Here is a 55,140-nt window from a genome sequence, read left to right on the forward strand (position 1 = left end):
AGCTCGGGGACCCAGTGCGGGTTGGGCAGGAAGCGGCAGTCGACGACCAGGTCGGCGTCGACCGGCAGGCCGTACTTGAAGCCGAACGACATCACCGTGGCGCGCAGCTCCGGCTCCTCGTCGCCGGCGAACTGGGCGTCCATCTTGGCGCGCAGTTCGTGGACATTGAGGCTGGAGGTGTCGATCACCAGGTCGGCGTCGCCGCGCAGCTCGCGCAGCAGGTCGCGCTCGGCGGCGATGCCGTCGACGATCCGGCCGTCGCCCTGGAGGGGGTGCGGGCGGCGGACCGACTCGAAGCGCCGGACCAGCGCGTCGTCGGAGGACTCCAGGAAGACGATGCGCCGGGTGACGTGCTTTGCCTCCAGGTCCGCGAGGGACTCGCGAAGGTTGTCGAAGAAGCGGCGGCCCCGCACGTCGACGACGACGGCGATCCGGGCCACGTTGCCCTGCGAGCGGGCGCCGAGCTCGACCATGGTGGGGATCAGGGCGGGCGGCAGGTTGTCGACGACGAACCAGCCGAGGTCCTCCAGACACTTGGCCGCGGTGCTGCGCCCGGCGCCCGACATCCCCGAGATGATCACCAGCTCAGGGATGGCCGCATTCCCGTCACCCGTCTCGATCGTGGTGCCCGTACTCACGTGTCCTGCTCCGTCTGCTCGGTCGGTGCTGTTGTGCTCGACTTCGTGTTCGTGCTCGGTCATGTCGTGCTGCCCCCGTCGTCATCTTCAATGATCTCTCCTGTCGCCGTGTTCACGGCGGGCGCGGCCGGGGCAGCCGAGGCCAGGGCGACGGCCACCGATTCCGCAGTCCTGCGGCCTATCCCCGGAACCTCGCAGATCTCGTCGATTGTCGCCTGCTTCAGCTTCTTCACGGAGCCGAAATGCTTGATCAGCGCCTGTTTCCGGGTCTCGCCGAGGCCGGCGACGGCATCCAGGGGGCTGGAACGGATGCGCTTGGCCCGCTTGGCTCGCTGATACGTGATCGCGAAGCGGTGGGCCTCGTCACGGACACGCTGGAGGAGATAGAGGCCCTCGCTGGAGCGGGGCAGGACGACGGGGTCGTCGTCCTCGGGCAGCCAGACCTCTTCGAGGCGCTTGGCGAGGCCGCAGACGGCGATGTCGTCGATCCCGAGCTCGTCGAGGGCGCGCTTGGCGGCGGCGACCTGCGGCTGGCCGCCGTCGACCACGACGAGCTGCGGCGGATAGGCGAACCGCTTGGGACGGCCGTCGTCCTCACGGGGCTCGGCGTCCGGATCGGGGGTGGTGTCCCGGGCGGGGGTGGTGCCTGCGCCGGGAATGGTGTCCACGCCGACGGCCGGCGCGGCCGGGCCGGTCAGGACTGCCAGAGCGGTCTGCGGGGCCGGGGCGGGGCCGGTCGGCGCGGGGGTCTCCTCCCACTCCCCCGTCCGCTCCTTCTCCTGGAGATACCGCTTGAAGCGGCGGCCGATCACCTCGTGCATCGACCGGACGTCGTCCTGGCCCTCGAAGCCCTTGATCTGGAAGCGGCGGTACTCGCTCTTTCGGGCAAGACCGTCCTCGAAGACGACCATGGAGGCGACCACGTCGTCGCCCTGAAGATGCGAGATGTCGAAGCACTCGATGCGCAGCGGAGCCGTGTCGAGGCCGAGCGCCTCGGCGATCTCCTCCAGGGCGCGGGAGCGGGTCGTCAGGTCGGAGGCGCGCTTGGTCTTGTGCAGCCCCAGTGCCTGCTGGGCGTTGCGCTGAACCGTCGCCATCAGGTCCTTCTTGTCGCCGCGCTGCGGGATCCGCAGGCTGACGTGGGAGCCCCTGCGGTCGGCGAGCCACTGGGAGACCGCGTCGGGGTCCTCGGGGAGGGCCGGAACGAGGACCTCCTTGGGGACGGAGTCGCCCGTCTCCTCGCCGTACAGCTGCTGCAGGGCGTGCTCGACCAGGCCCGAGGTGTCTACGTTCTCGACCTTGTCGGTGACCCAGCCGCGCTGGCCACGCACCCGGCCGCCGCGCACATGGAAGATCTGGACGGCGGCTTCGAGCTCGTCCTCGGCGACCGCTATCAGGTCGGCGTCGGTGGCGTCGGCGAGGACGACGGCGCTCTTCTCCATGGCCCGTTTGAGGGCCTCCACATCGTCGCGGAGCCGGGCCGCCCGCTCGTACTCCATCTCTTCGGCCGCCGCCATCATGTCCTTCTCCAGGCGGCGGATGTACGTGCCCGTGCGGCCGGCCATGAAGTCGCAGAAGTCGCCCGCCAGTTCGCGGTGTTCCTCGGGGGTGACCCGGCCGACGCAGGGGGCCGAGCACTTGCCGATGTAGCCGAGGAGGCACGGGCGGCCGGTCCTGGCGGCGTTCTTGAAGACTCCGGCGGAACACGTACGCACCGGAAAGACCCGGAGCATCAGGTCGACCGTCTCGCGGATCGCCCAGGCGTGCCCGTACGGACCGAAGTAGCGCACGCCCTTCTTCTTGGCTCCGCGCATGACCTGGACGCGCGGGAATTCCTCGTTGAGCGTGACCGCGAGATACGGATAGCTCTTGTCGTCGCGGTACTTGACGTTGAACCGGGGGTCGAACTCCTTGATCCAGGAGTACTCCAGCTGGAGCGCCTCGACCTCCGTGGAGACGACGGTCCACTCCACCGAGGCGGCCGTAGTGACCATCGTGCGCGTACGCGGGTGGAGCGCGGCCAGGTCCTGGAAGTAATTGGCCAGGCGCTGGCGCAGGTTCTTGGCCTTTCCGACGTAGATCACCCGGCGGTGTTCGTCGCGGAATTTGTAGACCCCCGGAGAGTCGGGGATCTGTCCCGGCTTGGGGCGGTAGCTGGAGGGGTCTGCCATGTGTCCCACCCTACTTGCGGGCAGTGACAGTGCGGCCTGATCGGCAGTGGTGCCGTGCTCCGGGGCGCGGGTTGAGGGAGCGCGCCCCGGAGCACGGGGTCAGCGGGTGCCGTTGCCGGTCACGGGGTTTCCCGGTGGCGGCGGTTGCGCAGTGCCGTGATGCCGCCGAGGGCGAGCACGGCGAGGGCACCCGCTCCGGCGGCGGCCGACGTGGCGGTCAAGGCCGTGTCGGAAGCCGTGCTCGCGGCAGCCACCCGGTGGGTTCCGCCGACGCCTTCCCGGGGGCCGGAAGCAGTGGCGGACGGTGCGTAGCCCCCCGCCTTGCCGGAGCGGTCGTAACCGGAGCCGGGGAGTTTGTCGCCGTAGGCCTCCCGTACCCGGGCGCGGTAGGCGGCGAGTGTGGTGCCGCGGGCGCCGACCGCACGCACCGCGTCCTGGTCCAGCGGGAGCACCTCGGCCCCCTTCTGGACGTACCAGGCGTCGATCTGCGGCTCGCGGAAGACCGTCCCGCCGGGGAGCTTGTGGGCGCCCGCGGCGGCGTACCGTCTCTCGTCGTCGCCGGTGGCGATGTTCACCACCTGCCAGCCGCCGTCCTTCCCTTCCTTCCCTCCCTTCGGAAGGGTCCACAGGGACGCCTTCCGGCCGTCCGAGGAGACGGCCGTGGTGGCGAGGTAGTCCAGCCTGGCGACGGGCGCTCCCGGTTTCCCCGCGACGAAGTCCGGATCGAGGGTGCGTACGGGGACGGCGGTGCCCTCGATGCGCGGCGCGGCCGCCGACCTTGTGATCTTGCCTTCGCGGGCGAAGAACCGGGACAGGGTGTCCAGGGTCGCGGGATCGGTGGCCGCTCGACGGGCGGCGGCCAGGGCGGCCGGATCGGCTGCGGGGCCGGTGGCGGCGGCCGCCTGCGGGGCCGTGACAGTGAGCAGGGCGGCGCCTGCCAGAACGCCCGTGGCCGCCAGGGCGGCAGCTGCGGACCGTGCGGTGCGTGCGGTGCGTGCGGTGCGTGCGGTCTTGGAGATCATTCCGTCACGCTCCGATCCGGTACAGCGAGTGGGTCCAGGAGAACTCGTTGTTGCTCACGTACCAGGCATGCGAGGCCCAGTTGTAACGGTTGCTGGAGGGCCATGGATCGCCCCAGTAGACCCAGCTGTTCGCGTCGTCGTACCCGTACAGGACATGCATGTGGCCACCGCCGGCCGACCACTGGATGCGGGTCTCGACGGGGCGTCCTGCGACGATCTCGGCCTGGACAGTGGGGTAGCGGAGCCAGCCGGTGACGTACGAACCGGGGTTGATGCCGGCCCAGTCGAGACCGTCCTGGACGTTGCCGAGCGAGGCCTGCGAGTTGGGGCACTCGTAGCCCTGGGAGCGGCCGAAGGCGGCGTTGCAGAACTGGTTCTGCGAGTAGTTGCGGCCGAACCAGGTGGCGATGGTGTTGCCGGCTGCCGCCCAGCACCAGTTGGTCTTCTGCTGGGTCTGCATGGTGATGTTCAGGCGCTGGGTGGCGGCGATGCCGCTGTCGGCGGCAGCGGTGCCTTGTACCGCCGAGGCAGTCGTGGTGGGGGTCTGCGCTGCTGAGGCGGTCGCCGTCGGCAGGGCGAGCAGTACGGCGGCGAGGACGGCCGTGATCGGGAGTCGTCCCGGTCGGACACTTCGGTTGCGCATTGCGTTCCTCCCAATGCAGGGGGTGTGTGATCGCAGGAGCGCGTCCGGACGCTGTCCGAGGAGCATCAACCGTTGCCGGGGACGGGTCAACACGCTTCAATGCGGGGGAACATCGCGGTGTGAACGGCGTGGCGAATACGTGAACGGATCTCCCCCGGCCACCTGCGGCACCGCCCCCGCCGATGCGGTCTCCCCACCCCGCGTCGTGAATGTTCACCTGGAGGACCTCATGCAGCACACCGAGGCCGAGCTGGCGCAGGTGCTGCACACCGGCCCGTTCCATCTGGCGCTGCGCACCGCACTCGCGGTGCGCGGGCTGCCGCTCCAGCGGGTGCAGCACCATCTCGCACACCGCGGAGTCAAGGTCGGTGTGACCAGCCTGAGTTACTGGCAGCAGGGGGCCAGGCGCCCGCAGCGCGCCGAGTCCCTGCGGGCGGTGAAGGCGCTGGAGGAAGTGCTGGAACTGCCGGGGAACTCGCTGCTCCGCCTGCTGGAGACCGGGAACGGCCGCGTGGACGCCGACCGTCCGGCCGCACGCTCGTACCGTTCCCTGATGGAGGCGTCCGGCGCGGTGGAGCGGTTGCTCGCCACGATGGGGTCACCGATGGACGGCGGGCTGCACACCGTGGGGCATCACGAACGGATACGGATCGGGCCCGGCCGGGAACTGCGGCAACGGGAGTCGCAGCATGTGGTGCGCGCGCACCGGGACGACATCGACCGCTATCTCGCCGTCTACCGGGGCGATCCGGGCTGCGATCCGGCGCGGGTGGAGGTGGCGGCCCGGGAGAACTGCCGGACGGGGCGGGTCCGCTGGGACCGGGAGACGGGAGTGCTCGTCGCGGAGCTGCTCTTCGACACCCGGCTGAGGGCGGGTGACACATATCTCTTCGGCTACGGCTTCGACGACGCCACGGGAGGGCCGTGCGGCGAGTACGTGCGCGGCTTCAGCTTCGGCGGCGGACAGTACGTGCTGCAGGTGGGCTTCGACGAGGCCGCGCTGCCGGTCCGGTGCCGGAGCTTCGCTCAGGTCTCGGCGGGGGCGCCGCGCGGCGCCCGTGCGGATCTCACGCTCACCGGCCGGCACCGGACCGTTCACCTGGTGGAGCAGGGGGTACGGCCCGGCCTGGTCGGCATCGACTGGGACTGGGAGTGAGTCCGTCCCCGGCAGGGCGTCAGGCCTCGGGGCCCGCGACGAGCTTTCCGCCCTCGATCCTGACCGGGACCGAGGGCAGCGGCGCGGTCGCCGGGCCACGCATGGCCTTGCCGGTCGTCGTATCGAAGCGGCTGCCGTGGCAGGGGCAGTTCCCCACGTTGTCCTCGACCTTGTCCAGCAGGCAGCCCGCGTGGGTGCACTGGGCGCTGAATGCCTTGTACTGGCCCTTGGCCGGACACGTGACGATGACCCGCTGGTCGCGGTAGAGCTTGGATCCGCCGACCGGAATCTCTTCCGCCGCGCCGAGCTGGACGGGGGCGGTCGGCGTCGGCGTCTCGGCATGACCGAGCTTCGATTCGGTCGAGCAGGCGGCCACTCCCAGCCCGGCAGCGCCGGCGAGAGCGGCACCCTTCAGCACGGTACGGCGGGCGGCGGGCTGGCCGGGCATGCGGTCTCCACTGGTCAGGGGTCGGGGTGCAGAGGGGTTACCGGGGGCGGCTGAGGCCCCGGAAGCACCAGGGGTAGCCGGGGCATCAGAGCCGTCGGTGACAGAACCGACGATACCGGCGGAGATCGGGGGGTCGGTGGCCGGGCCACCCAAGTCCGGTTGTCCCTGGTCAGGGGGCCAGTGCCGGATGGACAGGAGGCACGTGGGCGTAGGGGCAGGGGCGCGCGGGCCGACCGGGCAGCTCGTCGGACGAGCGGGCGGACCGGGGTACCTGGGGACGTGCGGGCGCGGGGGCGGGGCGGCGTAGGCCTCACCGAGTTCCGGTGGGCGTGCAGTCGTACCGGGGCCTGCGGCGAGGGCGCGCCGTACCCGCAGAAGCGGCGGCCTCCGTTTTCCGGGGGCCGCCGCTTCGGCGCTCAGGCCTTGCGCGCGCGGGTCGTCTTCTTCGCCGCGGGCTTCTTCGCCTCAGCCGTCTTGGCGGTCTTGGCCGTAGCGGACTTGGCGGCCTGGCCCGCGCTCGTCCTGGCCGTGGCCGTCTTCCTGACCGGGGCCGACTTCGCAGCGACCGCCTTCTTCGTGGTCACCTTCCGCACGGGCTTACGTGCCGCGGGCACCGAGGCTTCGCTCACCCGGTCCGGGTCCAGGATGCCCTGGAGGAACTTGCCGGTGTGGCTGGCCGGAACTCCGGCGACCTGCTCCGGGGTTCCCTCGGCGACGACCAGACCGCCCCCGTTGCCGCCTTCGGGGCCCATGTCGATGACCCAGTCCGCGGTCTTGACCACATCGAGGTTGTGCTCGATGACGATCACCGAGTTGCCCTTGTCGACCAGCCCGGAGAGCACCTTGATGAGCTTGCTGATGTCCTCGAAGTGCAGACCCGTGGTCGGCTCGTCCAGGACGTAGACCGTGCGGCCGGTGGAGCGCTTCTGCAGCTCGCTCGCGAGCTTCACACGCTGCGCCTCGCCGCCGGAGAGCGTCGGCGCGGACTGGCCGAGCCTCACGTATCCGAGGCCTACCTCGTGGAGCGTGCGGAGGTGACGGGCGATCGTCGGGACGGCCTCGAAGAACTCCAGGCCCTCCTCGATCGGCATGTCCAGCACCTCGGCGATGGACTTGCCCTTGTAGTGGACCTCCAGGGTCTCCCGGTTGTAGCGCGCTCCGTGGCAGACCTCGCACGGGACGTACACATCCGGCAGGAAGTTCATCTCGATCTTGATCGTGCCGTCGCCGGAGCAGTTCTCACAGCGGCCGCCCTTGACGTTGAAGGAGAAGCGGCCCGGCAGATAGCCGCGCACCTTCGCCTCCATCGTCTCCGCGAACAGCTTGCGGACATGATCGAAGACGCCGGTGTACGTGGCCGGGTTGGACCGGGGCGTACGGCCGATGGGTGACTGGTCGACGTGTACCACCTTGTCGACCTGGTCGTCCCCGTCGACCCGGGTGTGACGGCCGGGCACCGACTTGGCGCCGTTCAGCTCGCGTGCCAGGTGGGTGTAGAGGATGTCGTTGACCAGTGTCGACTTTCCGGAGCCCGAGACACCCGTGACGGCCGTGAGCACGCCGAGCGGGAAGGAGACGTCGATGTCCTGGAGGTTGTTCTCCCTGGCACCGTGCACCGTGAGCCTGCGTGACGGGTCGACGGGGCGCCGGATGTCGGGCATCGTGATCGACTTCTTGCCGGTCAGATACTGGCCGGTGATCGACTCACCGTTGCCCAGCAGCTCCTTGAGCGATCCGGAGTGGACCACCTTGCCGCCGTGCTCACCGGCACCGGGGCCGATGTCGACGACCCAGTCGGCGACCTTGATGGTGTCCTCGTCGTGCTCGACGACGATGAGCGTGTTGCCCATGTCGCGGAGCCGGACCAGGGTCTCGATCAGCCGGTGGTTGTCCCGCTGGTGCAGACCGATGGACGGCTCGTCCAGCACGTACAGCACGCCGACCAGGCCGGAGCCGATCTGTGTGGCGAGCCGGATGCGCTGGGCCTCGCCGCCGGACAGAGTGCCTGCCGCGCGGTTCAGCGAGAGGTAGTCGAGGCCGACGTCGACCAGGAACCTCAGCCGCTCGTTGACCTCCTTCAGCACCCGTTCGGCGATCTTCTTGTCGCGGGCATTCAGCTTCATCCGGCCGAGGAATTCGGCGCACTCGCTGATCGACATCGCGGAGACCTCCGCAATGGACTTCTCCATCACCGTGACCGCGAGGACGATCGGCTTGAGCCTGGTGCCCTCACAGGTCGGGCAGGGCACCTCTCGCATATAGCCCTCGAAGCGCTCCCGGCTGGAGTCGCTCTCGGCCTCGGAGTGCCGCCGCTTGACGAACTGCACCGCGCCCTCGAACGCGGGGGTGGTGTAGGCGCGCTCGCGGCCGTAGCGGTTGCGGTAGCGGACCTCGGTCTGGATCTTGTGGCCGTGGAGCAGGGCCTTCTTGGCGCGCTGCGGCAGCCCGGCCCACGGGATGTCCGTACGGAACCCGAGGGCTGCGGCGAGCGCGCCGATCAGCCGCCCGAAGTACTCCTTGGTGTGGCCGTGCGACCAGGGGTGGATCGCGCCCTCGTCGAGCGACTTCTCCTCGTCGGGGACGATCAGCTCGGGGTCGACCTCCATCCGCGTACCGATACCCGTGCAGTCGGGGCAGGCGCCGAAGGGCGAGTTGAAGGAGAAGGAGCGCGGCTCCAGCTCCTCGAAAGAGAGGTCGTCGTACGGGCAGTAGAGGTGCTCGGAGTACATCCGCTCACGCTCGGGGTCGCCCTCGGGGAGGTCGACGAAGTCGAGCACCACCATGCCGCCGGAGAGCCCGAGCGCGGTCTCGACCGAGTCGGTCAGCCGGCGCTTGGCGCTGTCCTTCACCGTGAGACGGTCGATGACCACCTCGATGGTGTGCTTCTCCTGCTTCTTCAGCTTGGGCGGCTCGGAGAGCTGGATGGTCTCGCCGTCGACCCGGGCCCTGCTGTAGCCCTTGGTCTGCAGATCGGCGAAGAGGTCGACGAACTCGCCCTTGCGCTCACGCACCAGCGGCGAGAGCACCTGGAAACGGCTGCCCTCAGGAAGACCGAGCACCTTGTCGACGATGGCCTGCGGCGACTGGCGCGAGATGGGACGGCCGCACTCGGGGCAGTGCGGCTTGCCGATCCGGGCGAAGAGCAGCCGGAGGTAGTCGTAGACCTCCGTGATGGTGCCGACCGTCGAGCGCGGGTTGCGCGAGGTCGACTTCTGGTCGATGGAGACGGCAGGTGAGAGGCCCTCGATGAAGTCGACGTCCGGCTTGTCCATCTGGCCGAGGAACTGGCGGGCGTACGAGGAGAGGGACTCCACGTAGCGTCGCTGCCCCTCGGCGAAAATCGTATCGAACGCGAGAGACGACTTGCCCGACCCGGAAAGCCCGGTGAAGACGATGAGGGAGTCGCGGGGGAGGTCGAGCGAGACGTTCTTGAGGTTGTGCTCGCGAGCGCCACGAACGATGAGACGGTCGGCCACGCCGGTCCGCACCTTTCTGGAGAGAAGTGGGGGAACTGAGCCCCTGTCCCAGGGTATGGGGGGCGCCACAGCGATGTACGAAGCTTTCGACTCCGAGCGTATAGCACGCGCATTCGATTTACGGACGGCCGCAGACTCCTTCACCCGAATGAGTGGCGGGGCTAGGCTCAGCCTCATGATTGATCATGCGCACGACCTGGACGCCGTACGTGAAGCGACCGACCGGCTGCTCAGCGCCACCAGGAAATTGGACGACTCCGCACTCGCCGAGCCGTCGCGATTGCCGGGCTGGAGCCGCGGCCATGTCGTTGCGCACCTCTCTCGTAACGCCGACGCGCTCGTAAATGTTCTCCAGGGCCGGCCGATGTACGCAGACAGCGAAACCCGCGACCGCGACATCGAGCGCGACGCAACCCGGCCGAAGGCCGAGCAGCTGGCCGACCTGGCCGAGAGCGCGGCCCGTTTCGTGGCCGCCGCCTCGGCCCCGGCCGACTGGTCCCGCACGGTCACGATGCGCAACGGCGTGACCGACTCGGCCTCCCGGATCCCCTTCCGCCGCCGCATCGAGGTCGAGCTGCACCATGTCGACCTGGGCATCGGCTACGAGCTGGAGGATCTCCCGGACGAGTTCGTCACACGGGAGATCGACTTCCTCGCCGAGCGGTTCGGCGGGCACCCCGATGTCGTGTCCACGGGTGCGGCCGACGACAAGGGCCGGACCTGGACGACGGGCGGCGGCGCGGAAGGCGGTCCTGTCAGGGTCCGCGGTACGGCCCCCGAGCTGCTCGGCTGGCTCTGCGGACGCCGTGACGGCTCGGCGCTGACCGTCGAAGGCGGCCCCCTTCCCGCGCTGCCCCCGCTATAGGCTGAGACGTATGACGTACAGCGGAACGGTCAAGGTCGGCGGGCGTGCGGATGTACACGAGTTGACGGATCTGATGATCTCCAAGGTCGCCGTCGGCCCGATGAACAACAACGCTTATCTGCTGCGCTGCCGGGCCACCGGCGAGCAGCTCCTGATCGACGCGGCCAACGAGGCCGGGACTCTGCTGCAGCTGATCGGTGACGACGGCATCACCTCCGTCGTCACCACCCATCGGCACGGCGACCACTGGCAGGCGCTCGGCGAGGTGGTGGCGGCCACCGGCGCGCGTACGTACGCCGGGCGGTACGACGCCGAGGGCATCCCGGTCCCGACCGACGTCCTGGTCGACGACAACGGCACGATCCGGGTGGGCCGGGTCGCCCTGACCGCCCGTCACCTCGTCGGTCACACCCCGGGCTCCATCGCGCTGATCTACGACGACCCGCACGGAGCCCCGCATCTGTTCACCGGGGACTGCCTCTTCCCCGGCGGTCCTGGGCGGACAACAAGCCCGGAAGACTTCACGAGCTTGATGGACGATGTCGAGGCCAAGATCTTCGGCCCGCTGCCGGACGAAACGTGGGTCTACCCCGGCCACGGGCACGACACAACCCTAGGGGCGGAACGACCGCACATCGCCGACTGGCGGTCGCGCGGCTGGTAACCGGCATACCGAAGCGGGGCCGACCTGAAAGAGGCCGGCCCCGCCCGGCGTTGCACGGCGCAGCGAAGGGCCCGTGCGACCTGGTGGTGAACTGACCTTCTCCCGGCCGTCGGGGCGGGCCGTGTTGCACGGCTGCGTTGTCGTACACGCCGGGATTTCCGCGTACGGGACCGTCATGGCCATCGGCACGACGGAGGACCCGTAGCCGGTAGCGGCTGGGCGACGAACACGATCAGGTGAGGCCGGCCGCCGCATTGTCGTCCCAGCCATCGTCGCGCTGCATGTAGCCGAGCATCGAGCGGGAGTGGCGGGCCCAGCCGCCCTGGTCGGCGATGGCGATGCGCCCGACGGAGGCGAGCCCGATGCGCAGGGAATGCCCGGTCCAGGCGATCGGCACCCCGGCCCGGTCGGAGATCCGCTTAATGGCGCGGGTGACGGAGTCGGGCCCCATGCCGCCGGTGATATGGCCCCACCGGTCGATGCCGACGAACGCCGGCGTCGATGGGTCGGCCCACTGCTCGCCGCGCTCGTCGACCAGGCGCGCGCGGTAGGCGGCGTACGCGCGGACCGGGCAAATCTCGGGATCGTCGGCGTAGCGGATCTTGGCGTTGCGCACCGAGTGCTTGGTCTTGCCGGTGAGCACCGCGACCACCAGTCCCTGCGGGTGCAGGGTGACGTCGCCGGTCCGCAGCCCGGCCGGGTCCTGGGAGCGCGAGGCGTAGTTGAAGCCGGTGAGCACCAGCGCCTTGTCACGGTCCCCGGCGAGTGTGTCGGGGCAGGCCCGGGCGATGGTGCGCAGCCCCTCGACGTCCCCGCCGACCGCCTGCCCGCGGCCGCGCCGTTCCCCGGCCTGCAGGAGCTTGACCGCCAGGCCCTCCAGAGCGGCGCAGGCCTCGGCCTGGTCGTCACCGGAGACCTTCACACCGCGCTCGCGCAGTCCGACGACGGCGGCCGCAAGGTGGGTGGAGGCCGAGCTGGGGGCGTAGCCCTTGCCGCTCTGCTGGCCCTCGCGCAGCAACCACGTCACGAACGCCACCAGGGCGCCGCGGGAGCCCTCCAGCTCCGGCAGCTCGGTGACGGCGCAGAAGCGCGTCCACACCCACCAGCTCTTCTTGTAGGTGTCGACGGTGCTCTCCGGGGTGATCTCCTTCGCGACGGCGTCGGCCAGGTCCTCGGCCTCGGCGAGCCGAAGGGCGGCCTCGACGCCGTGCCGCTCGGCCCACCGCTCGACGAGTGCCAGCCGATCGGCCAGGACGGGGACCGGGAGCTCGATCTCGGTGGTCATCCCCGCTCCTCGGTGAACCCGTAGTCCTCCGGACCCTCGTAAGGCAGTTCGTACTCGGGCTCGGTCTCCATCGCCTCCTCGCACTCGTGACACAGAGGCGGGGAGCCTGCGGCCGAAGTGTCGACTTGCTGGCCGCAGCCGTCGCACGGCACGAGGGTCGCGAAGGCCGTCGTGCAGCAGAAGCAGAAGTAGCGGGAGTTGGTCGCTTCGCTGCGCACGCGGACGTCGGCGCCGAGAGCCGCCTCACCGCACATCGGGCAGATGTCTGCCTGCTCCCACGGCGGTCTCTGCCCCCGGAAGTGCCTGTGGAGCCCCTCCGGGGCCAGGACGTCGAGCAGAAGCGGCACGTCGCGCGGTCGCCCCAGTCGTCCGGAAGCCCTGAGGCGGTGCTGGCCCGGACCAGCTTCGCGCCCTGCTAAGAGATCCGATACCAAATCACAATCACCGCCTCGGCCAAGGTAGTTGCCGCATCGGAGAAGACGTTCCGGCGCCCTCGAGACGTGCGCGACCTAGCAGGGGCGGGCACTCTCGCAGGAGACGAGAGGTACTCCGGCGGGCGTCGCGAGTACGAAGACGCTCTCGCCGAATTGCGTACGGCGATGCGGCAGGAACTCGGGGCGAACGAGCCCGACTGATCAATGCGGAGGCGCCTCCGACACCCCTTCAGAACGATCGACCCGTTTCGCGACCGGACGCCAAACACACGTTATGCGCTTCCCAGGGAACGATCCTGCGAGCGAGACGCTTCACGGCGCCAAGCCCGCTTTCCGGTGTCCCCGGCTTGTCCAGTCCGACTCTGTCGGCTGGCTACCCTCCTTGCCTATGACTGCCAACCCGTGGGATGAGCTGGCTGACCTCGACAGCCGAAGCAAGGAGCAGATCCTCGACTTATTGCGGCGCCTCGACGATGTGCCGCGGCCAGCGCGGCGCCACATGCGGGTGTACGCCGACGAGTACGCCGGGCACCTCTACAAGCGGATTCCTGCTCACACGTTCCAGTGCTGTCTGTGCGAATCGACGGCCCAGAACTGGGACCACTGCCACGTCCACAATTATGTGCGGGGTCCGTTGTGCGACCCGTGCAACGTCATGGAGCCGCGGTGGCATAGAGATGGAAGATTCCCCTGGTACTTCGCCAAGTGCCCGGGGTGCGCTCCGTGAGCGCGAACTCGGCGCTCGGTGGTGCACAGTACCTCGCCGCGTATGGCCGTCGGGGTCGTCCAGCGCCCGGCAGACCGCCTGCCTTCCCCAGGTGCGCGAAGTGGCGGCAGCGGGCACCGGCGGCCCAGTAGCATCCAGTCGACGGCGGGCGCCGCAGCATCAACAGGAGCGGCGCGGAGCCGAAGGCTATCGCGGAGATGGCAATGGACGCATGGGCAACGCCTGGACGAGGCTTACTCAGGAAGCAGGGGAACGCGGCGGCCCTGATGCTCTGAGGGCGTTCTACCGGGCGCAGGGGCAGAAGTCGGCGGTCACGTACATGGCCTGCTTCGCTGCGGCCTCGGGGGTGGCGTACGGGGTGAACAAGTACCGCAAGTACGCCGAGGACAAGAAGATGGATCGCAGGATCTCCGAGTTGGAGACCGAGGGAACTCTGGCCGAGATCGAGCAGGGGCGGGACGACAATCCGACCGTGTAGGCGGAGTTCCTGAACCCCGCACAGAAGCCAAGGCCCTAACCGCACGCTGAGTTACTTGTCACTTGGTGGCAGCTTCGGCCTTGGGGAACAGCGGGGCAGCCGATATCGGCTGCCCCGCTGTTCCCCAAGGCCGGTGTTGAGGCGCGTGATGCTTCCGCTCAGCGCCGGTCGGCGCCGCGGAAGATGTCGATGAGGTCGTGATAGCTCGGGATGCGCCCGCGATAGACCCCCGCGAACACGGCCGTGATGATCAGCGCGGCAACCGGGCCGGTCGCCATCTCGGGCAGGTCGGCCCAGGAGAGCGCCGTCAGCACGCCGACGATCAACAGACCTGACACCGCCAAGTGCAGCCAGGAGCGATCCGCGACGGGCTCGGCCCCCGTCATCTGACGTTCGTCCAGGAGCTGAAGCATGTTCCCCTCCGCGTACCGGTGAGCGATCGTGGTCAACAGGGTTGCCATGGTCCGCAATGCCTCTTCGGGATCCTCGTACTGCCGGGCCTCCGCCATACGCAGCGCGCTGACGACTCGCGCGGCATGAGCCTTCAGCTCCAGCCGCTGATGCCGACGCACCTTCGCGTGCCGCGTCTTCCAGGCCCGGCGGATCGCCCGCTCCGCCCTGCGTACCGACACGGGCGGGAGGTCGAGCGGTCCCTGCGCTCGAAGTCGTGCGACAGCGCGCCCGCACTGAACCGCGGACAGCATCAGCAGCACTACCGGCCAGTTTCGCGCCTCGGAATCGGCGTCGATGCGGCGCTGGTTCATCCGAGGCAGAAGGGGGCGGAGCCCCACGAGCGCAAGGAAGCCGGGGAGCAGCATGAGCAATGCCCAGCACAGCAGCGCTGCGACGATAGGGGTTCGCAACAACCCAACCGTCTCTGTCGGGTGCTCCCAGATCCGGGCCACTGTCCCAGGGAGTTCCGAGGGGAGCACGAAAATGGCCCACTTCGCTGCATCCACACATCCGTCGATCAAAGAGTCGAGGGGGTTGGCGGCCTGTGGCGCAGGGCCCTTCCTGGTCCACGCCCTGCGGATAGTGGCCTCGTTCCACACCGCCACCACCGAAACAGTCACCAAGAACACCCGCATCGGCAGATCTGCCAGGAAGGCGCGGGCCCACCGCGAGACACAGAGGTCGGCAAGGCGCCTGTTCGGTGGAAGGCCGGTTACGACGCCAGGTAAGACGGAGTGTGTGGGGACCACGACACGAGCGGTGAGATGGCTCGTCAGCCGCCGGAACTCGTGACGCGCCCGCAGGACTACATGTATCCGAATGGGCGGCCAGGCGTACCGGAGCCACGCAAAGTACACAGCGACACCCAGGGTGCAGAGAGCAGCCAGTACCGCGCCCGCGTTCAGTTTTTCTTTCCAGTCAGGTACCACCCGCGAAGTCTCCCCTCATCTAGGGGAGTTGGGATTGATACGAGACAAGAAGGGCGAGTATCGCGCCAGAGCCGTTCCGACGCCGACGTGTCGTCGCAGGTCGCGCGTCGCAGAAGTCCTTTCAGAACCTGCAGGTTCTGCGACGGGGTTCTGAGAGGCGGCTGACTGACCTGTGACAGCGATGGTTGATCCATTGCCACCGAAGTTTGACTGATGGGGCCGCCGTCGGTCAGATGACCTCTTGCTGCCCCTGGTTGGGCTGCTCTAGCTGCTGCTGGCGCTTGCGCTGCTCCACCCGCAGCGTCTCGACGTTTTCGGCTAGCTTCTCCAGGTTGGCCGCCTCGTCCTGCTGGTTGTACGGAGGGATCGCTAGGTCATAGGCGGTGACGTGCTGTTCGATGGCGTCGGAAGTCTGCTGGAGGTTGAAAGCGCGTTCTCGGTACTTGAAGTAGCCGGTCACCGCAGTGGTCAGCGACACGAACGCCCCGAGGCCGATCAGTATCGTCTTACCGGGCTGCGGCTGCTCGTAGACAGCCGAGGTCACCATCATGGCCACCGACGCAACGAACAGACCCCACTGAAAGAAGTTGTGCACCCGCCGGTACCGCCGCGTCTCGCGTCGCAGCCGGTCGATCTCCTGCGGGATCGACTCCCGGTAGGAGTGCTGACGGTCCTTCGAGGACCGAGCCCCGGTGGACGCTTCGAGTATGCGCCGCTCCTCCAACAGGTCGACTTCCAGTTTCAACGCCGCAACCGACTTTGGCTCCTTCCCCTTCGGCTGGCCGGTGTCCATACGCCGGCCGAAGACGAACACGACTAGGAGCAGCACAAGGAGCACGCCACCTGCCGCGTTGTACGGCCGCATGTCCACCTGCCGCCAGGTGGCCGCGTTGACCACCGCCGCGGCGGAGAGCAGAAGAAACCCGGTCAGGGCCGACCAGACGGCCAGGAAGCGCGATATCCGCGACAGCCGTATCTGACTGCTTAGCGCCGCATGCGTGCGCCGGTAGGCCAGGGCCCGTTCCACATGGGCGGCGTCGACATGACCGCCCTCGGTGATCACTTCGCCTGTGTCGATTGTCTTCCTCTCGTAGCCCCTATCGAAAGCCTCTTCGAGTGCTCGGTCCACGAGGGTCCGAATGGTCTCTTCGGGGAGAATCTCTTGCTTTCCCCTCGAAGGAGCCTCGGGCGCCTCCGAATATTTCACCTCGGGAGTATTCGGAATATGATTAAGGTTACGAAAGGTTTCTTCTAGCACATCACCCCAGGTGTAAGAATCCTCCTGGATGCTGTCATTCGATATTAGATTCCCAATAGGGACACCCACCCAGAGAGTTCCCGACCCATCATCACGGCTGTGCCATACCGTAGCCTTGGACAGATTGTCGTGATCGGGGAATACGAACCACTCGATGAACTCCTGAACATCCGCGTTAAGAGCAGCGTCGATGAACAGGTGAACGTGCGACCAGTCGAAGTACCCGGGGAAGGACTCCGAAGCGTCTTCGGCGCTCAGCGTACGGCCGTCATGAGCCAGATGTGGAAGGACCTTATACACCCATGGCTCGTAACGAAGGTCCGAGCCTTCCCCGGCTTCTGACTCGGGGCCCGCATGGCTCCCCGTAGACGAGCCATGCTGTGTTCCGTCAGATTCGGGTTCGTGCTCCTCCGGCTCCCCTCCCGCCTCGGGTTGGTACTCCTCCGGGCCCATCTCGGTGTTCTCCTCGGTGTCCGGCTGCGGGTAATGGTCGGGGGCGGAGACTTTCACGGTCCCCCGGGGGGATCTCCGGATGTCGGGAACTGTCCGGTACAGGCGCCTCATGCTCGTGAGCGTCTGAGAGACGGCGTCCCCCCATGTCGGGTCGGGGGCCGTCGGGCGATGCGCCTGAATGCGAACGCTTTTCCATACGCTCTCGCCGCCGTCGTTGTGCTCGAATCGCACAAGGGCCCTGCTCTGGTCGTTGTCGTGCGGAGATACGAACCAGGGATCTAGCCACTCCACGCCAGCAGCGGAAGCGGCGTTGATGAATATTTCGATGTTCGTCCAGTTGACTGACGGGAGGGGGCAGGGCTTGAACGCGTCCTCGCGTGTGAGCTTCCGCCCCTTGTATTCGATGCGTTCCACGAGGGCGAGCACCCATGGGGGATAGGGCTCGGTCCCGTCCGCCGGCGGGGCGGGCGGGGCGTCGTCAGGCATGGCGTGGTCCCCCTTTTCGTGGTGGTGGTCTGGGCGTCCGACTGATGACGCGGGGTCTCTGGAAGGTTACCTGTGGTACAGGAAGATTCCGTGGTCAAACCATCGCCGCAGGGCGGGAGTTGACCGGAGGCGGCCGACGAGGCACCACGCCTTTGCAGTCGCCGCCGCAGGCGTCCTCTTTGATCACCAGCCCCGAACGGCCTATGTCCGCCTGACGGCCTCGCAGGCATGGGTGGTGCGGGGCCGGAAGGAACGCGTACGGGCCGTGTACGGGGCCCCGTCGGCCCACGGAGCCCTCGCCCAGGTTCAACCTCGTCATGCTCCTGCTCGACGCCTACCAGGACGGCACCCGCCGGCCTCAGCTCAGCGCCCGCTACGGACTCGACCGCCGCATCGTCCGCATCGCGCTCCAGCACCAGCAACCACGCGAGCTCAAGCGTCGCACGCCCGACCCCATCGTGCTTCTGGCAGCAATCGACCCCGTCGACTCAACAAGCTGCACAACATGCTCACCGGGTGGCGTCAGCACCGTCCCCGTGATCACGGTCAAATTTCGGTGGCAAACCGTCAAACTTCCCTACGTTGCCTGCGGGACCTGGCGAGCCCTTCGTATGGTTGGCCCACCCAGAGGTCGTCGTCGGCATCGGCCTGTGCGACCAGCGCGGTGAACACCCGCTCCCAGGTGCCGTCGATGGCCCACATCCGCAGCCGGTTGTAGACGCCTCGCCAGTTCCCGGGCGGGGTCGGCAATACGCACAAGGATCCCAAGGCCTTCGCGAGCCTGCTCCACGATGTGGAGACCAAGCTCTTCGACCAGTTGCCCGACGAAACCTGGGTCTATCCGGGCCACGGTCACGACACCACCCTCGGCGACGAACGTCCGCAGCTGCCGCAATGGCGCGCCCGGGGCTGGTGACGGCAGCCGCAGGGGCACTCTCCACCCGTACAAACACCGGCCGGGGCGGGCAACGGACAGTTGCTCGCCCCGGCCGGTACCGGTTCCTGCCCGGCCGGACGGCCGCCGGGCCGTCCGCCGCGGTCAGGCGTCGATGCTGGACCCCTTGTCCGCGGCCTTGTCCGCTTCCGCGGCCGCCTCGGCCTGCTCCTGCTTCTTGTTGGCGATGAGACTGGTGATCGTGGTGATCACCAGCACGCCGCAGATGACACCGAGCGAGACCGGGATGGAGATCTCCGGGACGTGCACTCCGGACTCGTGCAGTGCGTGCAGCACCAGCTTCACGCCGATGAAGCCGAGGATGACCGAGAGCCCGTAGCTGAGGTGGACCAGCTTCTTCAGCAGCCCGCCGATCAGGAAGTACAACTGCCGCAGCCCCATCAGGGCGAAGGCGTTGGCGGTGAAGACGATGTACGGGTCCTGGGTCAGGCCGAAGATCGCGGGGATGGAGTCCAGGGCGAACAGCACATCGGTGGTGCCGATGGCGAGCATGACGACCATCAGCGGCGTCAGGACGCGCTTGCCGTTGTTACGGATGAAGAGCTTGGTGCCGTGGTACCGGTCGGCGACCCCGAAGCGGCGCTCGATCGTCTTGAGGAGTCGGTTCTCCTCGAACTCCTCCTCTTCCTCGTCGGCCCGCGCCTCCTGGATGAGCTTCCAGGCGGTGTAGATCAGGAACGCGCCGAAGATGTAGAAGACCCACGAGAAGTTGGCGATGACGGCGGCACCGGCAGCGATGAAGATGGCTCGCAGCACCAGCGCGATCAGCACACCGACGAGCAGCACCCTTTGCTGGAGGTGGGAGGGGACCGAGAACTTCGCCATGATCAGGACGAAGACGAAGAGGTTGTCGACACTGAGCGACTTCTCGGTGATGAAGCCGGCGAAGAACTCGCCCGACGCCTGGCTCTCACCGAAGACCAGCAGGCCGAGTCCGAAGAGCGCGGCCAGCGCGATCCAGATGATCGTCCAGATTCCGGCTTCCTTGGTCGTCACGTCATGGGGTTTGCGCCCGATGAAGAAGTCGACGGCAATAAGGGCTGACAGACCAAGAATGGTCAGCACCCAGAGGGTCCATGAAACGTCCACTGCGCCTCCGGCAGTTCGCTACGGCTACTGATCAGCGTCGTCGCTGCCGGAGGTCTCTTCCACCCGGGCGCACGGGCTGCGCACCACGGGCCGGCGCCCCGGGACCGGTCACAGTCCGTACTGACGGGCACGCCGCGTATGGGAGTACTCCCCTCCGCCCAAAGAACAGTACAGGGAACACCAAGGAAAGGTAAAGAGGAGGGTAAAGATCTTCCAAAAGAGCAGGTCAGGGGCGTTGATACGTAGTCGCTTCCGCTCCAGGACTCAGGGGCGCCGGGGGCGGCGGGCCGCGGCCACCCTGGCGAGCACCTGCTCAAGGACCCGACTGCCCGGCGGCGTCCTCAGCGGCTCGTACGTCCAGGCGTGCCCCACCCAGGGATCGGCCAGGTGGTCGTCGGCGACCGGGGTGATCCGGAGCAGCGAGCGCCACAGCGGGTCGAGCACCGGCCCGTACGCGCCGGCGTCCTCGCGGTCCGCGACCATCAGCAGATGGACGCCGACCGAGGGCCCCTCGTCTGCGAGGTAGCGCAGCTGGGTGACGGCCCGGTCGTCGAAGCCGTGCGGGAAGTCGTTGACGATCAGCAGCTGTTCGCCTGTGTCGAGGTCCGGCGGAAGCGAATCGGCGGCGCCGGCCCGGATCGCCATCTGCACCAGGTCGACGCGCCGGGTGAGCTGCGCGAGGACCGAGGCCACTCCCCCGGCTCCGGCGGCGGGCGGCCCGGCGAGGGCCCCGGAATCGACCAGCGGGGCGAGCGCTCCGGCCGCCGAGCCCGCGGGGTCGATGACATGGACGGAGAACTCGTCGGCCGGATAGACGGCCAGCAGCCGGGCCGCGTGCGCGACCGCGTTCTCCATGGCCAGGCGGCGCAGTTGGGCGGTGTCCATCAGGGCTGCGGCCTCGGAGGCCGTACGGCCGCTGTCGACCCAGATCCCGCGCTCCAGAGGGAGCCGGACCAGTAGCGGGATGCGCAGGTCGGGGCTCTCGGGCAGATGGAGGTCGCCGATGCGCAGCGCCATCGGGATCTCCATCGGGACGCGGTAGGCGTGCCAGACGGGGTTGTCCCATCCCGCGTACGCGGCGGGGAGCGCGGGTTCCACGACGGCGGACTCGGCGGCGAGCTGGGCGAGGTCGCGATCGAGGACCTCGCGGGCCCGGGCGGTCAGCTCGTCGCGCTTGGTACGGGCCTGTTCGCGGGCCCGGTCGCCGGCGCCGCCGAGCCGGTTGCGCGGGTCGGACAGGGTCCGGTCGAGCTCCTGGTCCATGCGGGACTCCGCGAAGTCGACGGCGCTGCGGTACGCGGCGGTGGTGCGGGCCAGGTCCTCGAACATGCCCCATATCTGGTTGTAGAGGCGCTCCTCCATGGACCAGCCGGTCGCGTCCCCGGCAACGGGCCGGGCGGCGTGGCCCGGTTCGGCGGGCGGGGCGGTGGGAGGGGGTGGCGGGGGTGCGGATGTCTGGCGGCGCGGGTGCGCGTAGTTGATGGGGCCGCCCGTCGTGGCCGCGGACGGCGGGTTGGTGGGCTCGGCGAGCGGCTCGGGGGGCTGGGTGGCCGTCGGCGGTGCGACGGGGGGTCGGCGGCCGTCCGAGGGCGGTACGGGGCCCGTGCCGTGACCGACCCGGTCACCGTCCGGGGTGCGCGGCGGGGGCGGTGCGACCGAGCGGGCCATCGCGCGGGCGACGGCGTCCTGGATCGAGTGGGCCAGCTCGGCCGCCTGCGTCAGGCCCTGGTCGGCGAGCATGGCGGCGAGGCCGCCCGCGTAACCCTGACCGACGGCGCGGACCTTCCACGCACCCTGGCGGCGGTAGAGCTCCAGGGCTGTGACGGCGGACTCGCTGTCCAGGCCGGTGAGGGTGAAGGTGGCGATCTCGCTGCCTTCGAGCCCGGTGACAGCGACGAACGGTGAGGCGACCGCGCCGAACCGGACCGGTCCGCCGACGCCCGCGGGCAGGGCCAGCAGCACGGTGACCCGGTGCACCGAAGCCGGCAGGGCGTCGAGGTCCACGGCGAGCCGGTGTTCGGCGGCGGCCTGTCCGGACACCTCGAGCCCGGGCAGCTGTGGCGATCCCGGGTGGGCGACCCACTCGGTGCCGTGCACGGTGCCGCCCTCGTCGCCGAGCGTGGCACCGGCCACGACGGGCGTGCCGGCCGATACCCGGATCTCCAGACGGGTCTGGGGCAAGGTGTGATTCTGCCCCCGGACCAGCTCGGCCGTCATTGCCCTGTCCCCTCGATGAGTTGCCGCTGAGTGGTGCGGTGTCGTGCGGAGCGGCGCGATGTGGTGCAGCTCCCGGCGGCCGATGCCTCCGGGAGCTGCGCGTACCGATGTCGACCGGCTGGTCCGGCCGTGCCTACAGGTGCGGCAGGATCGCCGGCATCAGGTCCTGGAAGGTGCGGCCGTTGGCCGGGTTGCCGAGGGCGGTCATCTGCCACCCGTTCCCCGAACGGTGCACCTTCGCCATGATCTGGGCCGTGTACTGCCCGCCGCCGTCCAGCGTGTAGCGGGCGAGCTCCTGGCCGTTGGTCTCGTCGACGATGCGGCAGAAGGCGTTCTGCACCTCCTGGAACGTCTGGCCGGTGAAGGAGTTCACCGTGAAGACGATCTGGTCGATGTGGACCGGCACCCGCTGCAGATCGACGAGGATCGCCTCGTCGTCGCCGCCCGAACCGGCGCCGCCGACCAGGTTGTCCCCGGTGTGCTTGACCGAGCCGTCGTCACTGACGAGGTGACGGAAGAAGACCACGTCGACCGGCTGCTTGTCGGCGAACAGCACCGCCGAAGCGTCGAGGTCGATCTCCCTCGTACGTGAACCGAACAGACCGCGGCGCGGCGCCGCCTGCCAGCCGAGCCCCATCCGTACCGCGGTCAGGGTCCCCCCGTCGCTCTTCTGCAGGCTGATGGCCTGACCCTTGGTCATATTGACCGTCACGCGCTGTCCCCTCTCCGCTTGCCCCGCCACCGTCCGTGCGCGGTTTTCCAGCACCCTACGCAGTCACACCGAACGCGTGGCCGCTTGGGGCGTTTTTGTGTCGGTCCTGCAACACACCGGGTGCGACGGGGTCAGGCGAGGCCCGCCTCGCGCATCTGACGCAACTCCTTCTTCAACTCACCGACTTCGTCGCGCAGTCGGGCCGCCACCTCGAACTGCAGGTCAGCGGCGGCTGCCCGCATCCGGTCGGTCATCTCCTCGATGATTCCGGCCAGTTCGGTGGCGGGCCGGTCGGTGACCACCGCGCCGTTGCCCCCGGCCTTCTTGGAGCCTGCCGCCTTCACGCCCAGCGTGGGAACGGGAGCCTTGGCACCCTTCGTCTGGCGGTAGCCGGTGCCGAGCAGCTGCTCGGTGTCGACCTCCTCGCGGGCGATCGTCGCCACGATGTCGTTGATCTTCTTGCGCAGCGGCTGCGGGTCGAGGCCGCGCTCGGTGTTGTAGGCGACCTGCTTCTCACGACGGCGATTGGTCTCGTCGATCGCCTGCGCCATCGCCGGGGTGATCTTGTCCGCGTACATATGGACCTGCCCCGACACGTTGCGGGCGGCGCGCCCGATGGTCTGGATCAGGGATGTCCCCGAGCGCAGAAAGCCCTGCTTGTCCGCGTCGAGGATGGCGACCAGCGACACCTCGGGCAGGTCGAGGCCCTCGCGCAGGAGGTTGATGCCGACCAGTACGTCGTACTCACCGGAGCGCAGCTCACGCAGCAGCTCGATGCGGCGCAGGGTGTCGACGTCGCTGTGCAGATAGCGGACCTGGATGCCGAGCTCCAGGAAGTAGTCGGTGAGGTCCTCGGCCATCTTCTTGGTGAGGGTGGTGACCAGGACCCGCTCGTCCTTCTCGGCGCGCGTGCGGATCTCGTGCACCAGGTCGTCGATCTGGCCCTCGGTGGGCTTGACGACGACCTCCGGGTCGACGAGGCCGGTGGGGCGGATGATCTGCTCCACGAAGCCGTCGCCCCTGGAGAGCTCGTACTTCCCGGGTGTGGCGGAGAGATAGACGGTCTGGTTGATCCGGCCCAGGAACTCCTCCCACTTCAGCGGGCGGTTGTCGAGCGCGGAGGGGAGCCGGAAGCCGTGGTCGACGAGGGTCCGCTTGCGGGAGGCGTCGCCCTCGTACATGGCGCCGATCTGCGGGACGGTGACATGCGACTCGTCGAGGACGAGGAGGAAGTCCTCGGGGAAGTAGTCGAGGAGGGTGTTGGGGGCGGTGCCGGGTGAGCGGCCGTCGAAGTGCATCGAGTAGTTCTCCACGCCGGAGCAGGTACCGATCTGCCGGAGCATCTCGATGTCGTACGTGGTACGCATCCGCAGCCGCTGGGCCTCCAGCATCTTGCCCTGCTTCTCCAGCTCGGCGAGGCGCTGTTCCAGCTCCTGCTCGATGCCGTTGACCGCCTTCTCCATGCGCTCGGGGCCTGCGACGTAGTGGCTGGCCGGGAAGACGTGGAGGGACTGGTCCTCGCTGATGACCTCGCCGGTGAGCGGGTGGAGGGTGGAGAGCGCCTCGATCTCGTCGCCGAACATCTCGATTCGGACGGCGAGCTCCTCGTAGACCGGGAAGATCTCGATGGTGTCGCCGCGGACGCGGAAGGTGCCGCGGGTGAACGCCAGGTCGTTGCGGCTGTACTGGATCTCGACGAAGCGGCGCAGCAGCTGGTCGCGGTCGATCTCGTCGCCGACCTTGAGCTGGACCATCCGGTCCACGTACTCCTGGGGCGTACCGAGGCCGTAGATGCAGGAGACGGAGGCGACCACGACGACATCGCGCCGGGTGAGCAGCGAATTCGTCGCGGAGTGGCGCAGCCGCTCGACCTCCTCGTTGATCGAGGAGTCCTTCTCGATGTAGGTGTCCGACTGCGGGACGTACGCCTCGGGCTGGTAGTAGTCGTAGTACGAGACGAAGTACTCGACGGCGTTGTTGGGCAGCAGCTCGCGGAACTCGTTCGCCAGCTGGGCCGCGAGCGTTTTGTTCGGCGCCATCACGAGGGTGGGGCGCTGTAGTTTCTCGATCATCCAGGCGGTGGTCGCCGACTTGCCGGTACCGGTCGCGCCGAGCAGGACGACATCCTTCTCCTCCGCACGGATGCGCCGCTCCAGCTCGGCGATGGCCGCGGGCTGGTCGCCGCTGGGCTGGAAGGGACTGACGACCTCGAAAGGCGCCACCGAACGTTCGATCTTCGAAACGGGCCGCATGCAACCACCGTACGACCCACCGCTGACAACCGGGCCGGGTCAGCCGCAGTGCCGGGCCGAGGTCACCATTCTCCCGGCGGCGCGGGATCGCGCGGACGCGAGTGGGACGACGCCGGATCGGCATGTGTTCCGAACCGCGGAACCTGCCGCTGGGCCGGGATTCCGGGGGGCCGTCCGGCCCCGTTCATGGCCTCGGGGTCGTCCCAGTCCGGCGTGCCCATCACCATCAGGGGATCGAACATCACAACCACCGCGGCAAGGAGCAGGAAGCAGCCGGGGCCGATCAGCAGTGGCAGGAGGGGGGCGGTCCGCCCGTCGGCCGAAGCCGGGTCGGCGAGGGCGCCGGGGTGCAGGTGGACGTTCAGCGCGGCCATGCCCGTGTAGTGCATGCCGCTCACCGCGACGCCCATCACGACGCTGGCGCCGAGGCTGGGCAGGAAACCATGGATGGAGACGGCTGCCCAGAGTGCGGTCGTGGCGGCCACCACGGCTATGACGACGGAGAGGGCCACGGTGAACGTTTCGTACTCGAACTGTCCCTCAAGACGCATTCCGGCCATGCCCAAGTAGTGCATGGTGGCCACACCCAGCCCGGTGATGGTGCCGCCCGTCACCATTGCCATACGGGTGGCGCCCCGGTACCCGACGATGAAGATGCCGATGGCGACCATGCCGATCGCGACGGCGAGGCTGGCGAAGGTGATCGGCTTGTCGTAGCTGATGGTCACCCCTTCGACGGAGAAGCCGATCATCGCGATGAAGTGCATCGTCCAGATGCCGGAGCCTATGGAGGTCGCACCGAGGGCCAGCCAGCCGGCTTTGAAGGAACGCTCGGTGCGCAGCGAACGGGTCGTACAGCGCAGCCCGAGGGCCGCACCGAGGCAGGCCATGAGGAAGGCCGCGACTGGTGTCACCGCTCCGTAGCTGAAACCGTCGATCGTGCCGTGCATGCTCGTACGCCCTTCGCGGAAGCCCGGGTTCGGGGGTGACCCTAAGACGCGAGGCCCGGCAGACAAACAGAAGAGCCGCATTTTATCGATATGGAAATCGGCCCGTGACCCGGTCTCAAGGGCGGCGTTCACGTTGTGGCCATCCTTCGCCTGTCCCTCGTTGGCGGGCGGCTGCCACTCTCGGCCCGTCCGTAACTCTGACGCAAGGAGTACACGTGTACGCACGCACCGCAACCGCCGCCGTCGCTGCCGCCGCCCTCGTGGGTGCCGGCGCGTTGCTGATGTCGACCGCCGATACGCAGACCACGGGCAGGGGCACGGCCACGGCCGGGCACACGAGCACAAGCACGAGCATCCGGACCGTGAGCGCCCGGACCGCGGACGCGAAGCCGGGCGCCCCGGTCGTCTTCGCCCACCGGGGCGCTTCGGCCTATGCGCCGGAGAACACCCTGGCCGCCGTCGACAAGGCCGACGCACTCGGCTTCGACTGGGTGGAGAACGACGTCCAGTTCACCAAGGACGGTGTGCTGGTGGTCGTGCACGACACCGACCTGAAGCGGACCACCGACGTCGAGGAGGTCTTCCCGGACCGTGCCCCGTGGGCGGTCAAGGACTTCACGGCCGCCGAGATCGCCCGGCTGGACGCGGGCAGCTGGTTCGGTCCGCAGTTCGCCGGAACCCGGGTGCCCACTCTCAAGCAGTACCTGGACCGGATCGAGCGGAACCACCAGAAGCTGCTGCTGGAGATCAAGAGCCCGGAGATCTACCCGGGCATCGAGAAGGAGACCCTGCGGGTGCTGGGCCGGAAGGGGTGGCTCGACCGCAACCACGTCAGGAACAGGCTCGTCATCCAGAGCTTCGGTGCGGACAGTGTGAAGAAGGTGCACCAGCAGCGTCCGGACGTCACGACCGGCTTCCTCGGCACCCCCGCAGTGGCCGATCTGCCCTCGTACGCAGCGTTCACCGACCAGATCAACCCCTCGTACACGTCGATCTCCGCCGACTACGTGACGGCGGTGCATGCGCTGAAGGGCGCACACGGCAAGAAGCTCCGGGTCAACACCTGGACGGTCAACGACGCGGCGACCGCGGCGAGGACGGCGGGCTTCGGCGTCGACGGGATCATCACCAACACCCCCGATGTGGTGCGCGAGGCCACGGGCTGACAGCTCCGCCGCCCCGTCTCCGCGGCCCGTTGTCAGTGGCCGGTCGTACGGTGGTTCCCATGAACAGCAACGGCGTTGTCGAGTGGGCCGTCGTCGAGAGCGACATCGGCCCGCTGCTGCTTGCCGCGACCGACGCGGGACTGGTGAGCGTGGTCTTCCACGCCCGTCCCGAGCTGCGGGAGAAGGCGGTCGGGCAGTTGCGGTCGCGACTCAGTGCGGAGCCGGTGGAGAGTCACGGCTCCGCACGGCTCGCCGAGCCGATACGTCAGCTCGCGGCGTATTTCTCGGGCTCGTTGCGGGAGTTCTCGCTCGGCCTGGACTGGTCGCTGACCTCCGGCTTCAACCGCCAGGTGCTCCGCGAGCTGGCGGCCGGGGTGCCGTACGGGGCGGTCGTCGGATACGGGGACCTCGCCGAGCACGTGGGGCAGCCGGGGGCGGCTCAGGCGGTCGGGGCTGCCATGGGGTCCAATCCGCTGCCGGTGGTGGTGCCGTGCCATCGGGTGGTGGAGAGCGACGGCGGACTCGGCGGGTTCGGCGGTGGCCTCGAAACCAAGCGGAAGCTGCTGGCTCTGGAGGGTGTGCTGCCCCAGCCGCTGTTCTGAGTCGGTCGCAAAGACCCGACTCCCCGCGCCGGGCCGCCGGGTCCGTGCGCGGTCCGTGCCCGGACGGACCCGGTTTCGTACCTGTGTACGGGCTGGCACACTGCGCCAGTGACCAACACCCTCGATGCACCTGACACCCCCACCGGGCCCGGCCACCCCGCCGGCCGGGTGACCGCGGCCGAGCTGCCCGGATTGCGGCGCAGAACGTCCGCAGTACTCATAGCCAGCCAGATACTCGGCGGCCTCGGCGTCCCCATCGGTATCGCCCTGGCCCCAGTCCTGGCCACGGAGGTGAGCGGCTCCGAGGCGCTGTCCGGTCTGGCCCCGACCGCGTCGGTGACGGGTACCGCGCTGCTCTCGCTGCCGCTGGCCGCGCTGATGACCTCGCGCGGCCGGCGCCCCGGTCTCGTCCTGGCGTATCTGATCGGCGCGCTCGGCGCGGGGCTCGTGGTGCTGGCCACCGTCGTGGAGAGCTTCCCGCTGCTGCTGCTCGGCATGGCCGGGTTCGGTGCCGGTTCCTCGGCCAATCTGCAGGCCCGGTTCGCCGCCGCGGATCTGGTCGAGCCCGACCGGCGCGGCCGGGCGATCTCCACTGTCATCTGGGCCACGACGATCGGTTCGGTTCTGGGGCCGAACATCGCGGCCCCGGTGGGGCAGGTCTTCCGCGGCACCGCGATATCGGAGAAGGCGGGCCCGTTCTTCTTCGCGGCCGGGATCTTCCTGCTGGCCGCCTTGGTGGTCGGGGTGCTGCTGCGGCCGGACCCGCTGCTCACCGCGCGGGCGCTGGCGCCACAGGACAACGAGTCCCCCGCAGGCCGTTCGCTGCGTGCCGGTGTCGCGGCGGTCCGGGCGTCCCCGATGGCCCGACTGGCGTTGGTGACGGTGGCCGTCTCGCACACCGCGATGGTCTCGATCATGGTGATGACCCCGGTCGATCTGGGCCATCACGGCGCCGGACTCCGGCTGATCGGCCTGGTCATCAGCGGCCACATCGCGGGTATGTACGCGTTCTCCCCGGTGATGGGCTGGCTGTCGGACCGGTTCGGCCGGCTCGCCGTGATCGGTCTGGCGGTCGGGCTGCTCTCCTGTGCCGCACTACTGGCCGGCACCGCGGGCGCCAGCCACGGTCAGACGGCGGCAGGCCTGTTCTTGCTCGGGCTCGGCTGGTCGGCCGGGCTGGTCGCCGGTTCGGCGCTGCTCACCGACTCCGTACCGCAGCCCGCCCGCGCCGCCGTGCAGGGCCTGTCGGACCTGACCATGAACACGGCGGCGGGCATCGGCGGTGCGATCGCCGGAGTGATCGTCGCCCGGGCCGGCTACGGCTGGCTGAACGCGGTCGGAGCATGTCTGCTGCTGCCGATGGCGGCACTGGCACTGCGCCGGGCGCTCGCCCGGCCGGCCGCGCCCGATGCGCCCGCCTCACCCGACGCAGCCGGCACACCTGCCCCCACGGCGCCCACGTCCGACCTCTGAGGTTTCAGAGGCTGATGTGGTAGGCCTTGCGCAACGTCTCGTGCACGGTCCACGTCGTTCGGTCGCCCTCGCGCAGCACGCAGGCGTCACCCGGCCCGACCTCCAGCGTCGCCCCGCCCTCGACCACCACGGTCGCGCGCCCGCTGACGACCACGAACAGCTCGTTGGCCTCCGTGTCGGTGACCACGCCCGGCGTGATCTGCCAGATCCCGCGCAGCTGCTTGCCGTCGGGCGACTCCCAGAGCACCTTGCCGGTCACCGCGGGCTCGCCCGAGACGATCTGTGCGGGGTCGAGCGGTTCCGGTTCGAGCTCGGCGTCCGGAATGTGTACGGCGAACGAGGCGGGAGTTTGATCAAGTGTGGTCATGGCCGGTCACCCTAGCGACCGCTTCGGGGCGACTCGACACCAGGACCGGGAGAACATGCGGAGGGGACGGGTGATTCGGCCGGTGTCCCGGCCGCACGTTTGAGGTCGATGCGCCCGCGACAGGGATGTGGACATGTCACTGAATACGTCGCACAGCGCACACTCCTACACCCCCGCCTTCTCCACCGAGGTACAGGCGGCCCTCGCCACGCACCACCCCGTCGTGGCTCTGGAGTCGACGATCATCGCCCACGGTCTGCCACGCCCCCGCAATCTGCAGGTCGCCGGGGAACTCGAAGGGCTCGTACGTTCCGCGGGCGCCGTGCCCGCCACGATCGCCGTACTGGACGGACGGGCCCACATCGGCCTGGACAAAGCCCAGTTGGAGCGGGTCGCCGCGGACCCGGCGATGCGGAAGCTGGGACACCGGGACCTCGCACCGGCGCTGGCGGCGGGCGCGAGCGGGGCGACGACCGTGTCCGCGACGGCGTTCCTGGCCGCACACGCGGGCCTGCGCGTCTTCGCGACCGGCGGCCTCGGCGGCGTACACCGGGAGTGGACCCGGACCCAGGACGAGTCCGCGGACCTCCGGCTCCTCGCGCGGACCGGCATCACCGTGGTGTGCGCGGGGGTGAAGTCGATCCTGGACGTCCCCGCCACGCTGCAGCGCCTGGAGACGCTCGGCGTCGGAGTGCTCGGTTACGGCACCGACCGCTTCCCCGGCTTCTACCTGAACAGCTCGGGCGAACCGGTCGACTGGACGGTGCGGACGCCCGAGGAGGTCGCGGAGGTGATGCGGGCCCAGGACGCGCTCGGCGGCCCCGGTTCCGCGCTGATCGTCGCCAACCCCGTATCCGTGGAGGACCAGTTGGATCCCGCACTCCACGACCGCGTGCTGGCCGAGGCCCTTTCCGCGTGCCAGGAGCACGGCATCGTGGGCCAGGCCGTCACTCCGTTCCTGCTGGACCGGCTGATGCGGGGAACCGGGGGCGCTTCGCTGGAGGCCAATCTGGCGGCCGTACGCGGAAACGTATCGCTTGCCGCGCGGATCTCCGGCGCATGGGCCGCCGCACAGGACACAGCAGCGCACCGGAGCGCACCGGCCACAGCAGCGCAGCCGAATGCGCAGGACACGACATCGCACCGGAACCCGGCGGCCGGCCGATGACCGACGGCGGCCTTCTCGTCGTCGGTGACGTGGTCACGGATGTCGTGGCCCGGCATGCAACGGCGCTGATCCACGGCACGGACACCTCGGCCCGGATCCGTACCGTCCCCGGCGGTGCGGGCGCCAACGTCGCCTGCTGGGCGGCGCGTTCGGGCTGTCGCGACGTACGGCTGCTGGCCCGGGTCGGCGCCGACAGTGCGGCCTGGCACCGGGACGCGCTGCAGCGGGCAGGGGTACGTTGCCTGCTGGCCGTGGACGACGACGTACCGACCGCCACCGTCGTCGCCCTCGTCGATTCCGCCGCCGAGCGCACCTTCCTCACCGACAGCGGTGCCGTGCTCCGCCTCTCCCGCGACGACTGGTCACCGTCGATGCTCGACGGCATCGCCCATCTCCATCTCTCCGGGTACCTTCTCTTCGCCGCGACGAGCCGGGCAACGGCCCTGCTCGCTCTGCGGGAGGCCCGGCGACGGCAGATCCCGGTGAGCGTCGACCCTGCTTCGGCCGGCTTTCTCGTCGAGCTGGGCGTCGACCGGTTCCTGACAGCCGTGGAGGGCACGGATCTGCTGCTGCCCAATGCGGACGAGGCCCGGCTGCTCACCGGACTCCCCGAACCGGCGGACGCCGCAGCCAAGTTGAGCCTTCAGGTGCCCCGGGTGGTCGTCACGCTCGCCGAGGGCGGAGCTCTGCTGGCCGTCGCGGGCGCGGTGACCCGGCACGTCCTGGCGGTCCAGGTACGGGGCGCCGTGGACTCGACCGGCGCAGGCGATGCGTTCACCGGCGGCTTTCTCGCGGCGCTCCTGTCGGGAGCGGACGACGCCTCGGCCGTGGAAGCCGGCTGCCGGTCGGCGGCGGAAGCGGTCACCACCGTGGGGGGCCGCCCCGGTCCATGACACACCCGGCTCGGTGAATCAGCCCGGCCTGCTACCCGCCCTGCCCCCACCCGGTCCAGGCGGGGTGCAGCGGATCGTCGGCCCGTACGACCGCATCCGCGCGGTCGCCGGGCGCCACCTCGTCCTCGTACCGCGCGAAAGCGGGCAGGGTCCAACGCTCGCTCTCCTCGGTACGCCGCCGCAGTGCGCCCGGCGACAACCGCAGATGGACACTCAGGTCGAACGGGAACCAGTGCCCCAGCATCAACGGGCCGTGCACCACCAGCACACCGCCCTCGGGCAGGAGTTGATACGGACTGCGGGTGGCCCGGTCCGTCACCGGATCCCAGAGATCGGGCAGCACCCGCCCGCTCCCGCCCGCCTCCAGCGGCCCGAACACCTCGCGCCACAGCGCGCCCGTATCGAACCAGCTGTCGTAGTACGAGTCGGGGTCCTCCTTGCCGTACTCGTACCGAAGACTCGCCGGCCGCAGGAATCCCTGGGTGGACACGACGAGCACCGCACGCCCCCGGACCCGCAGCGCCTGTGCGACTCGCCCGGCCAACTCCCCGGTACGGGCCGCCGGCGCACCGTCGACGGCGACCTTCAGCCAGGGGCCGGCGTCGGCAGGCTTCAGACCGTCGGCGTGCGCGGCGAAGGCCTCGGCCAGCCGCTCCCAGGTGATCGCTTCACATCGCACGCATCCATCATCGCCCCGGCCTCGTGCGTCGGCGTCGGCCGTCCCGCCGGCGAGGTTCTTCCTCGTCGGTCCCCGCCAGGTGGTTCTCGGCCAGGCGCACCACGCGGTCGGCGAGCGGACGCAATCCCGGTTCTCGGTCTGCGGCCGTGTGGGCGAGGTGGCCGATGTCGGCGAGCCACTGTCCGGTGACGCCGTCCGGCGCGTCGATGCGCCGAAAGCCGCGCTCCAGCAGCCTCTGGGCGGCCTGCGGCTGCCCGCGCAGTACGGCCTTTGACGCGGCGACCGCATTGGCCAGGGCGCTCGCCGGCCGCGACCAGTCGTCACCGCTTGCGGCAGGGTCGTCCTGGTCGTGGTCGGCCAGGTGGGCGACCGATGAAGCCCTGATCTCCAGGTCCACGCGCCAGAAGAGCGGAAGCCCCTGGAACGCGGCAAAGAGCAGACGCCGCTTGCGGGAGTGCTGCAGCTCGGGGTCCGTACGCAGGGAGTCGAGGGGCCGGACCGCTTCGAGCACGCCCCGGGCGCCGGCGACACACACCTCGAAGCGGTCGTCGGGCACCGTCCAGGCAATGTCGATGTCGCTGTACGCATCCGCTGTTCCACGGGCGAGCGAGCCCTTCAGCTCCGCGCGCGAGCCGGGGCAGTGGGCAGCGAGTACGTGCAGCAGGTCCTGTGCGAATGCGGCGCGCCGCGCCGGGTCGAGATCATCCATGCTCTCCTCGCCCTTCGGGTTCTCCCCGTTCACGGCCGTCCGTTCCGGTCGTTCAAAACGCTCCGTCCCCGGCGAGTCCGTCTCCTACGATCTTCTTCATGGACCTCGAATTCGCCCGCACGTTCGCCGCTGAGTGGCAGAACGCCTGGAACTCCCATGATCTGGACCGCATCCTGACGCACTATCACGAGGATGTGTCGTTCAGTTCACCCGTCATGGCGCGGTTCACAGGTGATCCATCCGGCACGGCGCACGGCAGGGACGCGCTGCGGGCGTACTGGGCGGCGGCCCTGGAGCGCATCCCCGAGCTGAAGTTCGAGGTGGTGGACGTCCGGGTGAGCGTCCATGCCCTGGTGATCGACTACCGCAACCAGATCGGCGGCCGCGTGAACGAGGTGCTGATCTTCCGCGACGGCCTGGTGATCTCCGGCTTCGGGGCATACGGGGAGACGCTCGCCGACTGACGGCCGGTACCGGCGGCGGACGAGACTCTCGCCGGATGACAGCCGGCCGGTGCCCATGGCGGCCGTGACGCTCTCCGGCCGACGGCCGGTCCCGGCGCTGGGCTACTTCTTCGGGTCGCAGTCCACCGCGTCGGCGTCGTCGGAGAGCGCACTGCCCTCCGGCAGCAGATAGGTCACCCAGAGCACGACGGGCTCGGTCCCCAGGTTGCGTCCGATGTGGCGGTGAGCGGATCCGGACGGCTCGATGAAGGACGAGCCCGCGGGCGTCACCTCGACCGAGCAGTCGTCCAGAGTGCGTGTCAGCGTCCCGGACTTGACGACGGCGACCAGCTGACCGCTATGGGTGTGCCAGCCGGTGGAGCCGCCCGGCTCGACGGTGATGGTCCGGAAGGTCACATCGGTGCGGCCGTTCGGGGTCTTCACCTTCAGCTTTCCCACCGATGTGCCCTTCGCGACCACCGTGCCGCTCACACCGCTGCCGGGCGTGGCGACGGCCGCCGCCGGTACGAAGCCGAGCGCGGTCACGCAGCCGCCTATGACCAGGGCCTTGGCGAGTCGCCCCTGTCGTACCCGCCGCCCCCGGCTCCCCTGCTGTCTGTCGACCTTCACGCGCGACTCCTCTGCCTCGGCGTCCCGGAAGCGTCCTGGACATCCCGAACCGGACATCCCGAACGCCCCCACGCTACCCGCGAGTTGAGCTGCGGAACCCTCCCGGTCCGGCGGTCACTCGCCGCGAAGTTCGGCGGCGAGCGGCCCGTCGCCCGACACCTCGATACGTCCGTCCTCGACGGCCTCGGCAAACGTCAGCTCACCCTGCCCGAGCGCCAGGCAGACCTCGACGTCGAGCGCGATACGGGCATCGGCCTGGGCCGCAGGGCCGTCCCCGTACACAGCCGCACCGGCCATCGCACCACCGGCGCGCACATGGAATTCACCCTCGTCCAGACGGACTTCGACGACTCCCGCATGTGTCAGCCCGTCCAGCGAGCGCAGCAGCGGAAGTGCGAACCAGTGTGCCCGTACCGCATCGGTGGGCCGCCGCTCGGTAAGTGCGGGCGCACCCCACTCGGCGAGCGCGGCAAGTACGGGCAGCAGCCCGTGGCCGCGCTCCGTCAGTTCGTACACCGAGGCCGCGGCAGGTGGCGGAAGCCGGCGGCGGGTGACCAGCCCGCCCTGTTCCATGTCCTTGAGCCGGGAGGCGAGGACATCCGTACTGACGCCCGGCAGGTCGGCGTGGAGGTCGGTGTAGCGGCGGGGGCCCGCCAGCAGTTCACGGACGATCAGCAGGGTCCACCGGTCGCCCACGGAATCGAGGGAGCGTGCGGTGGCGCAGAACTGGTCGTAACTCCGACGGCGAGCCGAGCGTGTTGCGGACTGTTGCTGACGTGGCATGCGACGCAGTCTAGACATGTTGTTGGACTTTCCAAGCCCAAGCTTGGTAAAACCAAGTATCGCAATCAGGTCGGGGAGGCCACCGCATGGAATTCCGGCAGTCCAGCAAGCTCGACGAGGTCTGTTACGAGATCCGGGGCCCGGTCATCGAGCACGCCAACGCCCTGGAGGAGGCGGGTCACAGCGTGCTCCGCCTCAACACCGGCAATCCCGCGCTCTTCGGTTTCGAGGCGCCGGAGGAGATCGTCCAGGACATGATCCGGATGCTTCCGCAGGCCCACGGCTACAGCGATTCGCGCGGCATCCTGTCCGCCCGCCGGGCGGTGGCGCAGCGCTACCAGGCCATGGGTCTGGCGGATGTCGGGGTCGACGACATCTTCCTCGGCAACGGCGTCTCCGAGCTGATCTCCATGGCCGTCCAGGCATTGCTGGAGGACGGTGACGAGGTGCTGATCCCGTCCCCCGACTATCCACTGTGGACCGCGGTGGTGACCCTCGCGGGCGGGAAAGCCGTGCACTACACCTGCGACGAGGCCTCGGACTGGAACCCGGACCTCGCGGACATGGCGTCGAAGATCACCGACCGGACCAAGGCCGTCGTGATCATCAACCCGAACAACCCGACCGGCGCCGTCTATCCGCGCGAGGTCCTCGAAGGCATCCTCGATCTGGCGCGCAGGCACGGCCTGATGGTCCTCGCCGACGAGATCTACGACCAGATCCTCTACGACGACGCCGAGCACCACAGCGTGGCGGTCCTCGCCCCCGATCTGGTCTGCCTCACCTTCAGCGGTCTGTCGAAGACGTACCGGGTGGCGGGGTTCCGCTCCGGCTGGATGGTGGTCTCAGGCCCGCAGCAGCACGCCCGCAACTATCTGGAGGGGCTGACCACTCTCGCCTCGATGCGCCTGTGCCCCAACGCGCCCGCGCAGTACGCCATCCAGGCGGCGCTCGGTGGCCGGCAGTCCATCCGGGAACTGGTCGCGCCCGGCGGCAGACTGTACGAGCAGCGCAACCGGGCCTGGGAGAAGCTGAACGAGATTCCCGGCGTGTCGTGCGTGAAGCCGAAGGGCGCGCTGTACGCGTTCCCCCGCATCGATCCGAAGGTGCATCGAATCGTCGACGACGAGAAGTTCGTTCTGGATCTGCTGTTGCGGGAGAAGATCCAGGTCGTGCAGGGCACCGGCTTCAACTGGCCGCGGCCCGACCACTTCCGGATCCTGACACTCCCGTACGCTGACGATCTCGACGCGGCGATCAGCCGCATCGGCCGCTTTCTGACCGGATACCGCCAGTGATCGGATGCCCCTGGTGACCTGCTCTGCCTGCCGCGTTCCCGTCCTCACCCAGTTCGCCTCGTTCGAGCTCGTCGGCCCGATCGTGGAGAGCGGACTCGATCCGGCCACCGACCCGGCCTGGGCGGAGTCGGGCGCGGCATCACCGGCCGAGTATGCGCGCTGGGCAGGTCATCTGTGCGGTATGACCTGCCTGCGCATGGCACTCGGCGCCGGGGCCCCGTCCCTGTTCGCGCTGCGCGACGGCGCTCTCAAGTACGGCGCGTACACGGAGGATGCGGAGGGGGTGATCCGGGGCCTGATCTACGCCCCCTTCGCAGAGTATGTACAGGAGGCGCACGGCCTCGACGCCACGGTCCACCGCCATCTCTCGTCGCAGGAGATCCTGGGCCTTCTCGACGGCGGCCGGACGGTCATGGCCTCGGTGCACTACGGCATCCGCCATCCGCGACGGCCCGCTCCGGGGCGGGGCGGGCATCTGGTGCTGCTGACGTCCCGTACGGCCGACGGCACCGGCGTCCACTTCCACAACCCGTCCGGCACGACGGCCGGCACGCGTGCCGCGGAGCTTCCGCTGCCCGACTTCGAGCGCTTCTTCGCGGGACGCGGGGTGTCACTGCCCGCGGGCAGTGACAGGACGCCCCCGGAAGCGGGAGCGGGCCCGGGGGCGTAGCCGGCCCCCGAGCCCTGAAGATGCCACCCATTCTGCACGCCGACACTTTTAAGGACCCGTGTCAGGTTTATGTCGTCGCGTCCTGCCTTTAGACGACCGCAGATCGAAGCTCTGCGGGCCGGAGTCGAACCGGCATCTCGACGCCCATGGGCACGGGCCCGATTGATTCGGCGATCGGTGGCGAATGCTGAGTCTGGAGCAAGAGTCTGAGATTGATCGCGGTCTGCCTCTGCCATTTGGGCTACCCCGGCCCGTCCGTGTGCGCAGAACGCACAGAATGCCGGGAGGAGGACTCGAACCTCCACTGGAACCGCGTCGTCACGACAAGCTTCAGTTTCAGCTTGCGCTCCTCGCGCACCCCGGCCGAAGTGCTCCGGCCGGGGAATCCATGGTCGGTCACCCGAAGAGGTAACCGAATACCGCATCACCCACCCGCTGGTCGGTGACGTCCACGCCGTTGGCCTCCTCACGGGCGAACTTCACGGCCTGCTGGAGCTTCTCGACCCGGTCGAGCAGTTCGTTGACCCGCCGTGCGGGGAGAGCTCCGGAGAACTTCACCGTCGTCCAGTACCCGATCGGAATGTCCTCGTAGTACACCTCGACCTGCGCCGGGTGCTTATCGGTGGCCTCCGCCTTCACATGGTTGCGGGGCACCTTCTTCGTACGAAGAGTCCTCACCGGCTCGGTCTTCCGGGAGTCCGTCGACGGGTCCTGCGTCCATGCCTCGGAGGCGTCGAGCACCGGAAGCTTGCGAACAAAGGTATTGATGTCCGTCAGCTGCTTCTCCAGGAAGAGCAGATACGACACCGGCACCTCGCTCACGAGCACCCGTCCGTCGACCTTCACATCCGCGCGGGCCGAACAGTTCGCCCAGTCCTTCGTGGCGGTCACATCGAAGAGCCGGGTCAGGGTCGTCGCGGTCTCCCGCAGCACGTCCTCGGCCTTGATCTGCACCAGGGTCGACTCGGGCGGCAGCTGCTCGCCCTCCTCGTCCTTCGGCTGATACGTCCGCGAGATCCCGGCCAGCAGACCGGTCTTCTGAAGGCCGTGATGCGCCGCCGTCAGGTCCTGGTGAGCCTTGGACTTGACGCCCTTCTCCACTGCGATGATCTGATTGAGTTTCGCCACATCGAGGAAGCTAGCAGCGCCGAGCCGCGCGGAGCCAGAAGTTTTCGCGGTGCCGGCCGCCCCAACCGGTCACCGGGGTCCCGGCGCGTGGGTCGCACGCTCAGCCGGGCAGTGCCGCGGTGAGGTCGACCTCGATCAGCTGTCCGGGGAAGCCGAGCCGCACGACGCCGAGCAGCGTGCTCGCGGTGGTGAACGCGGGCCCGATGACCGAGCCGGTGAGCCGGCGCCAGGCTGCTCCCAGGTCCGTGACGTCGTCGCTGACCACGTAGATGACCGACCGGACGACCCGGGACGCCCCGGGACGGCTCGGCGCCCACGGCCGCCAGGGCGAGTAGGGCATTGGCCGCCACCTGGTCGATCTGGGCATCGAAGTCGCCCGGACCCACCAGCGCGCCGCAGTGGTCGAGCGGACACTGCCCGGCCAGGAACGCGGTCCGGCCCGCCTCCACCACAGTGATGTGGTGACAGCCGGGCGTGGGGTGCAGCTGGTCCGGATTGATCCGGCTGATCTCCACAGGCATGCGGATGATCCTGACAGCCCGGGCCACGGGGCACATCGGGGTTTCACCGACCCGCGGGCCGACCCGTACGGGTGGTTTCCCGCGGATGCCCATGTCCTGCCGCCGTCCGGCGGGGGCCGCTTGCCACAGTGAGCCGCGCGCATCCGCGCCGCAGGCCCACGCAGACTCCGCCCTCACAGGCTCCGAACGAAGGTCCCCGCCGTGCCTCGCTTCCCCCATCCCACCAGCACGAAGGGTCTCACCGGCCCGAAGCAGCACACCGCACTCACCGCGGCCGCCGCCGCCCTGGCCGTACTGGCCGTGGGCACGCCCGTCGCGTACGCCACACTCGGCGACGATGCCCCCTCCGTCTCGCGGTCGGCGACATCGGCCGGCGCCGCGCGCGGGAAGGCCTACATCGAGACCCGGCTGTTCTTCGGCACCGAACGTCCCGACGGCGGGCCGGATGTGACTGACCGTCAGTTTTTGGCGTTCATCGACGAGGAGGTAACGCCCCGCTTCCCGAACGGGCTGACCATCCAGGACGGCCGGGGGCAGTGGCGGGATTCCCGCGGGGTGATCGAACGGGAGCGCAGTTACGAACTGACCCTGCTCTATCCGGCGTCCGAGGCACGTGTACGCGACGTCCAGATCGAGCGGATCCGGAACGCCTACGAGAAGGCGTACGCCCAGGACTCGGTGGCCCGGATCGAGGAGCGCACGACCGCCGACTTCTGACACCGCCCGTCGCCCTGGCGCGCCGCTCCCCGATCACGTTGCCGTACGGGCCCCGCGCCCGTGCGGCCGATTGAGCCGGCGCGCCAGCCCGTGCACTCCCGCGATGGTCACCGGGAGGAGCGCCAGCGTCGCTGCCGCTGTGCCGATGCCGCCGCTCTCGATACCGGCCGCCTTCAGCCGCCGCACAGCCCAGAGCGAGTACGGGATGACAACGGCCGGCGCCGTGGCGACCCCCGGTGTGTAGCCGCGGTACGCCAGCGACTGCGCCATGTGGACGGCGCCGTGCAGCCCGAATCCGACCAGCACGGTCCGGAAGAACGGGCTGCGGCCACCCGTGCGCGCCCCGTCCGCCGAGGCTGCCGCCACGACCCCGCCCATGAGGCCGATGGCGACATTGACATCCCGCTGCGAGAGTTCCATCCGCGCCCAGACGTGCTCGGGCACTTTCGGGAATCGCTCCTGGAGCCCCGGCCGGGCGGACCGCGCCCAGCCGGCCATGGTGGCCAGCTCCTCCAGATCGTTGGCCACCCAGGCGGCGAGCAGCCCCCAGGCCACCGCCTTGGAAACCGTTGTCTCCGCCATTCCTGGCTCCCATACGTCGCAGTACGATGACCGCACCATACAGCGCAACGCAACGTTGCGTTGCTTTTCCCTGGAGTACTCATGCCCGATCCGACCGTGAACCGCCGCCCGGGCAAGGGCCCTCGTGCCGCCGAAGCGATCTTCGACACCACGCTGCGCCATCTCGCGGAACGCGGCTACACCCGTCTCACCATCGAGGCCGTCGCCCAGGACTCCGGGGTCAACAAGACGACGATCTACCGCTGGTGGCCCTCGAAGCCGGCACTGTTGCGGGCGGCCATGCTCCATGCCCGGGTCCTCGACATCGACATCCCTGATACGGGCAGCCTCCGCGGTGATCTGATCGCACTCACCGAACAGATCACCGGCCTGCTCACCGACGGGCGTACACAACCGGTCGCCCGCGCCATGACCTCGGCTACCGGCCTGCCGGACGACGAACTCGCCGCCCTCACCCGCGACTTCTTCGCCGATCGGTTCTCCCGCGAGCAGCCGGTCTTCGCCCGCGCCACCGCCCGTGGTGAACTTCCCGAGAACGCCGACCCGATGCTGCTGCTGGACCTGATCGCGGGAGCGGTCTGGATGCGGGTGCTGCTCCGCCGCGAACCGGTACCGCCGGACTTCGCCCGCGATGTCGTCGATGCCGTGTTGCCTCGCTGAGGGCGGCCCCGGGACGGCCGGGTACTGTGCCGCGGCCGGGTACCGAGACCAGTCGCATGCGCGGAGCAGGGAGCGATCCACATGGGTGCGCCGATACGCCACTACACAGCCATGACGCCGGACGGTGAGGTGTTCACGGTCAATATGGAGCGGGACTTCCGGTACGACCCGTACCGTTACTTCCTGGTCTGTGCGCACTGCGGCTGGTCGCCGTCGCTCCTGACCATGGAGAAGATCATCGACCTGGCCGGGGAACATCTGGCGTCGGCGCACGGCGCCGACCGGGAACTGTCCCAGCAGGAGAACGAGTCGTTCCGGAAAGCGCGGCTGATCGTGCTGCCGATCGTCATCGTGCTGCTGATCGGTCTCTTCGTCCATCTGCGGAGTTGAGAGGCTGAGGTCGGTCCGGGGCCGGCCGGGGTTCAGCCGCCGCTGAGTTCCATGAGTGCGCCCACCGGGTCGGAGTCCGGGGTGGCGCGGGGCCACCAGTCGTCCTCGCCCGGCTCGGATTCGTAGCCGTACCAACGGCCGTCGTGGCCGAAGCGGAGCTGAAGTGTGCCGCTGGGGTGCGTGAGGTGGTTGCGCCAGGGTTGAAAGCGGGGGAAGTCGGCGGCTGCGAGCGCGGGGCGGGCGCGGTCGAAGGGGCCGGCCGGAGGATCCCAGGGTGTTTCGAGAACGGCCAGTCCTTCGGCACCGCCCTGGCGCCAGGCCGCGACGGCTCGGGCCAGGTCGGTGGGGGTGCGGCCGGTGGCGTACGCCAGCTCGCGGTAGAGGGCGCGGGTGGTTGCGGTGAGTCCGGCGGTGGGGCGGGACGCGGCCAGCCGTACCGCGTCCTGCCAGGAGGTGAGGCCGGCGAGCGGGTCCAGGCCGGTGGTGAGGAGCGTGTGTGCACGGGCCGCCGCATCCGTGGCGAGGTGGTCGAGGGCGAGCGGGTCGCGGGCGCCGGGCAGGCTCGGGTACGAGGGCGGCTGCCCGGGATGCGGCAGGACCGGGAGCGGGGCAGGGAGGGGCGGGAGGTAGCGGTCGGCGAGAACTTCGCGGGCCGGTATGGACGGGGTGGCAGGGGCCGTGGGGCGTTCCCGGGCGGAGTGTGCGGCGTTGCGACGGCCCAGCTCTTCGAGGAGTTCGCGCTCGCCCCTGCCGCGCAGCAGCAGAAGGACGAACGGGTCGGCATCCAGGAGACGGGCCATCTGATAGCAGAGGGCGGCCACATGTTTGCAGGGCCAGCCGTGGTCGGGACAGGAGCAGCCGGGGTCGAGATCGCCCGCGGCGGGCAGCAGTCCGACACCGGCCTCTGCCGCCGTGTCGACCAGCGAGTGCGGCATCTCCTTGGTGAGCAGCGCGGCAAGGTGACCGGGGCGGGCGGCGACCGCGTCCAGGAACATGTCCCAGTCGGCGTCGGTGAGCGGCCGCAGACGCAGCTCGGCGCGGTAGGGGCGGGGGCGGCTGCCGTGCACGTAGGCGACGACCCGTCCGGGGGTGACGGTGATAGCTGCGACCTTGCCGCTGTCGGCGTACGTACGGCCGCGGGAGAGCCGTCCCTCGTCCATCGACAGGGACTCCAGGGCGGCCACCCAGGCGCGGCCCCACCAGCTGTCCGCGAAGGGTTCGTCGCCGTCGGACGGGCGGGGCGGCACGGCCTCGAAGGTGCGCCGCAGATCGTCGGGGCCGGGGCGTGAGCGTGCGACGGCACGGGGCTCGGGGCGGGCGTACGCATGAGGCCGGGGACGGGGGCTCATGACAGCCTCCGGAGCGAGACGAGATCGGCCAGGTCACGATCGCTGAGCTCGGTCAGCGCGGTCTCACCGGCGCCGAGGACCGCGTCGGCCAGGACCCGCTTGGCCCGCAGCAGCTCGGCAATCCGGTCCTCGACCGTGCCTTCCGCGATCAGCCGGTGGACCTGCACGGGTTGCGTCTGGCCGATGCGGTACGCCCGGTCCGTGGCCTGTTCCTCGACGGCCGGGTTCCACCAGCGGTCGTAGTGGATGACGTGGGCGGCCCTGGTGAGATTCAGTCCGGTGCCCGCTGCCTTGAGGGAGAGCAGGAAGACCGGGACCTCACCGGACTGGAAGCGGTCCACCATCCGTTCCCGCTCGGCCACCGGCGTACCGCCGTGCAGGAGTTGAGAGGGGATGGCGCGCGAGGCGAGGTGGGCGGAGAGGAGCCGGGCCATCGTCACGTACTGGGTGAAGATGAGGACGGAGCCGTCCTCGGCGAGGATCGTGTCGAGGAGCTCGTCGAGCAGGGCGAGCTTTCCCGAACGGCCGACGAGGCGGGTCGGTTCTTCCTTCAGATACTGCGCGGGGTGGTTGCAGATCTGCTTGAGCGAGGCCAGCAGCTTCATGATCAGACCGCGGCGGGCGATGCCTTCCGAGGCTTCGATGAACGCCATCGTCTCGCGGACCGTCGCCTCGTAGAGCGTGGCCTGCTCGCGGGTGAGGAAGACGGGGTGGTCGGTCTCCGTCTTGGGCGGCAGCTCGGGGGCGATGCCCGGGTCCGACTTCTTCCGGCGCAGGAGAAAGGGCCGGACCAGCCGGGAAAGCCGCTCGACCGCTTCGTCGTTGGCGAGTCCGGCAGCCGTCCCGGTGTTCTCGACGGTACGGGCGTGCCGGGCCCGGAACGCCTTGAGGGGGCCCAGCAGTCCGGGGGTGGTCCAGTCGAGCAGGGCCCACAGCTCGGAGAGGTTGTTCTCCACGGGGGTGCCGGTGAGGGCGACTCTGGCCGGGGCCGGGATGGTGCGCAGCGCCTTCGCCGTGGAGGAGTGCGGGTTCTTCACGTGCTGGGCCTCGTCGGCGACGATCAGTCCCCAGCTGTGGCCGGCGAGTTGCGCCGCGCTCGAACGCATCGTGCCGTATGTGGTCAGGACGAAGCCGCCGTCGGGTTCGGCGAGTGTGCGGTCGGTGCCGTGGAAGCGGCGCACGGGCACGCCGGGGGCGAAGCGGTTGATCTCCCGGTGCCAGTTGCCCAGGAGGGAGGCGGGGCAGATCACCAGGGTGGGCGCGGGGTGGGCGCGGTGCAGATGGAGGGCGATGAGGGTGATCGTCTTGCCCAGGCCCATGTCGTCGGCGAGGCAGCCGCCGAGGCCGAGTGAGGTCATCCGGTCCAGCCAGGCGAGGCCGCGCAGTTGGTAGTCGCGGAGCGTGGCGTCCAGGCCGGGCGGCGGGGCGATGGCGGTGTCGTCGGCGGTGATGCGGGTACGGAGTGCGGCCAGCGCTCCGACAGGCACCGCTTCGATCTGTTCGCCGTCGACCTCGGCGCTACCGGTCAGTGCGACGGCAAGGGCGTCGACCGGATCGAGCAGGCCGAGCTCCCGCTTGCGCGCCTTGCGTACGAGCGCCGGGTCGACGACGACCCACTGGTCCCGCAGGCGCACCACCGGCCGGTGGGCTTCCGCGAGGACGTCCATCTCCGCCTCGGTGAGCTGCTCGTCGCCCAGCGACAACTGCCAGTTGAAGGCGAAGAGCTGCTCGGCGTCGAAGAACGAGGTGCCGTCGGTGGCCGAGCCTGGGGCGGGTCGTACGACGGCGGCGGCGGTGAGGGAACGGGCGAGCTCCCTGGGCCAGTGGACGCTCACCCCGGCCGCCGTCAGCCGGGCTCCGGCGTCGCTCAGCAGCTCGTACAGCTCGTCCTCTTCGAGTGCGAGCACATCGGGCACCGGCTGGTCCAGCAGCCGCTCCAGCGGTGCCCAGAGGCGAGCGGCGCGGCGCAGTGCGAGCACGGCGTCGATCCTGGCCCGTGGGCCGAACGGCTCCCCCACCCCGCCGTGCCACAGTGCGGCGGCGTCGACAACATAGGTCGGGTCGGCCAGGCTGTGCACCTGGGTGATGGCCGCGGCGGCGTGCCGCGCGGCGCCGGGACGGGCATCCGCGGCCGTACCAAAGGCCCCGTCGTCGTCGCCGGAGGCGTCGCTGTCGTCGGAGCTGTCGTGCGTATCGGCCGTGTCGAAGAGTTCGTACGCCGACAGGTCGAGACGCAGCGACACCCGTACACCCGCATCGAGACCGGCCGCGACCTCGACGGCCCAGTCGCGGGCTCCTGGCAGATGCTGGGCCTCACGGGCTGCAAAGGCCGCGCCCATCGCGTACGCCGCGGCGGGTGTACGGGGCAGGGCATCGGCAACCGCATCGAGGAACGCCCCGAGCAGCCACTCCGGGTCGGGGACTTGAAGTGGTGTGCGGTCCGGGAGCGGCACCGCGTGCCCCTCGACCGGCATGGCGGCTGCGATCGCCCGGAGATGGGCGATGTCCTCGGCGTCGCGCGGCCCGGCCCGCCAGGCGTCGTGGTCGTCGCCCGTCAGGCCGGGGAGCAGCCTGCCGCGCGCCACCAGGTTGAGCGCCTGGAGTGCGGCGGCGCCCCAGCAGCGGGTGGCGGGGTGGGCGGACTGCCGGTGCCGGGCGCGGGCCAGCAGCGGCAGGGCATCGGTCACGGACATCAGGACAGCGGGCACCGTACGCCGACGGATGCCGTCCTGTTGTCCATGCCGACGGACGACGGTGATCTCTGCGGCGGTCGGATCGGGTGCCCGATCTTCGGATTCCGCGGAGCCACCCTGCTCCGGGAGGGGGCCGCCATCGGGATCCCAGAAGGCGACGCGCCCGTCCCTCGGCAACGATGCGGGCAGGAAGACGGCGGCACAGCTCAGGAGGCGGGCAGCGGACGCGTCCAGCTGATGTTGTGCCGTGGCCATCGGTCCCCTCCCGTCCCGCCCTGATCCTCTTGATCGTCTTGATCCTTATGACTCCTGCGAGTCTAGGCGGGGGGTCTGACAACCGGTCGCGCACCCGCATTCCAGCAGGTCAGATGCGATACAAGCGTTGATACGGACTTGCCGGCAGGCCAACTCGACCGGCCCGGGGCCGGGAACGGCGCGGTTCGGCTCAGTGCCTGGCGAGCGGCTTCGGACGAGGGGGCCTCGCGGGCGCCGTGGCCGCAGAAACAGCGGGCGCGGAAGCGGGAGCTGGAGGAGGCGCGGGCGCCACGGACGGCTGCGGCTGTGCCTGTGCGGGCTGCTGCGGCGGCCGCACGGCCTGCTGCGGCTGCATCACTTGCTGCTGCGCCGGCTGCTGCGCCCGCTCCAGGAAGCGGAGCAGCTCCACCGGGAACGGGAGCACCAGCGTGGAGTTCTTCTCGGCCGCGACCGCAACCACCGTCTGCAGCAGGCGCAACTGGAGCGCGGCCGGCTGGGAGGACATCTCCTTCGCCGCCTCGGCGAGCTTCTTCGAGGCCTGAAGCTCGGCGTCCGCATTGATGACGCGGGCTCGCCGCTCACGGTCGGCCTCGGCCTGACGGGCCATGGAGCGTTTCATCGTCTCCGGCAGCGAAACGTCCTTGATCTCCACCCGGTCGATCTGCACACCCCACCCGACCGCTGGGCTGTCGATCATCAGCTCAAGGCCCTGATTCAGCTTCTCGCGGTTGGACAGCAGATCATCCAGATCGCTCTTGCCGATGATCGACCGCAGTGAGGTCTGTGCCATCTGCGACACCGCGAACCGGTAGTCCTCCACCTGGATCACGGCACTCGCCGCATCGACCACCTTGAAGTAGATGACCGCGTCCACCCGCACCGTCACGTTGTCCCGGGTAATTCCGTCCTGGGCGGGCACCGGCATCGTCACGATCTGCATATTGACCTTGCGCAGCCGCTCGATACCGGGGAGCACCATGGTGAATCCGGGCCCTCGCACATCGTTACGGAGCCTGCCGAGCCTCAGTACGACGCCCCGCTCGTACTGCTTGACGACCTTGGCCGCCGCCGCCACGTACAGCGCACCCGCCGAGGCCGCCCCCACTATTGCGATTACGAGCTCCTGGACCATGACGGCCCCCTGAACGCCGGAAACATCTGAAACGCGAAAATCAATCGCTATTACCACGATATGCCCAGCATCAACAGATATGAACATAGGCTGAAGCTCACCCGGTACGACTGTCGCCCGGCCGGCCGCGCACCGGATGCCGAGCCACCGGGGAGCAGGCAAGGTGACCAGCGTCAGCACGTTCTCCGTGGCGCATGCGGTGCTGTGGCGTACACCGTGCTGACGGATGAGCCGGACGAGACAGACGAGGACCCGCCCATGCCCGTGATCGATCACCGGCCCCGCCGTCTCGGCATCGCAGCCGGGACCGCGCTCCTGACCCTCACCGTCGCAGGCTGTTCCGGCCTCGGCCGGACCGCGGTCGGACCGATCACCTACACGACCGAGCGGGACGCCGTGATCATGGTGAACAGCCCTTCGGTGAAAGGCTGCCACCCGCTTGCTCCCGCTGGCGCCAAGGAAGTGAGCAATGGCACCCTGATCGACATCATTCTGTACCGCACACCCGACTGCACCGGTCCGGGTACGACGTACCTCGCGACCACTCTCAGCGACGTCAACGGGGCCGCCGCCCTGCCGTGGCGCAGTTTCAGCACGGTCCACTGACCGGCCGCACACAGAGCGTAAAGCCGCTGAACCGAACCTCCTTCGACTGTTGCGTACACGCCGTCGGCCACCACCGTCCATGGCCGCTATGCATGCCTGCGGACGAGCGCGACCAGATCCGCCGTACGGCCCCGTCGCTCCCGGGCAATCAGGACGAGCAGCACGATGAGCAGCGCCGGCATGATCGCGTTCACCCGGTCGAGCAGCGTCAGTTGGACGATGGAGGCGCCGGCCATCAGTCCGCAGAAGGCCATGGCCGCCACCCCTGCCAGGACCGGGATCAGCAGGGCAAAGGCCCCCGCCATCTCCAGCCCTCCGATGGTGTACATCGCGGCCTGGTTCCAGCCCATCCGGTCGAAGGACTCGATCGCCGTCTCATGGGCGATCAGCTTGGCGAACGCACTGAACCCGAAGAACAGGGCAAGAACGACGCGTGCGGCGGTCAGTGCAACGGCCCCGCGGCTGCGACCGCCGGCTCGGGTGTCGGAAGAGGTGGCAAGGGCGGCAGCGGGGGTGCTCCGGACCGGTGTGCACTCGGACATCTGGGTCTCCTCGGGAAAGCTTCGCACGGTGTTGCCTACGAAGAGGTAGACCGGTCCGTGGTCCGGAACTCATCGCTCCCCGGACCGCGGATCTCCTTCGCTCCGAGGAGCTGCTTCGGCAGGGCCCGCACCCAGATCCCGTCATCCGTGAGATACCGGTCGACGGTCAGACCCGCCGCCTCCAGGTACCCCTCGAACTGCTCCTTCGACAGCTCCCGCGACAGGAATGTCTGGGTCCATCGCGCATCGTCGAAGAGGTACTCGGCATGCACCGAGTCCACCCCGTCCCCCACCGGCTCGGCCGAGACGATCCGTACGGTGCAGCCGCCCGGATCGACCCGTTCCCGCGGCAGGCCGGTGCGGTAGTCGGCGCCCTCGCGCTGGATGAGTACGACCCCGCCGTCCTTGACGTGGCTCCGGCAGGCACGCAGCATCCCGTCACGCACCCGGTGCTCGCTCGTGTGCACCAGGAACGACGCCAGCATCACCACATCGAACGTCTCGTCACCGAGGTCCAGCGACTCGATGGGGCTCCGTACGGTGCGGGCGCCGCGGATGTGCTCCAGCATCTGTGCCGACTCGTCCACGGCGGTGACGTCGAAGCCTCGCTCGATCAGCGGATGGGTCACCCGGCCCGCCCCGCAGCCCAGTTCCAGAATGCTTGCCCCGGCGGGTACGGCCGCCGCGATCACCTCCGGTTCATCACCGACGGACAGCCGTCTGTACAGTTCGACCGCACAGCCGTCCGGCGTGATCGCACCGGGGCCCGTCCCTGAATATCCCTCACGCACCAGTCGTCCGCTCATGTACAGCCGAACGAGCGGCCGTTGATGGCCGTTCCTGGCACGCAGTCCTCCCGTCACACCGGACGACAGGCGACCAGTGCGGCGATGACGCGCTGACAGGTCGTCGGCGCGCAATGTACGGGCCGGCCGTCAGTACACCGGGTAGCGGTCGGCCGGCCACACGACCGCGTGCTCGAACTCCACGCACAGATCGTCGGCCACCTCGGTGATCGCCCCTCGCCCTTCGGTCGCCACCAGCCAGGACGGCGGAAGGTGTACGTCCCCGTGGCGCGCGCCGAGCAGATTGCCGCAGACCGCACCGGTGGAGTCGCTGTCGCCCGAGTGGTTGACCGAGAGCAGCAGCGACTGGGCCACCTGATCGGCGCCCGGCAGCACGAGGGCGCAGTACACGGCGATGGCAAGGGCCTCCTCGGCGACCCAGCCCGCGCCGAGCTTCTCCACCTTCTCGGCGCTCGGCTCGCCCTCGGCTGCCAGGTCGACGGCCGCGCGCAGCGCCGCCGTCGTCTCCTCGTGCCCCGGGTGGCGGCCCAGCAGCTCCATGGCCCGCAGCACCGCACCCGCCATCGAGTCACCCTCCAGAAGATGGGCGACGATCGCGGCGAATGTCCCGGCCGCGTACGCACCGGTCGGGTGGCCGTGGGTGATCTGCGCGCACCAGTAGGCGAGCCGGAAGCCCACCTGGGCGTCCTCCCCCACCAGTCCGAAGGGGGCGGACCGCATCACCGTGCCGCACCCCTTGGACCCGGTGTTGACGGGACCGGGCTCACCGAGCCGCCCCGTCGGATCGGGGACATGACCGGTCGCGAGCCCCGTCAGACAGGCGTTCCCGGGGGCCCGGCGCGCGTACAGCCAGGGCTGTTGCCTGAGCCAGCCGGTCCGTACCGGGTTGTCGCCGCCGCGGGCCGGCGGAGCGGGGTGGTTCTGGGTGTCCAGCCAGCGCAGATAGGCGTTCCGCACGATCCCGGTCTCGGCGCCGCCGATGCCCTTCGACCTCGCCCGGGAATGGGCCCTGATCAGCCCTTCTGCTGTGAACAGGGTCATCTGCGTATCGTCCGTGACACGTCCGACGACCCCCTCCTCGTCCGCGACAAGTCCTTGCACACCGTGTTCACCGTGCGCGCGGCGGATACCGGCGAGCGAGAGGAACTCCACCGGATTCCCCAGGGCGTCCCCGATCGCCCCGCCCAGCAGACAGCCCCGGGCCCTCGCCCTGCGGCCGGTACGGTCCCCCCACGATGTGCCGTTCACGCACGATCCCCTCGATCCGATCGACGTCGACATGTCCCAAAACACCGTCGCGGGTCCATCCTGGTAGGAGAGGCGATCGCCATGCGTACCGGTAATGAACCGACGACTGCACGCAGTCCTCTGCGGCTGCGGCTCTGCCTGAGTCTATGGGGGCTGGCCTGGGCCGTCTTCGGCCTGGCTGCGTTCACGCTGACCGACCGCCCGGGCTGGGCCGCGGCCTGTGGTCTGCTGCTCCTGCTGGTCCTCGTGGACATCGCGGTGATCGTCCACCACATCCACCAGGGCCCGCACTACCAGCCGGGCCGCAATATCCCGCCGTACGAACCCGACCACGGCGGACGCGGCAGGTATGGGCACTGACGCGGACGCGCCGGGGCCGGGACGAGCTGCGGCGCAGGCCCGGACCCGGCGGTGGGCGTCAGCCCTCCGTACGGAGCGGTCAGCCCTCCGTACGGAGCGGTCAGCCCTCGGTACGGAGCGGTCAGCCCTCCGTGCGGAAGCGGGCCGCCTTCAGATACTCCGGGTTCGGGTCGAGTGCGGCGGCCAGCCGGAAGTGGCGTGCGGCCCGGTCGGAGCGGCCGGAGCGCTCGAAGGTGCGGGCGAGCGCGAAGTGCGCGAAGGCGTTGTCCGGTTCTCGCTCCAGGACAAGTTCGAATTCGAGCTCGGCAGGGCGCAGTTGGGCGGCGGCGAAAAAGGCGCGGGCCCGCAGCAGCCGGGCGGCGGTGCTCTCCGGATGGGAGGCGATCACCGAGTCCAGGAGCTTGACCGCGCCCCGGGGGTCGTGCGCCGCCAGCAGGTGTTCGGCCGCGCGGAAGTCGATGACGTTGGTTTCCGGAGTCCTCTCGGGCACGATTGCATCCTTCCCTTCGCTACCGCGTTCTCAACGTCCGGCCACTGTCCGGTATTCCGATACGGAAATCAGCCGGCCACGGCACGCTGGGTCAGCTCCGACCAGACCTTGCGGACCTGCCGCTCCAGTTCCTCCAGCGGTCCGTCGTTGTCGACGATCAGATCGGCCACGGCACGCCGCTGTTCCCGGGTCGCCTGCGCGGCCATGCGGGCGCGGGCCTCGGGCTCGGTCATGCCGCGCAGTCGTACGAGCCGGTCGAGCTGGGTCTCGGGACTGGCGTCCACGACGACGACCAGGTCGTAGAGCGGGGCGAGGCCGTTCTCCGTGAGGAGGGGGACATCATGGACGACGACCGAGTCGGGGCCCGCTGCCCGCTCCAGCTCGGCGGAACGGGCGCCTACCAGCGGGTGGACGATCGCGTTGAGGGTGGCGAGCCGGTCGGCGTCGGAGAAGACGATCGAGCCGAGCTTCGGCCGGTCCAGGGTGCCTTCGGCGGTGAGGATGCCGACACCGAACGCGTCGACGACGGCCGCGAGACCAGGGGTTCCCGGCTCTACGACCTCCCGGGCGATCCGGTCCGCGTCGATCAGCACGGCTCCGTATCCGACGAGCAGCCGTGACACTTCACTCTTGCCGGCGCCGATCCCACCGGTCAGGCCCACTTTCAGCATGCCCGGCAGCCTAGTACGAGGGGGGACGGGCGCGGCCGGTCAGGCGTCCCCCTCGCGCTCCGCGAGGAATCGCTCGAATTCGAGACCGATCTCGTCGGCGGACGGCAGATCGACCGGCTCGGCGACCAGGTTGCCCCGGGTCTCGGAGCCCGCGACCGCGTCGTACTGGTGCTCAAGGCCCTCCACGAGCGAGACGAGCTCCTCGTCGCCCTGGTCGATCTGCCGGTCGATCTCCGTCTGGGTGCGGTGAGCCTCCGTGCGCAGTGCATGGGCGACGGTCGGCAGGACCAGGCCGGTCGCGGCCGTGATCGACTCCAGGGCGGTGAGCGCCGCGTCCGGGTAGGCGGAGCGTGCGACGTAGTGCGGTACATGGGCGGCGACACCGAGGACGTCGTGTCCGGCCTCCATCAACCGGTACTCCACCAGTGCCTCGGCGGAGCCGGGCACCTGCGCCTCGTCGAACGGGCTGCGGTGGCCGGGCATGAGGTCCGTGCGGTTGCCGTGCGGGGTGATGCCGACGGGGCGGGTGTGCGGTACGCCCATCGGGATGCCGTGGAAGTTCACCGCGAGGCGGACACCGAGGCGTTCGACGATCTGCTCGACGGCGGCGGCGAAGCGCTCCCATTCCACGTCCGGCTCGGGCCCGGAAAGCAGCAGGAAGGGTGCTCCGGTGGCGTCCTGGACGACCCGCACGTCAAGCGTCGGGGTCTCGTAGGCCGCCCAGCGGTCTCGGCGGAAAGTCAGCAGCGGGCGCCGTGCGCGGTAGTCGACGAGCCGGTCGTGGTCGAAGCTGGCAACGACCTGGTGCGGCAGCGTTTCGAGCAGGCCGTCGACGATCTGCTCACCGGTCTCACCCGCGTCGATGTATCCGTCGAAGTGATAGAGCAAGACCAGGCCCGCCGACTCCTGGGCGAGCGCCATGTCGACGACGGCCAGTCCCTTCGGCTCCCATTCGTACAAACTCTGCGGATCAGGCACGGTTACCGCTCCTCCTCGTGTTCTTGGAGAAGAACGCCCGGCGGGGCACGGGCATTCCCGGACCGTGCCCCTTCACCCGGCACACTCGAACTCGAAGGCGAAGTACCGGCCGACGCATCCGCACCGGCGCGGCCGTCACCGAGATCACGGACACGGCCCACGGCGTCACCGTCACGTACACCCAGTCGGGCCGCACCCGCGGCATCGAAGCGGACTACTGCATCGCCGCTCTGCCCTTCAACATTCCGGCCAGGACCGCCCACAGCCTCGGCCCGGCCGTCCAAAGCGCCCTGGAGGCCTGCAAGCCGTTCTCGGCCGGCAAGATCGAGCGCCCCCATGTCATTGGCCTTGGAGAGGAGTTCGGCAACACAGCCGTACACGTCGGCCTTGGCGGTGCGGTAGCGCACCGGGGCCTTCATACCGGCCTTCTCATTGAAGATATAGGCATGGGTGTACACGTTGGTGAACACCTCGATGGGGACTCCGAGTTCGCGACAGTAGTCGAGGGTGACCACCACCGCGGGATCCGGGCGGGTCCCGCGCTCACGCACTGCCCGCCACTGAAAATGCCGATGGTGGAATCGCCGCCGCGCACGGTGAAGTTGCGGCCGCCCGCACGGCTCCGGGCCTCCAGGAGCCGTACAGTCGTAGCCCGCCTTGCCCAGTTCATACGCGGTGGCGAGTCCGGCGATTCCGCAGCCGAACAGGCGAGTTGCGCGAAGTGCGTGTCATGTCCCGGCTCCCCTTCGGATCTTGAGGTTGCCGGAATCCCGGCAAGGGTGCGTTACGGGCCGTCAGCTACTCGTGCATCCCGCACGTTTCTCCCTGTTCACCTCGCTCGACGCCGCCACGAACAATGGTCCAGACCTTGACATGGCCACACCTCACCCTTACCGTCACTGGGCAGCACGTTCAGAGACTCGCCCCACATTCATGTACGAGAACTCTTGAACTCCTTCGACGGGAAGGCACCCCCATGCGTACCCGCACGCTGCTCCCCGCCCTGCTGGCCACCGCGCTCGCCACCGGCGGCCTCGCCCTCACCTCCGCCACCACCGCGGACGCGGCGACGGTCATCGATGTGAGCACCGCCGCCCAGCTCAAGTCCGCCCTCACCGCCGCGGCCCCCGGCAACACGATCCACCTTGCCGACGGCACCTACACCGGCAACTTCAAGGCGACCGTCCCCGGCACCGCCTCCGCCCGGATCACCCTCACCGGCTCCGCCAAGGCAGTCCTCACGGCCGGCGGCGGCTACGGACTCCACCTCAACGGCGCCTCCTACTGGACCGTCCAGGGCATCACCGTCGTCGGCGGCCAGAAAGGCATCATGGCCGACACCGCCACCGGGGTCGTGATCGATTCGGTGACCGTGCACGATCTGGACATGGAGGGCGTCCACTTCCGCAGGTCCAGCAAGAACGGCGTCATCAAGAATTCGAGGATCTACGACACCGGGCACGACGGCCGCGGCATGGGCGAGGGCGTCTACGTCGGCACGGCGGGCGATCTCTCCGACAGGAGCGACCAGGTCCGGATCCTGAACAACACGATCGGACCGGGGGTCGGTGGCGAGAACGTCGACATCAAGGAGGGCACCACCGGGGCGCAGATCATCGGCAACACCTTCGACGGCAGCGGGCTGACCGGCGCCAACTACGACGACTCCTGGGTCGACGTGAAGGGCAACGACGTCCTGGTCGAGGGCAACAAGGGCTCCCGTACGACCAACAACGGATACGAGACCCACACCCAGCAGAGCGGCTGGGGCTGCGGCACCGTTTTCCGCAACAACACCTCGGACCTGACCGGCTCCACGGGCGACAAGCAGATCGCGTTCAACGTGACCAACTACAGCGCGAGCTGCCCGGCCACCGTCTACAGCAGCAACACGGTGACCGGAGGCAAGGGCCTGACCAACATCACCGTCACTCCATAACCGCGCCGCGGATACGAGTGAGGCCCGCTCCCCGAAGGGAGCGGGCCTCACTTTCAGCTACTGCAGCCGATCACCGGCCGGAGGGGCAGAGCGTCAGCTCTGGCCGCCCGCCAGCTTCTCGCGCAGGGCAGCCAGGGCCTCGTCCGACGCCAGGGCGCCGGAGTTGTCCGCGGACTCCGAGGAGTACGAGCCGCCACCGCTGCCGCCGGAGGCAGCCGGGGCGCCACCGGCCGGGGCAGCAGCGCCCTCGGCAGCAGCGGCCTCGTCGGCCTCGCGGGACTTGATGACCTGGGCCTGGTGCTGCTCGAAGCGCTGCTGCGCCTCGGCGTACTGCGTCTCCCACGCCTCGCGCTGGGTCTCGTAGCCCTCGAGCCAGTCGTTGGTCTCGGGGTCGAAGCCCTCGGGGTAGATGTAGTTGCCCTGGTCGTCGTAGGACGCGGCCATGCCGTACAGGGTCGGGTCGAACTCGACCGAGGCCGGGTCGGCACCGAAGGACTCGTTGGCCTGCTTCAGCGAGAGGCTGATGCGGCGACGCTCGAGGTCGATGTCGATGACCTTGACGAAGATCTCGTCGTTGACCTGGACGACCTGCTCCGGGATCTCCACGTGGCGCTCGGCCAGCTCGGAGATGTGGACCAGACCCTCGATGCCCTCGTCGACGCGCACGAACGCACCGAACGGAACGAGCTTGGTGACCTTACCGGGAACGACCTGCCCGATCTGGTGCGTACGGGCGAACTGCTGCCACGGGTCTTCCTGCGTCGCCTTGAGCGACAGCGAGACGCGCTCGCGGTCCATGTCGACGTCGAGAACCTCGACGGTGACTTCCTGGCCGACCTCGACAACCTCGGAGGGGTGGTCGATGTGCTTCCAGGACAGCTCGGAGACGTGCACGAGACCGTCGACGCCGCCGAGGTCCACGAACGCACCGAAGTTGACGATCGAGGAAACGACGCCGGAGCGGACCTGACCCTTCTGCAGGGTCGTGAGGAACGTCTGGCGGACCTCGCTCTGGGTCTGCTCCAGCCAGGCACGGCGGGACAGGACCACGTTGTTGCGGTTCTTGTCCAGCTCGATGATCTTGGCCTCGAGCTCCTTGCCCACGTAGGGCTGAAGGTCGCGGACACGACGCATCTCGACGAGCGACGCCGGCAGGAAGCCGCGGAGGCCGATGTCCAGGATGAGACCACCCTTGACGACCTCGATGACGGTACCGGTGACGATGCCGTCTTCTTCCTTGATCTTCTCGATGGTGCCCCAGGCACGCTCGTACTGAGCGCGCTTCTTCGAGAGGATCAGGCGGCCTTCCTTGTCCTCCTTCTGGAGAACCAGGGCCTCGATCTCGTCACCGACCTTGACGACCTCGTTCGGGTCGACGTCGTGCTTGATCGAGAGCTCGCGGCTCGGGATGACACCTTCGGTCTTGTAACC

General features: G+C 69.2%; 53 protein-coding genes and 4 pseudogenes (2 of these 57 only partly in view). 21 read left to right on the forward strand and 36 right to left on the reverse strand.

Features of this window, described 5'->3' with window-relative positions; genetic code table 11:
- The 4 genes from rapZ to ACIPEK_RS05690 form a co-directional block, all read right to left on the reverse strand.
- Nucleotides 1–701, reverse strand: the 5' portion of a protein-coding gene (gene rapZ, locus ACIPEK_RS05675) for an RNase adapter RapZ (RefSeq protein WP_383067733.1). Its footprint begins 265 nt before the window's first position; only the first 701 of its 966 coding nucleotides appear in the window; it begins with the start codon at nt 699–701; the stop codon falls past the left edge of the window.
- Nucleotides 698–2,809, reverse strand: coding sequence for an excinuclease ABC subunit UvrC (uvrC, locus tag ACIPEK_RS05680; RefSeq protein WP_401991053.1), 2,112 nt, complete (start codon nt 2,807–2,809; stop codon nt 698–700). Before uvrC ends, rapZ begins: the two co-directional genes overlap by 4 nt.
- A gap of 119 nt (nt 2,810–2,928) precedes the next feature.
- Nucleotides 2,929–3,831 (reverse strand): hypothetical protein, encoded by a 903-nt coding sequence (locus ACIPEK_RS05685; protein WP_401991055.1) that lies wholly within the window; start codon nt 3,829–3,831, stop codon nt 2,929–2,931.
- Nucleotides 3,832–3,835: 4 nt separating this feature from the next.
- A complete protein-coding gene (locus ACIPEK_RS05690) occupies nt 3,836–4,474 on the reverse strand; it encodes a papain-like cysteine protease family protein (protein WP_401991058.1) in 639 nt (212 codons plus the stop codon).
- A 229-nt stretch (nt 4,475–4,703) separates the two neighbouring features.
- Here ACIPEK_RS05690 and ACIPEK_RS05695 point away from each other — a divergent pair, with 229 nt between their 5' ends.
- The gene (locus tag ACIPEK_RS05695) at nt 4,704–5,630 is read left to right on the forward strand and encodes a hypothetical protein (protein WP_401991830.1); all 927 of its coding nucleotides are present in this window, start codon (nt 4,704–4,706) and stop codon (nt 5,628–5,630) included.
- A gap of 19 nt (nt 5,631–5,649) precedes the next feature.
- Here the strand turns inward: ACIPEK_RS05695 and ACIPEK_RS05700 are convergent, their stop codons facing one another.
- Both ACIPEK_RS05700 and uvrA read right to left on the reverse strand, forming a co-directional pair.
- Complete coding sequence (locus ACIPEK_RS05700) at nt 5,650–6,078, reverse strand: Rieske (2Fe-2S) protein (RefSeq protein WP_383067725.1); 429 nt, start codon at nt 6,076–6,078, stop codon at nt 5,650–5,652.
- Nucleotides 6,079–6,494: 416 nt separating this feature from the next.
- Nucleotides 6,495–9,554, reverse strand: a complete 3,060-nt coding sequence (uvrA, locus tag ACIPEK_RS05705) for an excinuclease ABC subunit UvrA (protein ID WP_401991061.1) — start codon at nt 9,552–9,554, stop codon at nt 6,495–6,497.
- 175 nt (nt 9,555–9,729) lie between these two features.
- On the opposite strand from uvrA, the gene ACIPEK_RS05710 reads away from it, so the two are divergent.
- The gene (locus tag ACIPEK_RS05710; RefSeq protein WP_401991064.1) at nt 9,730–10,419 is read left to right on the forward strand and encodes a maleylpyruvate isomerase family mycothiol-dependent enzyme; all 690 of its coding nucleotides are present in this window, start codon (nt 9,730–9,732) and stop codon (nt 10,417–10,419) included.
- Nucleotides 10,420–10,429: 10 nt separating this feature from the next.
- Nucleotides 10,430–11,083 carry an MBL fold metallo-hydrolase gene (locus ACIPEK_RS05715; RefSeq protein WP_401991067.1) on the forward strand — a complete coding sequence of 218 codons (654 nt, stop codon included), beginning with the start codon at nt 10,430–10,432 and terminating at the stop codon, nt 11,081–11,083.
- A gap of 232 nt (nt 11,084–11,315) precedes the next feature.
- Here the strand turns inward: ACIPEK_RS05715 and ACIPEK_RS05720 are convergent, their stop codons facing one another.
- Together ACIPEK_RS05720 and ACIPEK_RS05725 are read right to left on the reverse strand one after the other, a co-directional pair.
- Entirely contained in the window at nt 11,316–12,368 is a 1,053-nt protein-coding gene (locus ACIPEK_RS05720) for an integrase (RefSeq protein ID WP_401991070.1), read from the reverse strand.
- Nucleotides 12,365–12,715, reverse strand: a complete 351-nt coding sequence (locus tag ACIPEK_RS05725; RefSeq protein ID WP_401991073.1) for a hypothetical protein — start codon at nt 12,713–12,715, stop codon at nt 12,365–12,367. Before ACIPEK_RS05725 ends, ACIPEK_RS05720 begins: the two co-directional genes overlap by 4 nt.
- Before the next feature lie 153 nt (nt 12,716–12,868).
- On the opposite strand from ACIPEK_RS05725, the gene ACIPEK_RS05730 reads away from it, so the two are divergent.
- The 3 genes from ACIPEK_RS05730 (at nt 12,869) to ACIPEK_RS05740 (ending at nt 14,007) form a co-directional block, all read left to right on the forward strand.
- Nucleotides 12,869–13,003 carry a hypothetical protein gene (locus ACIPEK_RS05730; protein WP_401991076.1) on the forward strand — a complete coding sequence of 45 codons (135 nt, stop codon included), beginning with the start codon at nt 12,869–12,871 and terminating at the stop codon, nt 13,001–13,003.
- Nucleotides 13,004–13,190: 187 nt separating this feature from the next.
- On the forward strand, nt 13,191–13,529 hold the full coding sequence (locus ACIPEK_RS05735; RefSeq protein ID WP_401991079.1) for an endonuclease domain-containing protein: 339 nt from the start codon (nt 13,191–13,193) through the stop codon (nt 13,527–13,529).
- 211 nt (nt 13,530–13,740) lie between these two features.
- Nucleotides 13,741–14,007 carry a hypothetical protein gene (locus ACIPEK_RS05740; protein ID WP_401991082.1) on the forward strand — a complete coding sequence of 89 codons (267 nt, stop codon included), beginning with the start codon at nt 13,741–13,743 and terminating at the stop codon, nt 14,005–14,007.
- 158 nt (nt 14,008–14,165) lie between these two features.
- Here the strand turns inward: ACIPEK_RS05740 and ACIPEK_RS05745 are convergent, their stop codons facing one another.
- From ACIPEK_RS05745 to ACIPEK_RS05755, 3 genes are all read right to left on the reverse strand, one after another.
- Complete coding sequence (locus ACIPEK_RS05745) at nt 14,166–14,870, reverse strand: hypothetical protein (RefSeq protein ID WP_401991085.1); 705 nt, start codon at nt 14,868–14,870, stop codon at nt 14,166–14,168.
- A 748-nt stretch (nt 14,871–15,618) separates the two neighbouring features.
- Nucleotides 15,619–17,586 carry a DUF4231 domain-containing protein gene (locus ACIPEK_RS05750; protein ID WP_401991088.1) on the reverse strand — a complete coding sequence of 656 codons (1,968 nt, stop codon included), beginning with the start codon at nt 17,584–17,586 and terminating at the stop codon, nt 15,619–15,621.
- A 567-nt stretch (nt 17,587–18,153) separates the two neighbouring features.
- The gene (locus ACIPEK_RS05755) at nt 18,154–18,336 is read right to left on the reverse strand and encodes a hypothetical protein (protein ID WP_401991091.1); all 183 of its coding nucleotides are present in this window, start codon (nt 18,334–18,336) and stop codon (nt 18,154–18,156) included.
- On the opposite strand from ACIPEK_RS05755, the pseudogene ACIPEK_RS05760 reads away from it, so the two are divergent.
- Nucleotides 18,317–18,502, forward strand: a pseudogene (locus tag ACIPEK_RS05760) (MBL fold metallo-hydrolase); the annotation flags it as partial. The gene ACIPEK_RS05755 and the pseudogene ACIPEK_RS05760 sit on opposite strands and share 20 nt — an antisense overlap.
- A gap of 123 nt (nt 18,503–18,625) precedes the next feature.
- Here ACIPEK_RS05760 and ACIPEK_RS05765 read toward each other — a convergent pair.
- From ACIPEK_RS05765 to ACIPEK_RS05785, 5 genes are all read right to left on the reverse strand, one after another.
- Entirely contained in the window at nt 18,626–19,630 is a 1,005-nt protein-coding gene (locus tag ACIPEK_RS05765; protein WP_401991094.1) for a TerC family protein, read from the reverse strand.
- Nucleotides 19,631–19,894: 264 nt separating this feature from the next.
- Complete coding sequence (locus ACIPEK_RS05770; protein ID WP_401991097.1) at nt 19,895–21,847, reverse strand: TerD family protein; 1,953 nt, start codon at nt 21,845–21,847, stop codon at nt 19,895–19,897.
- 133 nt (nt 21,848–21,980) lie between these two features.
- Complete coding sequence (locus tag ACIPEK_RS05775; protein ID WP_073747806.1) at nt 21,981–22,559, reverse strand: TerD family protein; 579 nt, start codon at nt 22,557–22,559, stop codon at nt 21,981–21,983.
- A 131-nt stretch (nt 22,560–22,690) separates the two neighbouring features.
- Nucleotides 22,691–24,811, reverse strand: a complete 2,121-nt coding sequence (gene uvrB / locus ACIPEK_RS05780; RefSeq protein ID WP_401991099.1) for an excinuclease ABC subunit UvrB — start codon at nt 24,809–24,811, stop codon at nt 22,691–22,693.
- Between the two features lie 62 nt (nt 24,812–24,873).
- Nucleotides 24,874–25,761, reverse strand: coding sequence for an MHYT domain-containing protein (locus ACIPEK_RS05785; RefSeq protein WP_401991833.1), 888 nt, complete (start codon nt 25,759–25,761; stop codon nt 24,874–24,876).
- 215 nt (nt 25,762–25,976) lie between these two features.
- Here ACIPEK_RS05785 and ACIPEK_RS05790 point away from each other — a divergent pair, with 215 nt between their 5' ends.
- The 3 genes from ACIPEK_RS05790 (at nt 25,977) to ACIPEK_RS05800 (ending at nt 29,002) form a co-directional block, all read left to right on the forward strand.
- Entirely contained in the window at nt 25,977–26,927 is a 951-nt protein-coding gene (locus ACIPEK_RS05790) for a glycerophosphodiester phosphodiesterase (RefSeq protein ID WP_401991102.1), read from the forward strand.
- 59 nt (nt 26,928–26,986) lie between these two features.
- Nucleotides 26,987–27,529, forward strand: a complete 543-nt coding sequence (locus ACIPEK_RS05795) for a methylated-DNA--[protein]-cysteine S-methyltransferase (protein WP_401991105.1) — start codon at nt 26,987–26,989, stop codon at nt 27,527–27,529.
- 108 nt (nt 27,530–27,637) lie between these two features.
- Nucleotides 27,638–29,002: an MFS transporter gene (locus tag ACIPEK_RS05800; RefSeq protein WP_401991108.1), complete on the forward strand. Its 1,365-nt coding sequence runs from the start codon at nt 27,638–27,640 to the stop codon at nt 29,000–29,002.
- Nucleotides 29,003–29,006: 4 nt separating this feature from the next.
- Here the strand turns inward: ACIPEK_RS05800 and ACIPEK_RS05805 are convergent, their stop codons facing one another.
- On the reverse strand, nt 29,007–29,369 hold the full coding sequence (locus ACIPEK_RS05805) for a cupin domain-containing protein (protein ID WP_327275831.1): 363 nt from the start codon (nt 29,367–29,369) through the stop codon (nt 29,007–29,009).
- A 133-nt stretch (nt 29,370–29,502) separates the two neighbouring features.
- On the opposite strand from ACIPEK_RS05805, the gene ACIPEK_RS05810 reads away from it, so the two are divergent.
- Together ACIPEK_RS05810 and ACIPEK_RS05815 are read left to right on the forward strand one after the other, a co-directional pair.
- The gene (locus ACIPEK_RS05810; RefSeq protein WP_401991111.1) at nt 29,503–30,537 is read left to right on the forward strand and encodes a pseudouridine-5'-phosphate glycosidase; all 1,035 of its coding nucleotides are present in this window, start codon (nt 29,503–29,505) and stop codon (nt 30,535–30,537) included.
- Nucleotides 30,534–31,430 carry a carbohydrate kinase family protein gene (locus ACIPEK_RS05815; RefSeq protein ID WP_401991113.1) on the forward strand — a complete coding sequence of 299 codons (897 nt, stop codon included), beginning with the start codon at nt 30,534–30,536 and terminating at the stop codon, nt 31,428–31,430. The genes ACIPEK_RS05810 and ACIPEK_RS05815 overlap by 4 nt, the downstream gene beginning before the upstream one ends.
- A gap of 31 nt (nt 31,431–31,461) precedes the next feature.
- On the opposite strand, the gene ACIPEK_RS05820 is transcribed toward ACIPEK_RS05815, so the two are convergent.
- Together ACIPEK_RS05820 and ACIPEK_RS05825 are read right to left on the reverse strand one after the other, a co-directional pair.
- Nucleotides 31,462–32,109 carry a uridine kinase gene (locus ACIPEK_RS05820; protein WP_401991116.1) on the reverse strand — a complete coding sequence of 216 codons (648 nt, stop codon included), beginning with the start codon at nt 32,107–32,109 and terminating at the stop codon, nt 31,462–31,464.
- 7 nt (nt 32,110–32,116) lie between these two features.
- Nucleotides 32,117–32,818, reverse strand: a complete 702-nt coding sequence (locus tag ACIPEK_RS05825; protein ID WP_401991119.1) for a nucleotidyltransferase domain-containing protein — start codon at nt 32,816–32,818, stop codon at nt 32,117–32,119.
- A 98-nt stretch (nt 32,819–32,916) separates the two neighbouring features.
- On the opposite strand from ACIPEK_RS05825, the gene ACIPEK_RS05830 reads away from it, so the two are divergent.
- Entirely contained in the window at nt 32,917–33,282 is a 366-nt protein-coding gene (locus ACIPEK_RS05830; RefSeq protein WP_401991121.1) for a nuclear transport factor 2 family protein, read from the forward strand.
- A 102-nt stretch (nt 33,283–33,384) separates the two neighbouring features.
- On the opposite strand, the gene ACIPEK_RS05835 is transcribed toward ACIPEK_RS05830, so the two are convergent.
- On the reverse strand, nt 33,385–33,891 hold the full coding sequence (locus tag ACIPEK_RS05835; RefSeq protein ID WP_401991124.1) for a cupin domain-containing protein: 507 nt from the start codon (nt 33,889–33,891) through the stop codon (nt 33,385–33,387).
- 114 nt (nt 33,892–34,005) lie between these two features.
- Nucleotides 34,006–34,674 carry a winged helix-turn-helix transcriptional regulator gene (locus ACIPEK_RS05840; protein ID WP_383067686.1) on the reverse strand — a complete coding sequence of 223 codons (669 nt, stop codon included), beginning with the start codon at nt 34,672–34,674 and terminating at the stop codon, nt 34,006–34,008.
- 86 nt (nt 34,675–34,760) lie between these two features.
- Between ACIPEK_RS05840 and ACIPEK_RS05845 the strand changes: the two genes are divergently transcribed.
- Together ACIPEK_RS05845 and ACIPEK_RS05850 are read left to right on the forward strand one after the other, a co-directional pair.
- Entirely contained in the window at nt 34,761–35,972 is a 1,212-nt protein-coding gene (locus ACIPEK_RS05845) for a pyridoxal phosphate-dependent aminotransferase (protein WP_401991127.1), read from the forward strand.
- A gap of 13 nt (nt 35,973–35,985) precedes the next feature.
- Nucleotides 35,986–36,642 (forward strand): peptidase, encoded by a 657-nt coding sequence (locus ACIPEK_RS05850; protein WP_383067683.1) that lies wholly within the window; start codon nt 35,986–35,988, stop codon nt 36,640–36,642.
- Between the two features lie 278 nt (nt 36,643–36,920).
- Here ACIPEK_RS05850 and ACIPEK_RS05855 read toward each other — a convergent pair.
- The 3 genes and pseudogenes from ACIPEK_RS05855 to ACIPEK_RS05865 form a co-directional block, all read right to left on the reverse strand.
- Nucleotides 36,921–37,006, reverse strand: a pseudogene (locus tag ACIPEK_RS05855).
- 32 nt (nt 37,007–37,038) lie between these two features.
- Nucleotides 37,039–37,770, reverse strand: a complete 732-nt coding sequence (locus ACIPEK_RS05860; protein WP_401991130.1) for a hypothetical protein — start codon at nt 37,768–37,770, stop codon at nt 37,039–37,041.
- Nucleotides 37,771–37,870: 100 nt separating this feature from the next.
- Nucleotides 37,871–38,291 (reverse strand): annotated as a pseudogene (locus tag ACIPEK_RS05865) (RidA family protein).
- A gap of 201 nt (nt 38,292–38,492) precedes the next feature.
- Between ACIPEK_RS05865 and ACIPEK_RS05870 the strand changes: the two are divergent.
- Complete coding sequence (locus ACIPEK_RS05870; protein ID WP_401991133.1) at nt 38,493–39,008, forward strand: DUF3574 domain-containing protein; 516 nt, start codon at nt 38,493–38,495, stop codon at nt 39,006–39,008.
- 33 nt (nt 39,009–39,041) lie between these two features.
- On the opposite strand, the gene ACIPEK_RS05875 is transcribed toward ACIPEK_RS05870, so the two are convergent.
- Nucleotides 39,042–39,590, reverse strand: coding sequence for an HXXEE domain-containing protein (locus tag ACIPEK_RS05875; protein ID WP_401991136.1), 549 nt, complete (start codon nt 39,588–39,590; stop codon nt 39,042–39,044).
- An 81-nt stretch (nt 39,591–39,671) separates the two neighbouring features.
- On the opposite strand from ACIPEK_RS05875, the gene ACIPEK_RS05880 reads away from it, so the two are divergent.
- Entirely contained in the window at nt 39,672–40,250 is a 579-nt protein-coding gene (locus ACIPEK_RS05880) for a TetR/AcrR family transcriptional regulator (protein WP_383067677.1), read from the forward strand.
- An 81-nt stretch (nt 40,251–40,331) separates the two neighbouring features.
- Nucleotides 40,332–40,640, forward strand: coding sequence for a hypothetical protein (locus ACIPEK_RS05885; RefSeq protein WP_401991139.1), 309 nt, complete (start codon nt 40,332–40,334; stop codon nt 40,638–40,640).
- Between the two features lie 32 nt (nt 40,641–40,672).
- Here ACIPEK_RS05885 and ACIPEK_RS05890 read toward each other — a convergent pair whose 3' ends face one another.
- The 3 genes from ACIPEK_RS05890 to ACIPEK_RS05900 all read right to left on the reverse strand — a co-directional run bounded on the left by ACIPEK_RS05890 (nt 40,673) and on the right by ACIPEK_RS05900 (nt 46,069).
- On the reverse strand, nt 40,673–41,989 hold the full coding sequence (locus ACIPEK_RS05890) for an SWIM zinc finger family protein (RefSeq protein ID WP_401991142.1): 1,317 nt from the start codon (nt 41,987–41,989) through the stop codon (nt 40,673–40,675).
- Nucleotides 41,986–44,937: a DEAD/DEAH box helicase gene (locus tag ACIPEK_RS05895; RefSeq protein ID WP_401991145.1), complete on the reverse strand. Its 2,952-nt coding sequence runs from the start codon at nt 44,935–44,937 to the stop codon at nt 41,986–41,988. Before ACIPEK_RS05895 ends, ACIPEK_RS05890 begins: the two co-directional genes overlap by 4 nt.
- A gap of 190 nt (nt 44,938–45,127) precedes the next feature.
- Nucleotides 45,128–46,069, reverse strand: a complete 942-nt coding sequence (locus tag ACIPEK_RS05900; RefSeq protein ID WP_401991148.1) for a slipin family protein — start codon at nt 46,067–46,069, stop codon at nt 45,128–45,130.
- A 258-nt stretch (nt 46,070–46,327) separates the two neighbouring features.
- On the opposite strand from ACIPEK_RS05900, the gene ACIPEK_RS05905 reads away from it, so the two are divergent.
- Complete coding sequence (locus ACIPEK_RS05905; protein ID WP_401991151.1) at nt 46,328–46,675, forward strand: hypothetical protein; 348 nt, start codon at nt 46,328–46,330, stop codon at nt 46,673–46,675.
- Nucleotides 46,676–46,761: 86 nt separating this feature from the next.
- Here ACIPEK_RS05905 and ACIPEK_RS05910 read toward each other — a convergent pair whose 3' ends face one another.
- The 3 genes from ACIPEK_RS05910 to ACIPEK_RS05920 form a co-directional block, all read right to left on the reverse strand.
- Entirely contained in the window at nt 46,762–47,217 is a 456-nt protein-coding gene (locus ACIPEK_RS05910) for a DoxX family protein (RefSeq protein ID WP_401991154.1), read from the reverse strand.
- A gap of 35 nt (nt 47,218–47,252) precedes the next feature.
- Nucleotides 47,253–48,023 carry a class I SAM-dependent methyltransferase gene (locus ACIPEK_RS05915; protein ID WP_401991157.1) on the reverse strand — a complete coding sequence of 257 codons (771 nt, stop codon included), beginning with the start codon at nt 48,021–48,023 and terminating at the stop codon, nt 47,253–47,255.
- Nucleotides 48,024–48,152: 129 nt separating this feature from the next.
- Nucleotides 48,153–49,304 carry an ADP-ribosylglycohydrolase family protein gene (locus ACIPEK_RS05920; protein ID WP_401991160.1) on the reverse strand — a complete coding sequence of 384 codons (1,152 nt, stop codon included), beginning with the start codon at nt 49,302–49,304 and terminating at the stop codon, nt 48,153–48,155.
- 48 nt (nt 49,305–49,352) lie between these two features.
- Here ACIPEK_RS05920 and ACIPEK_RS05925 point away from each other — a divergent pair, with 48 nt between their 5' ends.
- Nucleotides 49,353–49,631: a DUF6343 family protein gene (locus ACIPEK_RS05925; protein WP_266362183.1), complete on the forward strand. Its 279-nt coding sequence runs from the start codon at nt 49,353–49,355 to the stop codon at nt 49,629–49,631.
- 121 nt (nt 49,632–49,752) lie between these two features.
- On the opposite strand, the gene ACIPEK_RS05930 is transcribed toward ACIPEK_RS05925, so the two are convergent.
- The 4 genes and pseudogenes from ACIPEK_RS05930 to ACIPEK_RS05945 all read right to left on the reverse strand — a co-directional run.
- Nucleotides 49,753–50,121: a tetratricopeptide repeat protein gene (locus ACIPEK_RS05930; RefSeq protein WP_401991164.1), complete on the reverse strand. Its 369-nt coding sequence runs from the start codon at nt 50,119–50,121 to the stop codon at nt 49,753–49,755.
- Between the two features lie 68 nt (nt 50,122–50,189).
- Complete coding sequence (coaE, locus tag ACIPEK_RS05935) at nt 50,190–50,792, reverse strand: dephospho-CoA kinase (protein ID WP_401991167.1); 603 nt, start codon at nt 50,790–50,792, stop codon at nt 50,190–50,192.
- 39 nt (nt 50,793–50,831) lie between these two features.
- Complete coding sequence (locus tag ACIPEK_RS05940) at nt 50,832–51,770, reverse strand: PAC2 family protein (RefSeq protein ID WP_401991170.1); 939 nt, start codon at nt 51,768–51,770, stop codon at nt 50,832–50,834.
- A gap of 323 nt (nt 51,771–52,093) precedes the next feature.
- A pseudogene (locus ACIPEK_RS05945) lies at nt 52,094–52,477 on the reverse strand (FAD-dependent oxidoreductase); the annotation flags it as partial.
- Between the two features lie 269 nt (nt 52,478–52,746).
- Between ACIPEK_RS05945 and ACIPEK_RS05950 the strand changes: the two are divergent.
- Complete coding sequence (locus ACIPEK_RS05950) at nt 52,747–53,709, forward strand: right-handed parallel beta-helix repeat-containing protein (protein ID WP_401991173.1); 963 nt, start codon at nt 52,747–52,749, stop codon at nt 53,707–53,709.
- Between the two features lie 93 nt (nt 53,710–53,802).
- On the opposite strand, the gene rpsA is transcribed toward ACIPEK_RS05950, so the two are convergent.
- Nucleotides 53,803–55,140, reverse strand: partial view of a 30S ribosomal protein S1 gene (gene rpsA / locus ACIPEK_RS05955; protein ID WP_266362176.1) — the 3' portion only. Its footprint extends 174 nt past the window's final position; 1,338 of the gene's 1,512 nt are visible here — the last part of the coding sequence; the start codon falls outside the window, past its right edge; its stop codon occupies nt 53,803–53,805.

The sequence above is a fragment of the Streptomyces sp. NPDC088246 genome (genome assembly GCF_044741025.1).
Classification (GTDB): domain Bacteria; phylum Actinomycetota; class Actinomycetes; order Streptomycetales; family Streptomycetaceae; genus Streptomyces.

Excerpts from the sequence above, each read along its gene's own strand:
- uvrC (WP_401991053.1), bottom strand. The coding sequence starts at position 2,809 with ATGGCAGACCCCTCCAGCTACCGCCCCAAGCCGGGACAGATCCCCGAC.
- ACIPEK_RS05685 (WP_401991055.1), bottom strand. The coding sequence starts at position 3,831 with ATGATCTCCAAGACCGCACGCACCGCACGCACCGCACGCACCGCACGG.
- ACIPEK_RS05690 (WP_401991058.1), bottom strand. The coding sequence starts at position 4,474 with ATGCGCAACCGAAGTGTCCGACCGGGACGACTCCCGATCACGGCCGTC.
- ACIPEK_RS05695 (WP_401991830.1), top strand. The coding sequence starts at position 4,704 with ATGCAGCACACCGAGGCCGAGCTGGCGCAGGTGCTGCACACCGGCCCG.
- ACIPEK_RS05700 (WP_383067725.1), bottom strand. The coding sequence starts at position 6,078 with ATGCCCGGCCAGCCCGCCGCCCGCCGTACCGTGCTGAAGGGTGCCGCT.
- ACIPEK_RS05710 (WP_401991064.1), top strand. The coding sequence starts at position 9,730 with ATGATTGATCATGCGCACGACCTGGACGCCGTACGTGAAGCGACCGAC.
- ACIPEK_RS05715 (WP_401991067.1), top strand. The coding sequence starts at position 10,430 with ATGACGTACAGCGGAACGGTCAAGGTCGGCGGGCGTGCGGATGTACAC.
- ACIPEK_RS05720 (WP_401991070.1), bottom strand. The coding sequence starts at position 12,368 with ATGACCACCGAGATCGAGCTCCCGGTCCCCGTCCTGGCCGATCGGCTG.
- ACIPEK_RS05735 (WP_401991079.1), top strand. The coding sequence starts at position 13,191 with ATGACTGCCAACCCGTGGGATGAGCTGGCTGACCTCGACAGCCGAAGC.
- ACIPEK_RS05740 (WP_401991082.1), top strand. The coding sequence starts at position 13,741 with ATGGGCAACGCCTGGACGAGGCTTACTCAGGAAGCAGGGGAACGCGGC.
- ACIPEK_RS05750 (WP_401991088.1), bottom strand. The coding sequence starts at position 17,586 with ATGCCTGACGACGCCCCGCCCGCCCCGCCGGCGGACGGGACCGAGCCC.
- ACIPEK_RS05770 (WP_401991097.1), bottom strand. The coding sequence starts at position 21,847 with ATGACGGCCGAGCTGGTCCGGGGGCAGAATCACACCTTGCCCCAGACC.
- uvrB (WP_401991099.1), bottom strand. The coding sequence starts at position 24,811 with ATGCGGCCCGTTTCGAAGATCGAACGTTCGGTGGCGCCTTTCGAGGTC.
- ACIPEK_RS05785 (WP_401991833.1), bottom strand. The coding sequence starts at position 25,761 with ATGCACGGCACGATCGACGGTTTCAGCTACGGAGCGGTGACACCAGTC.
- ACIPEK_RS05795 (WP_401991105.1), top strand. The coding sequence starts at position 26,987 with ATGAACAGCAACGGCGTTGTCGAGTGGGCCGTCGTCGAGAGCGACATC.
- ACIPEK_RS05805 (WP_327275831.1), bottom strand. The coding sequence starts at position 29,369 with ATGACCACACTTGATCAAACTCCCGCCTCGTTCGCCGTACACATTCCG.
- ACIPEK_RS05810 (WP_401991111.1), top strand. The coding sequence starts at position 29,503 with ATGTCACTGAATACGTCGCACAGCGCACACTCCTACACCCCCGCCTTC.
- ACIPEK_RS05815 (WP_401991113.1), top strand. The coding sequence starts at position 30,534 with ATGACCGACGGCGGCCTTCTCGTCGTCGGTGACGTGGTCACGGATGTC.
- ACIPEK_RS05825 (WP_401991119.1), bottom strand. The coding sequence starts at position 32,818 with ATGGATGATCTCGACCCGGCGCGGCGCGCCGCATTCGCACAGGACCTG.
- ACIPEK_RS05830 (WP_401991121.1), top strand. The coding sequence starts at position 32,917 with ATGGACCTCGAATTCGCCCGCACGTTCGCCGCTGAGTGGCAGAACGCC.
- ACIPEK_RS05840 (WP_383067686.1), bottom strand. The coding sequence starts at position 34,674 with ATGCCACGTCAGCAACAGTCCGCAACACGCTCGGCTCGCCGTCGGAGT.
- ACIPEK_RS05845 (WP_401991127.1), top strand. The coding sequence starts at position 34,761 with ATGGAATTCCGGCAGTCCAGCAAGCTCGACGAGGTCTGTTACGAGATC.
- ACIPEK_RS05875 (WP_401991136.1), bottom strand. The coding sequence starts at position 39,590 with ATGGCGGAGACAACGGTTTCCAAGGCGGTGGCCTGGGGGCTGCTCGCC.
- ACIPEK_RS05880 (WP_383067677.1), top strand. The coding sequence starts at position 39,672 with ATGCCCGATCCGACCGTGAACCGCCGCCCGGGCAAGGGCCCTCGTGCC.
- ACIPEK_RS05885 (WP_401991139.1), top strand. The coding sequence starts at position 40,332 with ATGGGTGCGCCGATACGCCACTACACAGCCATGACGCCGGACGGTGAG.
- ACIPEK_RS05890 (WP_401991142.1), bottom strand. The coding sequence starts at position 41,989 with ATGAGCCCCCGTCCCCGGCCTCATGCGTACGCCCGCCCCGAGCCCCGT.
- ACIPEK_RS05895 (WP_401991145.1), bottom strand. The coding sequence starts at position 44,937 with ATGGCCACGGCACAACATCAGCTGGACGCGTCCGCTGCCCGCCTCCTG.
- ACIPEK_RS05900 (WP_401991148.1), bottom strand. The coding sequence starts at position 46,069 with ATGGTCCAGGAGCTCGTAATCGCAATAGTGGGGGCGGCCTCGGCGGGT.
- ACIPEK_RS05905 (WP_401991151.1), top strand. The coding sequence starts at position 46,328 with ATGCCCGTGATCGATCACCGGCCCCGCCGTCTCGGCATCGCAGCCGGG.
- ACIPEK_RS05910 (WP_401991154.1), bottom strand. The coding sequence starts at position 47,217 with ATGTCCGAGTGCACACCGGTCCGGAGCACCCCCGCTGCCGCCCTTGCC.
- ACIPEK_RS05915 (WP_401991157.1), bottom strand. The coding sequence starts at position 48,023 with ATGAGCGGACGACTGGTGCGTGAGGGATATTCAGGGACGGGCCCCGGT.
- ACIPEK_RS05920 (WP_401991160.1), bottom strand. The coding sequence starts at position 49,304 with ATGTCGACGTCGATCGGATCGAGGGGATCGTGCGTGAACGGCACATCG.
- ACIPEK_RS05925 (WP_266362183.1), top strand. The coding sequence starts at position 49,353 with ATGCGTACCGGTAATGAACCGACGACTGCACGCAGTCCTCTGCGGCTG.
- coaE (WP_401991167.1), bottom strand. The coding sequence starts at position 50,792 with ATGCTGAAAGTGGGCCTGACCGGTGGGATCGGCGCCGGCAAGAGTGAA.
- ACIPEK_RS05950 (WP_401991173.1), top strand. The coding sequence starts at position 52,747 with ATGCGTACCCGCACGCTGCTCCCCGCCCTGCTGGCCACCGCGCTCGCC.